The sequence below is a fragment of the Streptomyces monomycini genome (assembly GCF_022271435.1).
GTDB lineage: Bacteria > Actinomycetota > Actinomycetes > Streptomycetales > Streptomycetaceae > Streptomyces > Streptomyces monomycini.
In genome coordinates this window covers 1-57086 of record NZ_JAFIQY010000002.1, presented here as the reverse complement: position 1 = coordinate 57086, position 57086 = coordinate 1, and the positions used below count along the sequence as shown (strand labels likewise).

Genomic DNA, 57086 nt, shown 5'->3' with positions numbered 1-57086 from the left:
ACTCCCGGGCGACCCTTCATCGCGCATCGCGACACTGCAGTCACGCTACGCTCACGAGTAATTCAACCTCACGCACGTGTTCCCCAGTGTTTCGGCAGAACGGCTCAAGGCAACGAATGCCCCAGCACACCTCCGGGTCCGACCGCGCGGCCGCGCCCCCCGCCGCGCGCGGTAGCGTGCGCCCCGCCGCGCCCACCTCGCTGGAGGAGCTGTGGCGCGCCTACAAGATCTCGGGCGACGGACGGCTGCGGGAGCAGCTGATCCTGCACTACTCGCCCCTGGTGAAGTATGTCGCCGGCCGGGTCAGTGTCGGCCTGCCGCCCAACGTCGAGCAGGCCGACTTCGTCTCTTCCGGAGTCTTCGGGCTCATCGACGCCATCGAGAAGTTCGACCCCGAGCGGTCGATCAAGTTCGAGACGTACGCCATCACCCGTATCCGGGGGGCGATGATCGACGAACTGCGGGCACTGGACTGGATCCCGCGGTCGGTACGGCAGAAAGCCAGGGCGGTCGAGCGGGCGTACGCCACGCTGGAGGCCCAGCTACGGCGCTCCCCGTCCGAAGCGGAGGTGGCCTCGGAAATGGGCATCGCCTTGGAGGAACTTCACGGGGTCTTCAGCCAGCTGTCCCTGGCCAATGTCGTCGCCCTGGAGGAGCTGCTGCACGTCGGCGGCGAGGGTGGCGATCGGCTGAGCCTGATGGACACCCTGGAGGACACGGCTGCCGACAATCCCGTCGAGGTGGCCGAGGACCGCGAGCTGCGGCGGCTGCTCGCAAGGGCCATCAACACGCTCCCCGATCGGGAGAAGACCGTCGTGACGCTCTACTACTACGAGGGCCTCACGCTCGCCGAGATCGGCAACGTACTCGGGGTCACCGAGAGCCGCGTCAGCCAGATTCACACCAAGTCCGTACTCCAGCTTCGCGCCAAACTGGCTGATGTGGGGCGGTGAGCCGGGGGGTGTGGGAGCCGGCGCCCCCTTCCAGTGGGTCGCGTCCTACCGTGTCGTATCGGGAGGGGGAGGGGCACCCGTTGTCGGAGGCTGGACAGAAGCTGGTCGGGGCCGGTCGGAACAAGAAGCAGCCGGAGCTTCACTGGAAACATCGGTGCTTGTGCGAGCGGGGCCGGGATGGCCAAGTCGCTGTGCCGGCGTCTCCCTTCGCTCGGCTCTGTGTTTTGGCCTTTGCTCGGGGTCTTTCGTCTGCGCTTGCACTGTTGCGCGCCCGGGTCTCCGAGCTTCTGGCTCACTTTCCGCTTCGCCCCCCGCCCCCCCGCCCCCCCCGCCCCCCGCCCTCCCTCCCCCGGCCCATCCACCCCACCCCACCCCACCTCCAGCTCCGCTCCTGCCTCCGGCTCCGCCTCTCTCCTCCCCTCCCGGCCGGGCCACCCCTCCGCTGCTCACAGCGCAGCCCGCTCTTCGACGGCGCTCGTGCTTCGAGGGCCGTCCTGGAGCTCACCTCTAGGCGCACGGCTCATGCCGACCCCGCGGCCGTCTCCTCGCCATCGGCGGTGCTCGTGCTTGTCGGCGGTGCCGGTGCCTGGCTGTCGCGCTCAACCCATGGCCTACCTGTGTTGACTCAGGATCGACTGGGGATCGAACCGGAGTAGCCCTCAGGCGCTGACCTCGCGGTCGGTCAGCGCGCCTCGCCCCGCCGAGGGCCCGCCGCAGACAACCAGCCCTGGCAAGTGCCCGCTCCCCCGACGCACTCCCTACCGGCTCACGACCACCAGCACCCCCTACGCAGCAGCGCGCATCCCAGCGCCCGCGGACCAGTCCCAGACCCATGTCGGCCCGCGCTTCCGCGCTTGCTCGCCGCTCGGCAGAGTGTGTGCGGTCGGCCCAGGGTGGCTGCCCTGGCTCGTCTCCCTCCCTAGCTGAATCTCTGCCCCCGCCCCCCCCGCCCCCCCCGCCCCCCCCCGCCCCCCCCGCCCTCCCCCTGGTCTTCTCACGCCGCGGTTTGCCTGCTGTCGGTGTTTCTCCGTGTGTTGGCCTGTGCGGTTTCCCCTTTCGTCGGTCTCGTCCTCCTGGGTGTCGGGGTGGACACATCGTGATGCGGAGTGCCGTGTCCGGCGTGCCATCCGTAGAGTGGTGACGTGCCCAGGATTCGAGCGGCCTCTGTGGCCGAGCACCGGACGATGCAGCGTGGCGCCCTTCTGGACGCCGCCCGCACCCTGCTGTCCGAAGGCGGGACCGAGGCGTTGACCTTCCCCGCCCTCGCTGAGCGAACGGGTCTCGCGCGCTCCTCCGTCTACGAGTACTTCCGTTCCCGCGCGGCTGTCGTCGAAGAGCTCTGCGCTGTCGACTTCCCCGTATGGGCGGCTGAGGTCGAGGCGGCGATGGAGCGGGTCGAGACACCCGAGGCCAAGATCGAGGCGTACGTGCGGCAACAGCTCGCGCTGGTCGGCGACCGTCGTCACCGGGCCGTCGTCGCGATCTCGGCAGGTGAGCTGGACGCCGGCGCGCGGGAGAAGATCCGTGCCGCGCACGGCGGACTGATCGCGATGATCGTGGAGGCCTTGGCGAGCCTCGGTCACGAGCAGCCGCGTCTTGCCGCCATGCTGCTGCAAGGGGTCGTCGACGCCGCTGTCCGCCGCATCGAGCTCGGGGCCGCGGAAGAGCCGACGCAGATCACAGAAGCCGCGGTCGCCATGGTTCTGGGTGGGGTCAGAGGCTGATCGGTCGGTCCTCTCTTCACCGGGTCGCGGATGGTGTGGGGCGTGGGGCGTGAGGGGTCGGCGCTGGCTTTGGGCGGAGCTTGAGAACACGGTGGGCGGGTTGGTGGAGTGGCGGGGCGCGCTTTCGTATGCCGCGTATCCGGCCTGCCTGGGGGGACCTCGTGCGCCGAGATTGACGCGGGCGCGGCGGATCACGGTGCCTTGATTCGCTCCTCGGCTCGGGCACGTTGATGACCGGCAGGAGCCGTGAAGGGCCGGGGTTCAGCATGGCTGGGGGGAGCAGGGACAGCGGGTCCAAGTAGGTCTTGCCGCGGAGCAGGCCCCAGTGCAGGCACGCGGCAGAGCAGTGGAACGGGCCTGGGCCGAGCTTGGCCACTGCCTGACCTGCGGTGACGTGGTCACCTTTGCGGACGGTCGGGTGGACCGGTTCGTAGGTGGTGCGTAGTGGCGGGTGGCCGGATTTCGCCACCTCGATCGACAGGACGCCCCGGCCTGCCACCTTGCCGGCGAAGAGCACGCGTCCAGGAGCGGCGGCTCGTACCGTCGTGTCCTCGGCCGCGAGGAGATCCACCCCCCGATGGCCGGGCGCCCAGGGGGCGGGTGGAGGCTCCCAGCCGCGCGCGACAGTGGGCCGCGCGCCGGTTGCTCCCGTGATGGGCCAAGCTCGTTCGCCGGTGGCCGGTGTTGCGGGGCGGCTCGGGTCCGGGCCGGTCGAGCGGCCCGGCGCCGATGTCGGATGGTGCTCCGAACGCTTCGAAGGCTTTGAAGGTTCTGAAGGCTCTGTGGGACGGGGAGGAACGTCGCCGGCGAACGCCACACCGACCGTGGCAGCTCCGGCCGACAGTACGGCCGATGCGGTGCCTGCCGCGCAGAGGGCCAGGAGGCGGGCGGCTGTGGGAGCGGTGCGCCGGGCGTGCGCCACACGCCCGTTTCTGACACCCCCGGCGCCCCCGGTGACAGCCGAGCCCGCCGGACGGCCGGACCCAGGCCCTACCCAAGAACGGCGTGTCCCGGTAGTGGGCACAGCACGTACGCCACGCGCCGGCCGCCGGACGACGGCGGCGCGTACGGTCTCGAAAACAGTTCGTTGTCGCATGTCACGACGGTGCCTCGATCGGCCGTGGCTCGGGGATCTTGAGCTGGATCGGTGGACTACCGGCGGGTTGTGTACAACCGCATCACCCGTGCGATACCCCGTGCGACACCTCGGTTCCCGTCCGGAGCGCTCACTCCCGTCCGCGGACACGCCCCGAGCCCCCACCCACCACCCACCTCACCCCCACCCCCGCACCTCATCCCGCCCTCCGTACATCACCCCCACACCCACCCCCCAACCTGGCCGAAAGGAGCGTGTCGCCCGTCCCTTCGGCGGTCCCGTACACTTCTTGTGGCGATCCGGGTCACCGGGTCGACTTCGCACGCCCCGCCACCAGCGCAACATTCCCCATTCGGGCAGCACGGTGGACGCGCCCCTCGGTCCTCGGAAGGCCCCGCAAGGTTCCTTCCCCGGCAGAGCGCGCCGGGGCGTCAGGCACCGCGGCCGCCCGGCCGCAGTGGAACCGAGTAACACGAGGAGTACGGCCATGGCCGTCGTCACGATGCGGGAGCTGCTGGAGAGCGGCGTCCACTTCGGGCACCAGACCCGCCGTTGGAACCCGAAGATGAAGCGCTTCATCTTCACGGAGCGCAACGGCATCTACATCATCGACCTGCTCCAGTCGCTGTCGTACATCGACCGCGCCTACGAGTTCGTCAAGGAGACCGTCGCCCACGGCGGCTCGGTGATGTTCGTCGGCACCAAGAAGCAGGCCCAGGAGGCCATTGCCGAGCAGGCGACCCGCGTGGGCATGCCCTACGTGAACCAGCGCTGGCTCGGCGGCATGCTGACCAACTTCTCGACCGTCTACAAGCGCCTGCAGCGCCTGAAGGAGCTCGAGCAGATCGACTTCGAGGATGTGGCCGCCTCCGGCCTCACCAAGAAGGAGCTGCTGGTCCTCTCCCGCGAGAAGGCCAAGCTGGAGAAGACCCTCGGCGGTATCCGCGAGATGCAGAAGGTGCCCAGCGCCGTCTGGATCGTGGACACCAAGAAGGAGCACATCGCCGTCGGCGAGGCGCGCAAGCTCAACATCCCGGTCGTGGCGATCCTCGACACGAACTGCGACCCGGACGAGGTCGACTACAAGATCCCGGGTAACGACGACGCGATCCGCTCCGTCACCCTGCTCACCCGCGTGATCGCCGACGCCGTCGCCGAGGGCCTCATCGCCCGCTCCGGCGTCGCCACCGGCGACCAGAAGCCGGGCGAGAAGGCCGGCGAGCCGCTCGCCGAGTGGGAGCGCGACCTGCTCGAGGGCGAGAAGAAGGCCGACGACGCCAAGGCCGACGAGGCCAAGGCCGAGGACGAGCCCGCCGAGGCCCCGGCTGCCGAGGCCCCCGCCGCCGAGGCGCCCGCCGCCGAGGCCGAGAAGCCGGCCGCCGAGCAGGCCTGACGCCGCACGACCGGTTGACGACGGCGGGGGAGAGTGCCACGAGCGCTCCCCCCGCCGTCCACCCGTAGATCTTTCGACTGTCGAGATTTCGAGAAGAGATTCACAGACCATGGCGAACTACACCGCCGCGGACGTCAAGAAGCTCCGCGAGCTGACCGGCGCCGGCATGATGGACTGCAAGAAGGCCCTGGACGAGGCCGAGGGCAGCGTCGACAAGGCCGTGGAGATCCTCCGCGTCAAGGGCCAGAAGGGCGTCGCCAAGCGCGAGAGCCGTTCGGCCGAGAACGGCGCCGTCGTCTCCCTCATCTCCGAGGACAAGACCTCCGGCGTCCTGCTCGAGCTGAAGTGCGAGACGGACTTCGTCGCCAAGGGCGAGAAGTTCCTGGCCGTCGCCAACGCGCTGGCCGCGCACGTCGCCGCCACCTCCCCGGCCGACCTCCAGGCGCTGCTCGCCTCCGAGATCGAGGCCGGCAAGACCGTCCAGGCGTACGTCGACGAGGCCAACGCCACGCTCGGCGAGAAGATCGTCCTGGACCGCTTCGCGCAGTTCTCCGGCGGCTACGTGGCCGCTTACATGCACCGCACCATGCCCGACCTCCCGCCGCAGGTCGGCGTCCTGGTCGAGCTGGACAAGGAGAACGCCGAGACCGCCAAGGACGTCGCGCAGCACATCGCCGCGTTCGCGCCGAAGTACCTCACCCGTGAGGACGTCCCGGCCGACGTCGTCGAGAACGAGCGTCGCGTGGCCGAGGCCACCTCGCGCGAGGAGGGCAAGCCCGAGGCCGCCCTCCCGAAGATCGTCGAGGGTCGCGTCAACGGCTTCTTCAAGGAGAACACGCTGCTCGCGCAGCCCTTCGCGAAGGACAACAAGAAGTCCGTCGAGAAGGTCCTGAACGAGGCCGGTGTCTCGCTGAAGCGCTTCGCGCGCATCCGCGTCGGCGCCTGAGCCAAGCCGTCGGCCTTGTCGCCAAGGCCAGCGAATGACCTGCGGCCCCGCTAGGGTCGTACGCAGTCGGCCGCATACCGGCCGGCCGCAGATGTGACGAGGAGGCCATTGCCGTACAGGGATCTGAACCAGACCCCCGGCAATGGCCTTCTTCGTATGTGCACGAGGAGAGCGTGATGAATCAGGGTGCCGACGGCGCGGACACAGCCCACAAAGCCGACAGTGACGGGAAGGGACGCTTCCTGCTGAAGCTGTCGGGCGAAGCGTTCGCCGGCGGCGGCGGACTGGGTGTCGACCCCGATGTCGTGCACGCCATCGCCCGCGAGATCGCAGCAGTGGTCCGCGACGGCTACGAGATCGCCATCGTGATCGGCGGCGGCAACTTCTTCCGCGGCGCCGAGCTGCAGCAGCGCGGCATGGACCGCGCCCGCTCGGACTACATGGGCATGCTCGGTACGGTCATGAACTGCCTGGCCCTCCAGGACTTCCTGGAGAAGGAGGGCATCGACTGCCGCGTACAGACCGCCATCACCATGGGACAGGTCGCGGAGCCGTACATTCCGCTGCGCGCCGTCCGGCACATGGAGAAGGGCCGCGTGGTCATCTTCGGAGCGGGCATGGGCATGCCGTACTTCTCCACCGACACCACCGCGGCGCAGCGCGCCCTGGAGGTCGGCGCCGAGGCCATGCTGATGGGCAAGAACGGGGTGGACGGGGTCTACGACGCCGACCCCAAGAAGTTCCCGGACGCGGTGAAGTTCGACGCCCTGGAGTACGGCGAGGTCATCACCCGCGACCTCAAGGTCGCCGACGCCACCGCGATCACGCTCTGCCGTGACAACAAGCTTCCGATCCTCGTCTTCGAGCTGCTCGCCGAGGGCAACATCGCGCGCGCGGTGAAGGGTGAGAAGATCGGCACGCTCGTCAGCGATCAGGGCACCCGGGCCTGACGGCCCCAACTGCCGTAGTGCCGTACGGGCAGGGCTCCGTACGGGCGGCAACCCCGGGTCGTGGATGACCTCGGCACGGGGATGGACAATGGCCTGCCGGTCGGACACCGTGCAGGAGAAGACGCGCGGCAGGGGCGAGGCTCTGCTTCTTACCGAAAAGACCAGGAGCAAGTGGTGATCGAAGAGATCCTCCTCGAGGCCGAGGAGAAGATGGAGAAGGCCGTCGTGGTCGCCAAGGAGGACTTCGCCGCGATTCGCACCGGGCGTGCGCACCCGGCGATGTTCAACAAGATCGTGGCGGACTACTACGGCGCCATGACGCCGATCAACCAGCTGGCGTCGTTCTCGGTGCCCGAACCGCGGATGGCCGTGGTGACCCCGTTCGACAAGAGCGCGCTGCGCAACATCGAGCAGGCCATCCGGGACTCCGACCTGGGCGTCAACCCGAGCAATGACGGCCACATCATTCGTGTGAACTTCCCGGAGCTCACCGAGGAGCGCCGCCGGGAGTTCATCAAGGTCGCCAAGAACAAGGCCGAGGACTCGAAGATCTCGATCCGCAGCATCCGGCGCAAGGCCAAGGAAACCCTCGACAAGCTCGTCAAGGACAAGGAGTCCGGCGAGGACGAGGTGCGCCGGGCGGAGAAGGAGCTCGACGACACCACCGCGAAGTACGTCGCGCAGGTGGACGAGCTCCTCAAGCACAAGGAATCCGAGCTCCTCGAGGTCTGATGAACGAGTCATCCTGGGGGGCCCCGCCTGGCGTCGGCCGAGCCGGTCAATGGGGACCACCCGACCAGGGACCCGTCGGTACGGCGGGTCCCGCGCACGACTGGGGCGCGGCGGCGCAGACTCGCCCCATGCCCATCGTGCCCGACACAGGCGGACACCAGGACGACGACCGGAATTCTTCGGACGACGACCGGGACCACCGGGACGACCTGGGGGCCGCTCGGCCGAGCGGCCCCCTGTTCCGCGACGAACAGCCGCAGGAGCCCATGCCCACCTCCATGCCGGGGCCCGACAGCTCACAGCACCCCCCCAAGCCGCAGAAGAAGAGCGCGGGACGCAATCTCCGGGCCGCCATAGGGGTCGGCGTCGGCCTCGGCGCGGTCATCCTCTTCTCGCTCTTCGTCTACAAGCCGCTGTTCGTGGGCGTGATAGTCATCGCGGTGGTCGTGGGCCTGTGGGAACTGACCTCGCGGCTGGCGGAGCGCAAGGACGTCAAGGTCCCGCTGGTGCCGCTCGCGCTCGGCGGTACGGCGATGGTGGTCGCCGGCTACGTACGCGGCGCCGAGGGCGCCTGGGTGGCGATGGCGCTCACCGCGCTCGCCGCCCTCGTGTGGCGCATGACGGAGGCCCCCGAGAACTACCTCAGGGACGTCACGGCCGGCGTCTTCGCGGCGTTCTACGTGCCGTTCCTGGCGACGTTCGTGGCGATGATGCTGGCCGCCGACGACGGGCCGCAGCGCGTCCTGACGTTCCTGCTGCTGACCGTCGTCAGCGACACGGGCGCGTACGCGGTCGGCTGGCGCTTCGGCAAGAACAAGCTCGCCCCGCGCATCAGCCCCGGCAAGACCCGCGAGGGACTGCTGGGCGCGGTGCTGTTCGCCATGGTCGCGGGCGCGCTGAGCATGGAGCTGATCATCACCGACGGCGCCTGGTGGCAGGGCCTGCTCCTGGGCATCGCCGTCGCGGCCAGCGCGACCCTCGGCGACCTCGGCGAGTCCATGATCAAGCGGGACCTCGGCATCAAGGACATGGGCACCCTGCTGCCCGGCCACGGCGGCATCATGGACCGCCTGGACTCCCTCCTGCCGACCGCCCCGATCGTCTGGCTGCTGTACGTGATCTTCGTGGGATCTGGTTGACCAGCGGTTTTCCGTACGTGTGAGGAGGGCCCGCCACCCTGTGTGGCGGGCCCTTCGCACGTCGGGTGTGCACCCGGGTACGTCGGCGACCGGGTGCCGACGGCGAACTGCCCAACCGGTGTGATCCGGACCACTCGTATGCAGCTGGGCGCTTGGCGCCGCTCGGTGTTCGGGGTGACGTGGTTCTGGTTTTCGCCGCGGTCGGCGATGAGATTGCCGAGAAACCCGCGATGCGTTCCAGTGAGCCGGGGGCGGCGGACGAGATTCCGGTGCCTGGACGAGTTGAAGAGTCGCCTCAGGAAGGCCGGGCGAGGATTCGAGTCGGCTCAATTGGATGTCCGCCAGGCGAAGGTGAATGCCAAGGAGGCTGAGGCGGTATCCAGTCTTCTCTCCGTTCTGAGTGAGGCACAGTTCACGTGCATCCAGATCGGCCCGATATTCCCGGTGAAGCATGGGAGTGAGGGCAATCAGGTGATAGCTGTGAGAAACCTGACTCAGCTTGAGATGCGCGCTCTCTCGCGTTGTCCGGAAATTCAGACCCGTCCGGAGAAAGCTCTGGGTGCGCTCGCCACCGCCATCTCGGCCATGGCTGATGCGGGCGACGGTGGCGATGACGACGACGGTGGCGATGCGATGCCCCGGAGGGCTGTCTGAGAAAGCCGCCGCGACCGTGGGTTCCCCGCGATCAGGCCGGCACCCCTCAGCGACCCGTCACCCACCACCACGACGGCACGCTCGTGGGGCAGGTCACAGCAACGCGTCTGCGACACTGGAAGAACCATGCCTAAGCCCGGAGAACTCACTTTCGTCGCGCCGCGCGGAGCCAAGAAGCCCCCGCGGCACCTTGCCGATCTCACCCCCGCCGAGCGGCGTGAAGCCGTGGCCGCGGTCGGTGAGAAGCCGTTTCGTGCCAAGCAGCTGTCGCAGCACTACTTCGCGCGGTATGCGCACGACCCGGCGGAGTGGACCGACATCCCGGCCGCGGCGCGGGGGAAGCTGGCGTCGGAGCTGCTGCCCGAGCTGATGAGTGTGGTGCGGCACATCTCCTGTGACGACGACACCACCCGTAAGACCCTGTGGAAGCTGCACGACGGGACCCTCGTGGAGTCCGTGCTGATGCGCTACCCGGACCGGGTCACGATGTGCATCTCGTCGCAGGCCGGGTGCGGTATGAACTGTCCGTTCTGCGCCACGGGGCAGGCCGGGCTGGACCGGAACCTCTCCACCGCCGAGATCGTTCATCAGATCGTCGACGGCATGCGGGCGCTGCGGGACGGTGAGGTGCCGGGTGGGCCGGCCCGGTTGTCCAACATCGTCTTCATGGGCATGGGCGAGCCGCTGGCGAACTACAACCGGGTCGTGGGCGCGATCCGGCGGCTGACCGACCCCGAGCCCGACGGGGTGGGGCTGTCGCAGCGGGGCATCACGGTGTCCACGGTCGGTCTCGTGCCGGCGATGCTGCGCTTCGCGGACGAGGGGCTGAAGTGCCGGCTCGCGGTGTCGCTGCACGCGCCGGACGACGAGCTGCGCGACACGCTCGTTCCGGTCAACACGCGCTGGAAGGTGCGTGAGGTGCTGGACGCGGCGTGGGAGTACGCGGAGAAGTCCGGGCGACGGATTTCGATCGAGTACGCGCTGATCCGGGACATCAACGACCAGGCTTGGCGGGGTGACCTGCTGGGCCGGCTGCTCAAGGGCAAGCGGGTTCATGTCAATCTCATCCCGTTGAACCCGACGCCCGGCTCGAAGTGGACCGCCTCCCGTCCCGAGGACGAGAAGGCGTTCGTGGAGGCCATCGCCGCGCACGGGGTGCCGGTGACGGTCCGCGACACGCGCGGACAGGAGATCGACGGCGCCTGCGGGCAGCTCGCCGCCTCGGAGCGCTGACCGCCCGCTGGTACGGTGTGATCGAACAAATGCACATTCCGACAGGGGAGCGCCACAGCGCTGAGAGTGCGGCAGTGTCACGGACCCAGGCCGAAAGGACCTGGCGTCACGGACATCGAGGTGCCGCAGACCCTTGAACCTCGCCCGGGTCATTCCGGGTAGGAAGTTCGGTCGTCACTCATGCTGTTGCGCCCCGTCCGGCCTCCTCCGCGGAGCGCCGGGCGGGGCCGCGTCTCTTCCTGGCCAGCCAGGAGGAATTCAGTGAGCACCACCAGAAGGATCACCGTCACGGCGCTGGCCGTCGCGGCCGGCATGACGGCGCTCGCCGCGTGCGGTTCGGGCGGCAGCGGCGGCAAGGATCCGAAGACCGTCACGCTCGTCAGCCATGACTCCTTCAACGTCTCGAAATCCGTGCTGGCGGAGTTCACCGAGCAGACCGGTTACAAGGTCGACGTGCTCAAGGGCGGGGACGCGGGCAAGGCCGTCAACCAGGCGATTCTGTCGAAGGGGAACCCTCAGGGTGACGTCTTCTTCGGTATCGACAACACGCTGCTGTCGCGGGGGCTGAAGGAAGGGATCTTCACTCCGTACCAGGCCAAGGGGCTGGAGAGGGTGCCCGACGAGCTCCAGCTCGACAAGGCGGAGCACCGGGTGACGCCGGTGGACTACGGCGACACCTGCGTCAACTACGACCGGGCCTACTTCGCCGCGCACAAGATCGCGCCGCCGGAGACCTTCGACGACCTGCTCAAGCCCGAGTACAAGGGGCTGCTGGTCACCGAGAACTCCGCCACGTCCTCGCCGGGGCTCGCCTTCCAGCTCGGCACCATCGCCGCGTACGGCGAATCCGGCTGGCAGGAGTACTGGAAGAAGCTCAAGGCCAACGGCGTCGAGGTCGTGGACGGCTGGGAGCAGGCGTACAACGAGCGGTTCTCGGGTTCGGCGGCCGGCAAGGGCAAGGGGGACAAGCCCCTGGTGGTGTCGTACGCGTCGAGCCCGCCGGTGGAGGTGCTGGGCAAGAAGCCGGAGCCCGAGGAGGCGCCGACCGGCGTCGCGACCGGCACCTGCTTCCGGCAGATCGAGTTCGCGGGCCTGCTCAAGGGCGCCAAGAACGAGAAGGGCGGCAAGGCGCTGCTGGACTTCCTGCTGAGCAAGCAGTTCCAGGAGGACGTACCGCTCCAGATGTTCGTCAACCCGGCGCGTAAGGACGCGAAGGTGCCGGAGCTGTTCACCAAGTACGGCGAGAAGATCGACAAGCCGCAGACGGTGGCTCCGGAGACGATCACCAAGAACCGCGAACAGTGGATCAAGCAGTGGTCCTCGCTCGTTCTGAAGTAACCGGCCGCCAGGGGCGGGCGCGCCGCGCGCGGGGAACGGCCACCCGGCTCGCCCTGATGGCGCTGCCGCTCGCCTTCTTCGCGCTGTTCTTCGCCTACCCGGTCGCCGCGATCGTCGGGCGCGGGCTGAAGGACGGCGGCCGGTGGCAGCTCGGCCGGGCCGGAGAAGTGCTCTCCGACCCGGACGTCCTGCACGTCCTGTGGTTCACCGTCTGGCAGGCGGCGGCCTCGACCGGGCTCACGCTGCTGATCGCGCTCCCCGGCGCGTATGTCTTCGCGCGCTTCGAATTCCCCGGAAAGAAGCTGCTGCGGTCCGTGGTCGCGGTGCCGTTCGTCCTGCCGACGGTGGTCGTCGGGTCGGCGTTCCTGGCGCTGGTCGGGCGCGGCGGGGTACTGGACGACCTGTGGGGCGTACGGCTGGACACGTCGGTGTGGGCGATCCTGCTGGCGCACGTCTTCTTCAACTACGCCGTGGTCGTACGGACCGTGTCCGGCCTCTGGGGGCAGCTCGACCCTCGGCAGGAGGAGGCGGCCCGGGTGCTCGGGGCGTCCCGCTGGGGCGCCTGGCGGCGGGTGACGCTGCCCGCCCTGGGGCCGGCCGTCGCGGCCGCCGCACTGATGGTCTTCCTCTTCACCTTCACCTCCTTCGGTGTGGTGCAGATCCTCGGCGGGCCGACGTTCTCCACACTGGAGGTGGAGATCTACCGGCAGACCGCCGACTTCCTGGACCTGCCGACCGCTGCCGTTCTCACGTTGCTCCAGTTCGCCGCCGTGCTGGCGCTGCTGGCCCTGCACGCCTGGACCGTACGGCGGCGGGAGGCCGCCCTCACGCTCGTCGACCCGGCGCAGACGGTGCGGCGGCCGCGCGGCGCCGGCCAGTGGGCGCTTCTGTGGGGGACGCTCGTCGTGATCGTGCTGCTGCTGGTGGTGCCGCTGGCGGTGCTGATCGAACGGTCCTTCGCCGGGCCGGACGGTTACGGATTCACGTTCTACCGGGCGTTGCAATCCGCTGCCTCCATGGACAGCACCTTCGCCGTCGCCCCCTTGAACGCCCTGTGGAACTCGCTCGCCTACGGGGCCGCCGCCACGCTGATCGCCCTGGTGGTGGGCGGGCTGGCCGCTGCCGCGCTGACGAAGCGGGGCGGCCGGCTGGTGCGGGGTTTCGATGCCTTGCTGATGCTGCCCCTCGGGGTTTCAGCCGTGACCGTCGGCTTTGGATTTCTGATCACTCTTGATGAGCCGCCGCTCGACCTGCGGTCCTCGTGGTGGCTGGTGCCACTGGCGCAGGCGCTGGTCGGAGTGCCCTTCGTCGTACGGACCATGCTGCCCGTGCTGCGCGCGGTGGACGAGCGGCTGCGGGAAGCGGCCGCGGTGCTGGGAGCCTCGCCCTGGCGGGTGTGGCGCGAGGTCGACCTGCCGCTGGTGCGGCGGGCCCTGCTGGTCGCCGCGGGCTTCGCCTTCGCCGTGTCGCTGGGTGAGTTCGGCGCGACGGTCTTCATCGCGCGGCCGGACAACCCGACGCTGCCGGTGGCCGTCGCACGGCTGCTGGGACGCGCCGGAGAACTCAACTACGGGCAGGCGATGGCACTGTCCACGATCTTGATGGTGGTGTGCGCGGGCGCGCTGCTGGCGCTGGAGCGCATCCGTACCGATCAGTCCGGAGAGTTTTAGATGGCGGAACACGCGGACCCGGCGGACGAGGCACTGCTGCGGCTGGACGGCGTCACCGTCCGCTTCCGTACCGGGCAGCCGCCGGCGCTGGACGCGGTCGGCCTGAGCGTCGCCGCGCAGGAGATCGTGTGCGTACTGGGGCCCAGCGGCAGCGGCAAGTCCACGCTTCTGCGGGTCGTGGCGGGGCTACAAGCCGCCGACGCGGGGCGCGTCTTCCTGGAAGGACGGGACCAGTCGGGCGTGCCCACACACCGCCGTGGCGTCGGGCTGATGTTCCAGGACCACCAGCTCTTCCCGCAGCGCGACGTCGGCGGGAACGTGGCCTTCGGCCTGCGCATGCGCGGCGCCTCGCGTGCCGAACAGGAGCGTACGGTGGCCGAGCTCCTGGACCTGGTCGGCCTGCCCGGGGCCCAGCGGCGCGCGGTGGCGGCGCTGTCCGGTGGCGAACAGCAGCGGGTGGCGCTGGCCCGCGCCCTCGCGCCGCGGCCACGGCTGCTGATGCTGGACGAGCCGCTCGGCCAGCTCGACCGCGGCCTGCGGGAGCGCCTGGTCGTCGAGCTGCGGAGAGTCTTCGGCGAGCTGGGGACGACCGTACTGGCCGTGACGCACGACCAGGGTGAAGCCTTCGCGCTGGCCGACCGGGTGGTGGTCATGCAGGAGGGGCGGATCGCGCAGAGCGGGACTCCGCTGGAGGTCTGGCAGCGTCCCGCCACCGAGTTCGTCGCCCGCTTCCTGGGCTTCGACAACGTGGTGGAGGCGACCGTGCGGGGCGGGGCCGCCGACACCCCGTGGGGCAAGGCCCCCGTACCGGACGGCACGCCGGACGGCCCGTGCCGCCTGCTGGTGCGCCCGGCCGGGGTGGGGATCACGGCTGCCGCGGACGGACTGCCGTGCACGGTAGCGGCCCGTACCTTCCGCGGTACCCATGTCGCCCTGCTCCTCCAGCCGGACACCGGACCGCAGGTGGAGGCGGCCTGCGCGCTGCGGGACGCCCCGCAGGACGGTGAGTCGGTGGGCGTCACCTTCGCGGCCGAGGACGTCGTGGTCCTGAACCGCTGAGGGACGCCCACCGTGGGGGCGCATGCCCGCGCCCGCGCTACACGAAGTGCTACGAGGAGCTGGTGCGGCTGCCCGCCGTGGTCCGTGCGTCGCTCCCGGCCGACGGCCCGTCCAGCGTCTTCGCTTCCTCCGCGGGAGCCGGTACGGCCGCCGGTCCGCTCGCCGTATCGGTCGCGCCGCCGTCCTCCGGTTCGCCGAACCAGGCGACCGCGACGGCACCGGCCACCGCCACGACGAAGCCGAGCACCGCCATCCAGGCGAAGCCGGGCCGGGAGGAGTCGCCGAGCCACAGCACGCCGAGGATGCCCGGCACCACCGTCTCGCCCACCACCAGCGCCGCCGTGGCGCCGTTGACCGAACCGATCTGGAGGGCCACCGTGTGCAGGTACATACCGCCGATACCGGCGACCAGAATGGCGTAGAGCGCCGGGTCCGCCAGGAGTGTGGGCAGGTGGAACGGGTCGACGCCGTTCAGTACGCGCACCCCGACCCCGAGCGCGCCGAAGCCCAGGCCGGACAGCAGGCCGGCGAGGATCGCGGCGCGGCTGCCGAGCAGCCGGACGGCCAGCGTGCCACCGCCGATCAGCGCGACCGAGGCGATCAGCAGCCACCAGTGGGTGGTCGTCGAAGCGTCACCGCCGCCCTCCGGCCCGGCAGCGGTGGCCAGCAGGACCAGCGCCGAGCAGACCACGCCGATGGAGACCCACTCGCGCCCGTTCAGCCGGATGCCGAGCAGCTTGATGCTGAGGACGGCGGTGATCACGAGGTTGGCGCTGATGACGGTCTGCGAGAGGAAGAGCGGCAGCAGCCGGGCGGCCAGCGCGCCGAGGCCGAAGCCCACGAAGTCCAGCACCGTGCCGACCATGAACTCCCAGGTCACGGCCGCCTTGGCGGTGGAGGAGAGACTGGGCCCGCCGTGTGCGGTGACGCCGGTGGTGGACGCGGCGGCCGCCTCCCGGCGCGCGGACTTGCGGGATCCCACCGCTTGCAGGACCGACCCCGTGCCGTAGCAGGCCGAGGCCGCTACCGCCGTCAGAAGACCGATGAGCACCAAGAACTCCGTTTCGCGCACTGCCTGGTTTTACCTGTGCATTACCTGACTAGCGAGACGTGGTTTCGGGGGCGTGAGTTGCCTCGGACGGTCGAGCAGATGCCGCGGGGCCGGGGCCCGGGGTTCCGCCGAGGCGGGCCAGCGCTTCCGGGGCCTCTTCCACCGAGTCGACCAGAGCGATCTTGTCGGACATGGCGCGTTCCGCGGCGAGCGCCTGCAGCAGCGGCCAGGCGGGCAGCCGCTCGGTCCAGTGGGCACGGTCGACGAGCACCATCGGGGTCGGTTCGCCCCGCGACCCGTAGTAGTTCGGGGTCGCGTTGTCGAAGATCTCCTGCACGGTGCCCGCCGCGCCGGGCAGGAAGATCACTCCGGCGTTGGAGCGCGCCAGGAGGCCGTCCTCGCGGACCGCGTTGACGAAGTACTTGGCGACATGGGCCGCGAAGGCGTTCGGCGGCTCGTGCCCGTAGAACCAGGTGGGGATGCCGACCGAGTCGCCGCCGTCCGGCCAGCGGTCCCGTACCTCGAAGGCGGCCCGCGCCCAGTCCGTCACCGAGGGGCCGAACCGCGGCACCTTGGCGAGGAGCGCGAGGCTCTCGGCCAGCATGGTGTCGTCGAAGGGCGCGCTGTAGGCGCCGAGATTCGCGGCCTCCATCGCGCCCGGGCCGCCGCCCGTGGCGACCGTCAGACCGGCCCGGGCGAGCCGGCGTCCCAGCCGGGCCGCGCCTTCGTACGCGCCGGAACCGCGCTCCAGCGCGTGCCCGCCCATGATGCCGACGACGCGGGCACCGGTGAGGTGCTCGTCCAGGGCGTCCGAGACGGCGTCGTCGTGGATGCTGCGCAGCATCGAGGCGAAGATGTCGCCGTCCGACATGGTCGACTGGTACCAGGCGTAGGCCAGGGCGTCGGGGGTCGCCGCGTAACCGGCGTCGGTGTCGAGGGCTGCGAAGAGTTCGTCGGGCGAGTAGAGGCTGCCGCGGTACGGGTCGAACGGCAGATTCGGTATCGGCGGGAAGACCAGGGCGCCGTCCGCCCGCACGCTCGCGACAGCCTCCGGTGCCATCCGGCAGCCGAGGAAGACGGCGTCCGAGGCCGGCGTGCCGAGCAGGGCGGCCGTGCGGCCGGTCAGGTCGAGGGACTGGACGCGGTAGCCGCGCAGACTGCCCGAGGCCAGTACCCGGTCGAATGCGGCGAGCGTCTCGATCTCGCGGTCGTCACGGCGGTGCGGCGACCGCTCGACGGGGCGATGGGGCGCGGGGGACTCGGAGTTCGGCTGCACGCCCGACATCGTAGGCGGGCGCGGCCTGGGCCCGGCGGTGAGGGCCGGGACGGCGGGCGGCGCGGTGGGAAGTGCCTGGGCCCGGCGGCGAGGGCCGGGAGGCGGGCGGCGCGGTGGCAGGTCAGCGGTCAGGGGAGCAGAGGCAGGGCGGCGAGTTCCGCGATGGCCCAGGTCAAGGGGGCCAGGACGGCAAGAAGGGCCAGGACGCGGAGAGCGGCGGCGCGGTGCAGGAGGGAGCGGGGCGTACCGAGGCGGCGGAGGGCGGCGGTGGTGTGCGTACGGGCCCAGCGGGCTTCCAGGGCCGCCGTGAGGGCGCTGGCGGTGACGCAGGCCAGGACGAGGGCCGCGCCCAGCCCGGTGAGGGGCCCGAGCGGCCGGGCGGGGGCGGCTTCGTACACCTGCACCGCCGCGTACGTGCCGGAGGCGACCGCGCAGAGCACGCCGAGCGGACGGCCGATGCGCCGGGACTCCTCCTGGAGGACCCGGCCCGCGAGGAGGCGGACGGCGCCTGGGCGGCCGGCGGCGAGCAGCCGGCCGGACAGCTGCGTCAGGCCGGGGCCCGCCAGGACCAGGCCGAGGGTGGACAGCGCCCAGCCCGCCAGGACACCCGGCGGGCTGCCGACGAGGCGTTCGGGCAACGGGAGGAGCGCGTCGGCGTCGGCGGCGCCCCGGCTGACGTACGTCTCCAGGGCGAGGCCGGCCGCCGTCAGGGTGATCCCCCACGGGAGCGCGGCGGGCATGGCGGAACGCGAACTGTTGGTCTCCATCGCCGTGAGGGGCTCGCCGGTTCCGGCGGCCGCCCGGGCGCCGCGCCGGCCGCCGCGGGCGTCCTTGCGGGGGCGCAGGACGACCGCGGTCGTGCCCGAGGCGACCAGGGGGACGACGGCGAGCAGCAGCAACGTGCCGGCCGGCGGGAGGGCGTGGCCCGCGCCGAGGAGCCGGGTGGCGGAATCGGTGGCGGGCGCGCCGCCCAGGTCACCACGGAGCGCCAGGAAGACGAGCAGCGCGCAGAAGCTGCCCAGGACGCAGGAGACGGCGGTGGAGGTGGCGGCGATCAGGGTCAGCCGGGCCGGCCCCAACCCGGCGGCGGACATGCCCCGTTGAGGCCGGGTCGCGGGGTCGGTACGGGCCGCGGACACGGCGAGCTGAGTGGTGGCCGCGACCGGGACGGCACACCAGAGCAGGCGTACGAAGGCGTCCGCGGCCGACGCCGGGTGGGCGGCGGCGTGGCCGAGGACGGCCAGCAGGAGAAAGCCGGTGCCCGCGGAGGCGGCGGCCACGAGCAGGCGGCGCAGCAGGACGAGGGGGTGGGCCCCGAGGGTCAGACGGAGAGCGAGCACTCTGCCCTGCTTTCCTTCTCGGGGGCGGGGGCCTTGGGGCCGACGCGACGGCCGTCGAGGAGTGCCACGGTGCGGTCGGCGAGCGTCTCGGCCTCGGGCTCGTGGGTGGCGAGGACGACCGTGATGTCGTGGGAGCGGGCAGCCGTGGTGATGGCGCGCAGGACCTGGGCGGCGTCGGCGCGGTGCAGCGGCGCGGTGGGCTCGTCGGCGAACAGGACACGCGGCGCGCAGGCCAGGGCGCGGGCGACGGCGATGCGCTGGCGCTGCGACTGGTCGAGGCGGCCGGGGCGTTGGCGGGCGCACCGGCCCACGTCGAGGCGGTCCAGCCACTCGCCGGCGGTCTGCTTGGCTTCGCGGTGACCGACGCCGCGCAGCAGCAGGGGGAGGGCGGCGTTCTCCCAGGCGGACAGTTCGGGGACGAGGTGCGGTTCGGTGTCGACCCAGCCGAACCGGTCCAGGCGCAGCCGTTCACGGCTGAGCGGGGAGAGCGTGTGCACAGGTGAACTGTTGAACCAGATCTCGCCGCTGTCCGGGGCAAGTTGGCCGGAAAGGCACCGCAGGAGAGTCGTCTTGCCGCAGCCGCGCGGACCGGTGACGGCGAGGATCTCGCCCTCGCGGACACCGAGGGAAACCCCGGTGAGCGCGGGGGAGCCGGCGTATGTGTGGTGCAGGCCGCGCGCCCAGAGAACGTCGTTGTCAGGTGGGGCCACCATCTGCGCACCTCATGCTCGTCGCGTCCGATCGTTCCCCCAACCGGGTGAACGACCATGGAGGGTATCGGTCACTGGCACGGTAAGGAGTGGCGACCCTCGGTATTCGGCGCTCGCCGCGCACCACGGCCCAGGTTCACTCAAATGGCCGCTTATATGAAGAACCTGGGCGAAGGGGGAGCGGGGAGGGGCCGCGGGAGGTGCGGGGTGTGCGGGGGGAAGGGGAGGCCGGCGCCCGGAGCCCGCGCTCGCCAGGGGGCCGCGCCTGCTCGGAGGGCGTACGGGACCGTGAGTTCGGGGCCGTGCGCGCATCGCGGGCGGGCGCGCGAGCCTGCTGCGCGGGCACGCACGTACCGGCAGGTGGGCGGGTGGACGCGACAAGCCCGGAGTCCCGGACCGGACCGGACCGCGGGCCCGGGGCGAGGCCGCGGCCTTTCGCCGCACGCTCCTCGACCCCGGGCCCGCGCCGCCGTTCCGCACGGGTCAGAGCTTCGCCCAGGCCTCCGTCAGCGTGCCGCGCAGGATCTGCTCGATCTCGTCGAAGACCGGCTGGTCGGCGATGAGCGGCGGGGCGAGCTGGACGACCGGGTCGCCGCGGTCGTCGGCACGGCAGTACAGACCGTTCTCGAAGAGGGCCTTGGAGAGGAAGCCGTACAGTACGCGCTCGGTCTCCTCGTCGTTGAACGATTCCTTCGTGGTCTTGTCCTTGACGAGTTCGATGCCGTAGAAGAACCCGTTGCCGCGGACGTCACCGACGATGGGCAGGTCGTGGAGCCTCTTCAGGGTCGAGAAGAAGGCGTCCTCCTTGTCCAGCACGTGCTGGTTGAGGCCCTCGCGCTCGAAGATGTCGAGGTTGGCGCAGGCGACGGCGGCGGAGACCGGGTGGCCGCCGAAGGTGTAGCCGTGCAGGAAGGTGTTGTCGCCCTTGTAGAACGGCTCGGCCAGCCGGTCGGAGATGATGCAGGCGCCGATGGGGGAGTAGCCCGAGGTCATGCCCTTGGCACAGGTGATCATGTCCGGTACGTAGTCGAACTTGTCGCAGGCGAACATCGTGCCGAGGCGGCCGAAGGCGCAGATGACCTCGTCGGAGACGAGCAGCACGTCGTGCCGGTCGCAGATCTCGCGGACCCGCTGGAAGTAGCCGGGCGGGGGCGGGAAGCAGCCGCCCGCGTTCTGCACCGGCTCCAGGAAGACGGCGGCGACGGTGTCCGGGCCCTCGAAGAGGATCTGCTGCTCGATCTGGTCGGCGGCCCAGCGGCCGAACGCCTCCGGGTCGTCGCCGAAGAGCGGCGCGCGGTAGATGTTGGTGTTCGGGACCTTGTGCGCGCCGGGGACCAGCGGCTCGAACGGGGCCTTGAGGCCCGGCAGTCCGGTGATGGACAGGGCGCCCTGCGGGGTGCCGTGGTAGGCCACCGCACGCGATATGACCTTGTGCTTGGTGGGCTTGCCGGTGAGCTTGAAGTACTGCTTGGCCAGCTTCCACGCGGTCTCGACGGCCTCGCCGCCGCCGGTGGTGAAGAAGACCTTGTTCAGGTCGCCGGGCGCGTAGTGGGCCAGCCGCTCGGCCAGCTCGACGGCCTTGGGGTGGGCGTACGACCAGATGGGGAAGAAGGCCAGTTCCTGGGCCTGCTTGAGCGCGGTCTCGGCGAGTTCGGCGCGGCCGTGGCCGGCCTGGACGACGAAGAGGCCGGCCAGACCGTCGATGTAGCGCTTGCCCTTGTCGTCGTAGATGTCGGTGCCCTCGCCGCGCACGATCGTCGGCACGGGGGCGTTCTCGTACGACGACATGCGGGTGAAGTGCATCCACAGGTGGTCGTAGGCCGTCTTCGAGAGGTCAGCGGTCATGGCTATCTGGTTCCCCAGGTGTAGGTCTGCTTACGGAGCTTGAGGTAGACGAAGCTCTCGGTCGTCCGGACGCCGGGCAGCGTGCGGATCCGCTTGTTGATCATTTCCAGCAGGTGGTCGTCGTCCTCGCAGACGATCTCGATGAGGAGATCGAAGGAGCCCGCGGTCATGACGACGTACTCGACCTCTTCCATGGCCGTCAGGGCGTCGGCCACCGGGTCGAGGTCACCTTCGACGTTGATCCCGACCATCGCCTGCCGTCGGAAGCCGACCGTGAGGGGGTCGGTGACCGCGACGATCTGCATCACGCCTTGGTCGAGCAGTTTCTGTACGCGTTGCCGCACCGCCGCCTCGGACAGGCCGACGGCCTTGCCGATCGCGGCGTACGGACGGCGGCCGTCCTCCTGGAGCTGCTCGATGATCGCCAGGGAGACGGAGTCGATCGACTGGGTGCCGTTTCTGTCACGAGTGGCCACATCCCTCACTGTGCACGAGCCTCGTCAGTCCCGCAACCCCGATTCGATGAAATCAGTTGTCTGTAGATCTCGACGCCACTGATTTCGTCGTTCACCCTTGACGGGTATGTCGAAAACGTTGACTTCCTGGCTAGGGTGGGCATCTCAAGCACTGGACACCTGACTAGGAGGGGTCGCTCGTGACCACCGAACTGCGTCGGCTGCGCAACTACATCGACGGGGAGTTCCGGGACGCCGCCGACGGGCGGACCACGGAGGTGGTCAACCCGGCCACGGGTGAGGCGTACGCCACCGCTCCGCTGTCCGCCGCCGCGGACGTCGACGCCGCGATGGCCGCCGCCGAGGCCGCGTTCCCCGCCTGGCGCGACCTGGTGCCGGCCGAGCGCCAGAAGGTCCTGCTCAAGATCGCTGACCGCTTCGAGGAGCGGGCCGAGGAGCTGATCGCCGCCGAGTCGGAGAACTGCGGCAAGCCCGTCGCGCTCGTCCGCTCGGAGGAGATCCCTCCGATGGTGGACCAGATCCGCTTCTTCGCGGGCGCCGCCCGGATGCTGGAGGGCCGCGCCGCGGGCGAGTACATGGACGGTCTGACGTCCATCGTCCGCCGGGAGCCGGTCGGCGTCTGCGCGCAGGTCGCGCCGTGGAACTACCCCATGATGATGGCGGTGTGGAAGTTCGCCCCGGCGCTGGCCGCGGGCAACACCGTCGTCCTCAAGCCCTCCGACACCACGCCCGCCTCGACCGTGCTGATCGCCGAGATCATCGGCAGTGTGCTGGACGAGCTGGGCCACTCCCGCGGCGTCTTCAACGTCATCTGCGGCGACCGTGACACCGGCCGTCTGATGGTCGAGCACAAGACCCCGGCGATGGCCTCGATCACCGGCTCCGTACGGGCCGGTATGCAGGTCGCCGAGTCCGCGTCCAAGGACCTCAAGCGGGTCCACCTGGAGCTGGGCGGCAAGGCGCCGGTCGTGGTCTTCGAGGACACCGACATCGCCAAGGCGGTCGAGGGCATCGCGGAGGCGGGCTACTTCAACGCGGGCCAGGACTGCACGGCCGCGACCCGGGTGCTCGTCCACGAGTCCATCCACGACGAGTTCGTGACCGCGCTCGCCAAGGCCGCCGCCGACACCAAGACCGGCGCGGTGGACGACGAGGACGTGTTCTACGGGCCGCTGAACAACGCCAACCAGCTGGCGCAGGTCAAGCGCTTCATCGACGGCCTGCCCGCGCACGCCAAGATCGAGGCGGGCGGCCACCAGGTCGGCGAGAAGGGGTACTTCTACGCCCCGACCGTCGTCTCCGGCCTGAAGCAGGACGACGAGATCGTCCAGCAGGAGGTCTTCGGCCCGGTCATCACCGTCCAGTCCTTCCGGGACGAGGACCAGGCCGTCGAGTGGTCGAACGGTGTGGAGTACGCGCTGGCCTCGTCGGTGTGGACCAAGGACCACGCGCGGGCCATGCGGATGTCCAAGAAGCTGGACTTCGGCTGCGTGTGGATCAACACCCACATCCCGCTGGTCGCCGAGATGCCGCACGGCGGCTTCAAGAAGTCCGGTTACGGCAAGGACCTCTCGGGCTACGGCTTCGAGGACTACACGCGCGTCAAGCACGTGATGACGTCGCTGGACGGCTGAGTCCGTCCGCCGGGCGGCACACCGCGTTGTGCCGCCCGTCACTCCGTCGTGGGCAGCGCCCCGGCAGGCGACGTTCTGTCGCTTGCCCCCGCCGCCCACGCCGCGTGAGAGTGCTCGCCATGGGTGAACTATCGCGGCGTTCGCTGCTTCGGGGCACGGTCGGTACGGGAGCGGCCGGGGCGCTGGCCGCGCTGGCGGCCGGATGCGGAGTGCCCGCCGCGTACGTCGCCCCCGGCGACCGCGCGGCCCCCGACCGCTCGGCCCGCGACCGGCGCCTGACCTTCGCCAACTGGCCGCTCTACATCGACGTGGACGAGCACGACCAGCAGCGGCGGCCGACCCTGGAGGCGTTCGAGCAGCACACCGGCATCTCGGTGACGTACACCGAGGAGATCAACGACAACGACGAGTTCTTCGGCAAGATCAGCCCCGCCCTGATGAACCGCCGGCCGACCGGCCGCGACCTGATCGTCGTCAGCGACTGGATGTGCGGCCGCTTCGTACGCCTGGGATGGGTGCAGGAGATGGACCGCTCCCGGCAGCCCAATGTCGCGCTCCACCTCGACCCGCTGCTGCGTACCCCGCACTTCGACCCCGGGCGCAAGCACAGCGTCCCCTGGCAGTCGGGCATCACCGGCATCGCGTACAACCGCAAGAAGCTCGGCCGGGAGATCCAGCACACCGCCGACCTGTGGAAGGACGACCTGCGCGGGCGGGTGACGCTGCTGTCCGGCCTGGACGAGTCCTTCGCGATGCTCATGCAGGGCGACGGGGTCGACATCACGCGCTGGACGGAGACCGACTTCCATCGGATGACGGAACGCATCCGCCGCCTCGTGGACAAGAAGCACATCCGGCGCTTCACCGGCAACGACTACATCAAGGACCTGGCCTCGGGGGACGTGCTCGCTGCGCAGGCGTACTCGGGCGACGTCGTCCAGCTCAAACAGGACAACCCGGACATCGAGTTCGTGGTGCCGCAGGAGGGCGCCGAACTGTGGGCGGAGAGCCTGATGATCCCCGGCCGCGCCGAGCACAAACGCAACGCGGAACAGCTGATCGACTTCTACTACCGGCCGGAGATCGCCGCCGAACTGGCCGTCTGGGTCAACTACGTCTGCCCGGTGCCGGCCGCGCGAGACGTCCTCGCCTCCTCCAAGGACGAGGAACGCGCCGCACTGGCCGAGGACCCGCTGGTCTTCCCGGACGGCGCCCTGCGCAAGCGACTGGCCATCGCCCGCGACATCACCTCCAAGGAGCGCCCGGCGTTCGCGAAGGAGTGGAACGGGATCGTGGGGCTTTGAGGTGGCGGGGGCGTCGCGCTGTTCAGCGAGGCGCGCCCTGCGCGACGGCTTCCTCCAGGGTTGTGCGCAGTTGCTCGTACGTGGGGGCGAGTTGTCGCAGGCCTGCTTCCAGCGCTTGGTTGTCGCCGGAGGCGGCGGGGTACTGCAAACTGCCGAGGATGCGGGATTGTTCGGCCAGTAGGGCGGCCGGGGTGGTCAGGCCCAGGGTGCTCAGGCATGCCGCTGCGTCGTGGAGGCGGCGGGCGCCGACCTGGACGGCGAAGGAAGCGAGCAGGTCGCGGGTTTCGGAGGGCAGGCCGCCCTCGGCGGCCTGGTCTGCGAGGGCTTCGAGTGCGGCGGCTCCGCCCAGCGTTCCCGGCGGGACCGGCAGGTCGTCGCGGCCGGCCAGCCACCGTACGGCGCCGGGTAGGGACTGCCGGAGGGCGTCCGTCGGGTCCACGGTCCGCTCTTGGGTGAAGGCGGAGCGCATCACGTAGGTGTCGTCGGTGTACGGCACCGTCTCCGCGCGCCAGGCGGCGGCGAACGCCGAGGCGGGGAGGGTCGCGTAGGGGTGGCCGTGCGGGTCGTGGAGGAGGACGGTGTTGTTCTCGACCGCGAGGACGACCACGTAGTGGTCGGCGCCGATCGCGGTGCCGGAGCCGTGCTGGTAACGGAGCAGACCCATCTCCAGCGGGCCGGCCACGACGGGGCCTTGCGCGCAGGCGGCGCGCAGGCGGGTCAGTGCCTCGTCCTCGGTGTCCTCGGTACCGCCCGCATCGCGTACGCAGTGCAGGCCGAGCGCCGGTACGGCGGCGTCCAGGCCGCGCTCCGGGTCCCAGCCGTACGGGTCGAACAGGGGCATGGTGCCGCCGATGAGCTGGACGCCGAACGGGGAGCCGGTGAGGGTTTCGATGACGGCGGTCGGCGGGGTGGCGTCGGGGCCGAGCATCATCGCCAGGGAATTGCTGTAACAGTACGGGCCGGAGCCGATGTAGGTGAGCATGGCAGTCCTCGGTGAGTGGGCAGGAGGGGGGCGTTCCTCAGTGGACTGCTTGACACCGTGAGAAGGTCAAGAGGGTGCGCAAGTGGCCGGGTGGGGGCGGGTTTCGGCGCCGTGGCAGACTCGGCGGTCATGTCGGAGATCACGCAGGACATGAGCCCCGCTGTCACGTTCGGACTGCTCGCTGCCTGGGCGCTGCACGACGCGGAGGAGGTGGCCTTCGGGCCACGATGGATACGGGAGCACCTGCCGGAGCTGCGGGAACGGTTTTCCGGGGCGCCGGAGCGGCTCTGGACTGCGCTGGAGGGCGTCGATCAGCGGGAGTTCACGGTCGCGGTGGGTGCCGTGGCGGTGATCGTGGCCGCCGCCTCGGCGCGCGGGCACCGCACCGGCGGCCGGTCGGCCTTCTTCCAGGGTGCGGTGGACGGGTTCGGGCTGCACGGCCTGGTCCACCTGGCACAGGCCGTGGCCGTACGCGGTTACACGCCCGGCTCGGTCACCTCACCGCTGATCGTCATCCCGTACGCCGTGTGGGCGCGCGGCAGGCTGCGGCGCGCGGGGCGCCTCCGGCCCACGGACGCGCGCGGGGTGGTGAGCGGGCTGGCCGTGGCCGGAGCGGCCACGGCACTGTCCCACTTCGTGGCGCGGCGGCTGGTGAAGCGCTGAGCCGACGGGCCGGGGCCGGACCCGTAGGCGTCAGAGCGCGGCGCGTACGGCGGCCACCCGGTTGGTCGTGACGGCGTCGACGCCCGCGCGCTGGAGGCGGCGCGCGGCGCGGGGCGTGTCGGTGGTCCAGGCGGCGCACAGGTAGCCGTCGCCGTGGGCCCGTTCGACCAGGTCAGGGGTGATGAGGCCGAAGTGGTAGTTCAGCCAGCGGGGGTGGACGCGGGCCAGCAGTTCGGGGCGGGGCGGGGCCGTACGGGACCAGGACAGGGCCAGTTCGGCGGCCGGGTCGGCAGCGCGGACGGCCAGCATGGACAGGCCGCCGCCGCAGTAGTACGCGCGGTCGCCGGCGCCGGATTCGTGGACCTCGCCGACGGCGGACTTCGCGGCCGCCGGGTCCGGGAGGTCGATCAGGGCGCGGGCGGACGGGTACTCGGCGATGAGGGCGAGGGCGGCGCGCAGTGTGGGCACACCGCCCGCCGTGACCTCGTCCACCTGGGCGCAGGTCAGCGAGGAGAGCCGGCGGTCGTGGCCCCACAGGCGTTCCAGCGTGGGGTCGTGCAGCAGGACCGGCACCCGGTCGGCGGTCAGCCGAACGTCGATCTCGACCGCGTCGGCGCCCGCTGCGAGCGCGGCGCCGAGCGAGGCGAGGGTGTTCTCGCGGTGGTCGTACGGGGCGCCGCGGTGACCGATGACCGCGACCCGCCGCCCGGTGGCGGACGCCGGTGCGGCCGGACGGGCCGGCAGCGCCCGCGGCGGGGCCGGGGCGTGGCGTCCGGCCCTCATCGCGGCCACGCCGCGGTGTAGTCGTCGATCTCCGCGGCCAGTGCCGCCTTGGCGGCGACGTCCATGAACGACGCCTCGACGGCGTTCTTGGCCAAGGCGGCGACCCCGGCGGCGTCGAGGTCCAGCAGGCGCGCGGCGACCCCGTACTCCAGGCACAGATCGGTGCCGAACATCGGCGGGTCGTCACTGTTGATCGTCACCAGCACCCCCGCGTCGACCATCTCCTTGAGCGGGTGCTCGTCGAGGGTGCGCACGGCGCGGGTGGCGATGTTCGAGGTCGGGCAGACCTCCAGCGGGATGCGGTGCTCGGCGAGGTGGGCCAGCAGCTTCGGGTCCTGGACGGAGCTGGTGCCGTGCCCGATCCGCTCGGCGCGCAGGTCGGTCAGCGCGTCCCAGACGGTCTGCGGGCCGGTGGTCTCGCCGGCGTGCGGGACCGAGCGCAGGCCCGCGGCGATGGCGCGGTCGAAGTACGGCTTGAACTGCGGGCGCGGCACGCCGATCTCCGGGCCGCCGAGCCCGAACGAGACCAGGCCCTCCGGCCGCAGGTCGCAGGCGATCCGCGTGGTCTCCTCGGCCGCGTCCAGCCCGGCCTCGCCGGGGATGTCGAAGCACCAGCGCAGCACCACGCCCAGCTCGGTCTCCGCCGCCCGGCGCGCGTCCTCGATGGCCTCGACGAACGCCTCGTCGGGGATGCCGCGGCGGGTGGAGCTGTACGGGGTGACGGTCAGCTCGGCGTAGCGGATGTTCTGCCGCGCCATGTCGCGGGCGACCTCGTACGTCAGCAGCCGGACGTCCGTGGCGTCCCGGATGAGGTCCACGACGGAGAGGTAGACCTGGATGAAGTGGGCGAAGTCGCGGAAGGTGAAGTAGTCGGTGAGCGCCTCGGGGTCGGTGGGGACCGCGGAGTCCGGGTGACGGGCGGCCAGCTCGGCGACGATGCGGGGGGACGCCGATCCGACGTGGTGGACGTGCAGCTCCGCCTTGGGCAGTCCGGCGATGAAGGCGTCGAGATCGGACAACGGTTCCTCCTGGTCGAGGGGCGAGCTGGGCGTGCTGCGGACGGTGGCCATCGTATGCGGGCCCCGGCGGCCCGAACGGCGCAGGTCTTGGCGGAACGGAGCAGGTCTTAGCATGGGCGGACCGTGACCGTGGGGGGAATGTGGGGATGTCGATGTCCGACCGTGAGCAGCCCGAGCCGCGCGACCCGTGGGCGCCGCCGGAGGACCGGAGCCCGCGGCCCGCGTCGCCGGTGAGCGCTTCGGGTGCTGCGGGAGCTTCGGGCACTGCGGGAGGGGCGAGTGCTTCGGGCACCGCGGACGGGCCCGCTGCCTCCGGGGGTCCGAACGGTTCCGACGTGCTGAGCAAGCCGGTGGCTCCGGGCGGCCGGTACGACGTGCCGCCGCCGCCACCCGCGCCGGGGGCGGCGGGTACGGACGCGCCTTCCGGTCCCTCCGGTTCCGGAGTGCCGCCCATATCCGGCACCGGGGCGGACGGGCAGCAGCCCGAAGCCCCGGACGGCACCACTCAGCTTCCCTACGGCGCTGCCCAGCCCCCTTGCGGCCCTTCCGGCCCGGGCGTTGCGCTGTACCCCGGCGGCAACCCGGGGCAGCACCTGCCGCCCGGCTATCAGCCCTACTGGGCGCCTGCCGGGCCGAACAACGGTTACGGCACGGCCGCTCTCGTCCTCGGGATCGTCGGTGCCACCCTCTGCTTCACGATCGTGTTCGGCGTCCTCCTCGGTGTGCTCGCGATCATTTTCGGCGCTCTCGGGCGCGGGAAGGTGTCCAGGGGCGAGGCGGACAACGGCGGAAGCGCGCTGGCCGGGATGGTGCTGGGCGGTGTGGCGCTGCTGCTGAGCGGGGTCATGCTCTGCTGGGTCGTGATGGCGTACGCCACCGATCCGGGCGACGACGACCCGTGGTACCCCGGCTACTACGGCGACAGCTCCGGCGGCTCGACCTCCGGAGGCGGCTCGGGCGGCGGCTCCTCCGGCGGCTCCGGTGCCGACGACGACGGTCCGGACACGTACCAAGCCGCGCCCGCCCCCGGCCCGCGCACCTTCGAGGCCGTGTCCGCCGACCCGGCCGCGGTTCCCGCCCTGCCGGCGCACTCCCGCGGCCGGCTCGTCGTCTCCGCCTAGCCCTTCGCGGACGCCACTCCCGTCCCCGGCCCCATTCCCGTTCCCGTCCCGGCCTCCGCTCCTGTCGCCGTTGCCCTCTCCGCTTCCGCGGCCAGCCGCTGGCGCGCCTCCATCAAGGCGAAGCCGAGCAGGTTGAGGCCGCGCCAGCGTGCCGGGTCCGGTGCGCGCTCGTCGTCGGCGGCCAGGCCGATGCCCCATATCCGGTCCGTCGGGCTGGCCTCGACGAGGACGCGGGAGCCGGTGCCGAGCAGGTAGTCGCGCAGGGCGGGGTCCTGGCCGAACTTGTGCACGTTGCCGTCGACCACGAACCCGAAGCGGTGCCGCTCCCACTCCGCGTGGTCGAAGCCGCGCACCGAGCGGCCGGCGTCCTTCGCCTGCTTCGGGTGGATGGCGGACACCGCCCGCCGCTCCGCCTCGGGGTCGCCGAACAACCGGGCCTTGCAGGCCATCATCCAGTGCTCGGCGGTGGCGTACCGCACGCCGTCGACCGTGAACGGAGCGGGCCACCACTGGCTGAAGCAGCTCGCCCCGAGCTGCCCGTCGCGGCGTGGCGCATGGCCCCAGAAGAAGATGTATGCGTGCCGCTTTCCCGCGGCCGCCCCGGCGGTCAGCTCCGCCACCGACCGCGGCCCGTCGGCCCCGGCAGGCGCCGCCCCCACCGGGCCCGCCCCGGTCTCCGCCGCGCCTGCCCCGTCCTGTCCCGCTGCCTCGTTCATCCCCGTACCCCCCGTGCCGTCGTGCATCATGCCGGGATTCTGTCAGCGGGCACTGACAACGTGTCGGGGTGCCCCACGACGGAAATCGCAGAATCCGTCGCGTAACCAAAAGGCAACAACGGAATCACTTGTTGAGGCCCTGTCCCTCTGTCAAGATCAGCCATCAATTCCGGAAAGAGCTACGCCTGGATGTGCCGCCGAGCGGCCCCGGCGCCCGGCGGAGGAGAGCACCATGGTTCAGCGATTCGACGTGCACGAACGTTTCGCCGAGGGCGCGCAGTACCTCGCCGGCGAGCTCCGGGACGGCAGTTCCGGCCGCAGCCAGCAGGTGGTCGATCCGGCCACCGGCGAGCAGGTGTTCAGCTACCGGCTGGCCTCGACGGCGGACGTGGACACGGCCGTACGGGCCGCGGCGGACGCCTTCCCCGGCTGGGCGGGCGCGACCCCGGGCGAGCGCTCAAACGCCCTGCACCGCTTCGCCGCCGTCCTGGGCGAACGGGCCGGCGAGCTGGCGTACGCCGAGTCGCTGCAGTGCGGCAAGCCGGTCAAGCTCAGCGAGGAGTTCGACGTACCGGGCTCGGTCGACAACGCGGCCTTCTTCGCGGGCGCCGCGCGGCATCTGGAGGGCAGGTCGGCGGGGGAGTACAGCCCCGGCCACACCTCCGTGGTCCGCCGCGAGCCCATCGGCGTCGTCGGCTCGATCGCGCCGTGGAACTACCCGTTGCAGATGGCGGCCTGGAAGGTGCTGCCGGCCATCGCCGCGGGCAACACGATCGTCCTGAAGCCCGCCGAGATCACGCCGCTGACCTCCTTGATGTTCGCGCAGGCGGCCACCGAGGCGGGTATCCCGGACGGCGTGCTCAACATCGTCTCCGGCGCGGGCCGGGAGGCCGGCGAGCACCTGGCCGCCCACCCCGACGTCGCCATGACCTCCTTCACCGGCTCGACGGCGGTCGGCAAGCGGGTCGCCGAGATCGCCACGAGCACCGTCAAACGGCTGCACCTCGAACTCGGCGGCAAGGCGCCCTTCGTGGTCTTCGACGACGCCGACCTGGAGGCGGCGGTGCACGGCGCGGTGGCCGGCGCCCTGATCAACTCCGGGCAGGACTGCACCGCCGCCACCCGCGCCTACGTACAGCGCCCGCTGTACGACGCGTTCGTCAGCGGCGTCGCCGACCTGATGGCGACCGTACGGCTCGGTGACCCGTTCGACCCGGCCACCGATCTCGGCCCGCTGGTCTCGCACACCCAGCGCGACCGGGTCGCCGGTTTCGTCGAGCGCGCCCGGTCCTACGCCACCGTCGTCACGGGCGGCGAGGCGCCCCAGGGCGACCTGGCCAAGGGCGCGTACTACCGGCCCACGCTCATCACGGGCGCCGCGCAGGACAGCGAGGCCGTACAGCAGGAGATCTTCGGCCCGGTGCTGGTCGTGCTGCCCTTCGACAGCGACGACGAGGGCATCGCGCTCGCCAACGACACCCCGTACGGCCTGGCGGCCTCCGCCTGGAGCCGGGACGTCTACCGCACCGGCCGCGCCTCCCGCGAGATCAAGGCGGGCTGCGTCTGGGTCAACGACCACATCCCGATCCTCAGCGAGATGCCGCACGGCGGCTACAAGGCCAGTGGCTTCGGCAAGGACATGTCCGCGTACTCCTTCGAGGACTACACGCAGGTCAAGCACGTCATGTACGACAACACCGGGGCCGCGAGGAAGGACTGGCACCGGACCGTCTTCGGGGACCGCGCCTGACGCGGAACGGCCATCGTCACCGGCTGACCACCGGGCTCATCAGGAAAGGGCACCGCGTATGGAGGACAGTCAGCAGCCCGGGAGCCTGTCGCCGCCCGAACTCGCCGCCGTACGGCGCAGCCTCACCGACGGCCGGATGGCCATGACCCGGCGGTCGCTGCTGCGCGCGTCCGGGGCGGGGGCGCTCACGCTCGGCGGTCTCGGCGCGCTGTCGGCCTGCGGCATCCCGCCCGCGGGCCGTACGGACGCCGGACGGTCCGTGGACCACTCCGGGCAGGAGAAACGTCTCGTCTTCTCCAACTGGACGGAGTATCTGGACGTCGGCGACGACGGCAGCCGGCCTACCCTGGACGCCTTCACCCGCCGTACCGGGATCACGGTGAAGTACACCGAGGACATCAACGACAACGACGAGTTCTTCGGCAAGATCCAGGCGCAGCTCGCGGCCGGTCAGGACACCGGCCGGGACCTGATCGTGCTGACGGACTGGATGTGCGCGCGGATGATCTCGCTGGGCTGGATCCAGCGGCTGGACCAGGGGAATCTTCCGCACGCGTCCGACCGTCTCGCACAGCAGTTCCGCGCTCCGGACTGGGACCCCGGGCGGGCCCATTCCTATCCCTGGACGGGTATTCCGGCGGTCATCGCGTACAACGCGAAGGCCACCGAGGGGCGCACGGTCGATTCCGTCAGCCAATTGCTCGACGATCCTCAGCTCAAGGGGCGGGTCGGATTCCTCTCGGAGATGCGGGACAGCGTCGGACTGACGCTCCTGGACATGGGAAAGCGGCCCGAGGACTGCACGGCCGACGATTTCGACGCGGCCGTCGCCCGGCTGCAGAAGGGCGTGGACGGCCGGCAGATCCGCCGTTTCACCGGCAACGACTACATCAACGACCTCAGCAAGGGAGACCTCGCGGCCTGCGTGGCCTGGGCCGGGGACGTCGTCCAGTTGCAGCAGGACAACCCGGACGTCAAGTACGCCGTGCCGAAGGCCGGATACATGACGTCGACGGACAACCTGATGGTGCCGAACCGGGCCCGGCACAAGAAGAACGCCGAGCGTCTCATCGACTACTGCTACGAGCCGAAGGTGGCGGCGCGGATCGCTGCTTACATCAATTACGTGTGCCCGGTCGACGGGGTACGCGAGGAACTGGCGAAGATCGACCGGGACCTGGCGGACAATCCGCTGATCCTCCCGGACCGGGAGATGGCCGCCAGGTCGCATTCCTTCCGGGCCCTGAACGCCGGGGAGAGCAAGGAATTCACCCAGAAATTCGCCGATCTGACGGGCGCCTGAGAAGGCTTCGGGCCCGGCCCGCCTCCTGAACCGGCCCCGGAACCGCCCCGGTGCCTGAAAAGGCGACGGACCGGCTCGCCCGGGTCCGCCCCGCCCCGCCCTCCGACCCACGGGACCACCCATGACACAGACCTCCGGTGGCGACGTCCGCCTCTCCGGGATCAGCAAGACGTACGGCTCCTTCACCGCCGTCCACCCGCTCGACCTGACGGTCCCGGCGGGCTCCTTCTTCGCGCTGCTGGGCGCCTCCGGCTGCGGCAAGACCACCACCCTGCGCATGATCGCGGGCCTGGAGGACCCGTCCGCCGGCACCGTCGAGCTGGACGGCCGGGACATCACCGCGCTGCCCCCGTACAAGCGCCCGGTCAACACCGTCTTCCAGAACTACGCGCTCTTCCCGCACCTGGACATCTTCGAGAACATCGCGTTCGGTCTGCGCCGCCGCGGCATCAAAACCGTGAAGAAACAGGTCGAGGAGATGCTCGACCTGGTCGAACTCGGTCCGATGGCGCGCCGTAAACCCACGCAGCTCTCCGGCGGCCAGCAGCAGCGCGTCGCGGTGGCCCGCGCCCTGATCAACCACCCGCAGGTGCTCCTCCTGGACGAGCCGCTCGGCGCCCTCGACCTCAAACTGCGCCGCCAGATGCAGCTCGAACTCAAACGCATCCAGACCGAGGTCGGCATCACCTTCGTGCACGTCACCCACGACCAGGAGGAGGCCATGACCATGGCCGACACGGTCGCGGTGATGAACGGCGGCCGGGTCGAGCAGCTCGGCGCCCCCGCCGACCTGTACGAGAACCCCGGCACCACCTTCGTCGCCAACTTCCTGGGCACCTCCAACCTCATCGAGGCCGAGGTGGTGACGGCCGGCGGCGACGACCTGCTGCTCACCGCGGGCGGCAGCAAGCTGCGGCTGCCCGCCGGACGATGTCGCGCCACGGCCCGCACCGGCGGCACGGTCCTCGCGGGCGTACGGCCGGAGAAGATCAGCCTCGCGCACGCCGGTGACGCCGGCACGATCGCCGACGGCCGCAACCGGCTGACCGGCCGCATCGCCCACGCCGGGTTCCTCGGCGTCAGCACCCAGTACGTCGTCGAGACCCCGGGCGCCGGACGCCTCGCCGTCTACGAGCAGAACGTCGAACGCGACGCGCGCCTGGCGCCCGGCGCCGAGGTCGTCCTGCACTGGAACCCCGCGCACACCTTCGGCCTGGACGCCTCCCAGGACATCGGGGCCGGCGCGGACACCGGCGAGGAGACGGCATGACGACGGCCACCGAGGCGCCACCACCCGCCTCCGCGGACGCGCCCGGGGGCCGGGCACGCGGCACGCGCAAGCGGCTCGTCCCGTACTGGCTGTTGCTGCCCGGCATCCTGTGGCTGGTCGTCTTCTTCGCCGCCCCGCTCGTCTACCAGGCGTCCACGTCGGTGCAGACCGGCTCCCTCGAAGAGGGCTTCAAGGTCACCTGGCACTTCGCCGCCTACTGGGACGCGCTCGGCGCGTACTGGCCGCAGTTCCTGCGCTCGGTCGGCTACGCGGCCACCGCGACCGTGCTCTGCCTGGTCCTGGGCTACCCGCTCGCGTACCTCATCGCCTTCAAGGCGGGCCGCTGGCGCAACGTCGTGATGATCCTGGTCATCGCCCCGTTCTTCACCAGCTTCCTGATCCGCACGCTGGCCTGGAAGACGATCCTGGCGGACGGCGGCCCGGTGGTCGGCGTACTGAACTCGCTGCACGTCCTGGACGTGACCAGCTGGCTCGGGCTGACCGAGGGGCAGCGGGTGCTGGCCACGCCGCTGGCGGTGGTCTGCGGCCTGACGTACAACTTCCTGCCGTTCATGGTGCTGCCGCTCTACACCTCGCTGGAGCGCATCGACCCCCGGCTGCACGAGGCCGCCGGCGACCTGTACGCGCGCCCGGTCACCACCTTCCGCCGGGTGACGTTCCCGCTGTCCATGCCCGGCGTGGTGGCCGGCACCCTGCTGACCTTCATTCCCGCGGCGGGCGACTACATCAACGCCGAACTGCTCGGCTCCACCGACCAGAAGATGATCGGCAACGTCATCCAGTCGCAGTTCCTGCGCGTCCTGGACTACCCGACCGCCGCCGCGCTCTCCTTCATCCTCATGGCGGCCATCCTCGCCATGGTCACGCTCTACATCCGCAAGTCCGGGACGGAGGACCTGGTCTGATGGCCGTGCTCCGGTGGCTGCGCCGCCACCTCGTCGTGCTCGCGGGCCTCGGCACGCTCGGGTACCTGATCCTGCCCAACCTCGTCGTCCTGGTCTTCTCGTTCAACAAGCCCAACGGCCGCTTCAACTACGCGTGGCAGCGCTTCTCCGCGGACGCCTGGGCCGATCCTTGCGGCGTCGCCGACCTGTGCGGATCGCTGGGCCTGAGCCTGCGGATCGCGCTCTGGGCGACGGCCGGCGCGACCGTACTGGGCACCATGATCGCCTTCGCGCTGGCCCGCTACCGCTTCCGGGCCCGGCCCGCCGTCAACACCCTGATCTTCCTGCCGATGGCGATGCCCGAGGTGGTGATGGCCGCCTCGCTGGCCACCCTCTTCCTCAACATGGGCATCCGCTTCGGTTTCTGGACGATCCTGATCGCGCACATCATGTTCTGCCTGAGTTTTGTCGTCACTGCGGTCAAGGCCCGCGTGATGAGCATGGACCCGCGCCTGGAACAGGCGGCCCAGGATCTCTACGCGTCCCCCGCGCAGACGTTCCTGCGCGTGACGCTGCCGATCGCCGCCCCCGGCATCGCGGCGGGCGCGCTGCTCTCCTTCGCGCTGTCCTTCGACGACTTCATCATCACCAACTTCAACGCCGGCTCCACCGTGACGTTCCCCATGTTCGTCTGGGGATCGGCGCAGCGTGGCACACCCGTTCAGATCAATGTCATCGGAACGGCGATGTTCCTCATCGCCGTGCTCTGCGTCCTGGGAGGGCAACTGCTCTCCGGACGCCGGAAGAGGAGCTGAGAAACATGGCACGAGCTGCCATGAGCACCCCCGCCCACGCCCTCGCGGACGCCGCGCCGGTCTCCTTCTGGCTGGACGACGCGGACCGTCCGGCCGCCCTGCCCGCCCTCGTCGGCGACGAACGCACCGATCTGCTCGTCGTCGGCGGCGGCTACTCCGGCCTGTGGACCGCGCTGATCGCCAAGGAACGCGACCCCGGACGCGACGTCGTCCTCGTGGAGGGCCAGGAGGTCGGCTGGGCCGCGTCCGGCCGCAACGGGGGCTTCTGCGCCGCCTCCCTGACCCACGGTCTCGGCAACGGCCTGGACCGCTGGCCGGACGAGCTGACGAAGCTGGAGGAACTGGGCGCCCGCAACCTCGACGCCATCGAGGACACCGTCGCCCGCCACGGCATCGACTGCGCCTTCGAACGCACCGGCGAGATCGACATCGCCACCGAACCCCACCAGGTCGCCGAGCTGAAGGAAGGCGCCGAACAGGCCGCGCGACTGGGGCTGTCCGGGGTGGAATTCCTCGACCGCGAGGCGCTGCGCGAGCACGTCGTCTCGCCGACGTTCCTGGCCGGCCTCTGGAACCGTACGGGCGTCGCCATGCTCAACCCGGCCCGCCTCGCCTGGGGGCTGAAGAAGGCCTGCCTGGACCTCGGCGTGCGGATCTACGAGCACACGCCCGCCACCGCCCTCGCCGCCGACGGCGTGGGCATGGCCGCCCGCACCCCGTACGGCCGGGTCTTCGCCCGCCGGATCGCCCTCGGCACCAACGTCTTCCCGTCCCTGGTGCGCCGCGTCCGCCCGTACGTCGTGCCCGTCTACGACCACGTGCTGATGACCGAGCCGCTCTCCGCCGAACAGCAGGCGGCGATCGGCTGGCAGGGCCGCCAGGGCCTGTCCGACAGCAACCACCACTTCCACTACTTCCGCCGTACCGCCGACCACCGCATCCTGTGGGGCGGCTACGACGCCGTCTACCGCTTCAACGCGGCGGTCCGGGCCGAGTACGACCACCGCCCCGCCACGTACGAGAAGCTGGCCCGGCACTTCTTCCAGTGCTTCCCCCAGCTGGACGGCCTGCGCTTCACCCACGCCTGGGGCGGTGCCATCGACACCTGCTCGCGTTTCTCCGCCTTCTTCGGCACCGCGCACGCCGGGCGGGTCGCCTACGCCGCCGGGTACACCGGCCTGGGCGTGGGCGCCACCCGCTTCGGGGCCGAGGTGATGCTCGACCTCCTGGCGGGGGAGCGGACCGAACGCACCGAGCTGGAGATGGTCCGCAGGAAGCCGCTGCCGTTCCCGCCGGAGCCGCTGCGCTGGGCCGGGATCGGGCTGACGCAGTGGTCGATGACGCGGGCCGACACCCACGGCGGCCGGCGCAACCTGTGGCTGCGCGCGATGGACAAGGCCGGGCTGGGCTTCGACAGCTGAGGGCCGGCAGGTCCTGGTGGGGCCCGGGCAGGCCCCGGAGGGGCGCGTTCCGTACCCGGCCGGTGTCCGGGCCCCGCCGCCCGCCCCTCCCGCGCGCCGGTACACCACTCCGCGCCCCCGCTTGCTCCCGCCTTCCGCGAAAAACCCCGGCAAACCCGTGTAAGGATGCCGCCTCCGCCGCCTCTCACCGGGCGGACAGCGGTCCGAGGGGACCGCGGAAGCGAGGAGACATGGACGCCGCGGGGGCGAAGAACGCAGTGGAGTGGCTGGTGACGGCGGCAGCGGACCCGGACGCCTGCCGGTGGGAATGGGAGCGCAACCCCCTCGGGGTCGCCCTGCTCCCGGCCGGCCGGCTCTGGGACGTGCTGATCGTGCCCGGCGCCCTGGGACGCCCGACCCTGGACGTACTGACCCGCGTACTGGAGCTGCCGGGGCCGGTCCTCGCGGACTTCGGGGACACCCGTACGGGATTCTTCGTGCCGCCGGGCACCGCGGCGCGCTGGCTCGGTACGGGCGTGCGCGGCGCGGGCGACGGCAGCTGGATCGTGGTGCCGTACCCGGGGCGGGCGACCGGCGGGGTGCGCTGGCTGGTCGTCCCGGACGGCACCGGCCGGCTCACCGAACCGGTCGTGCTCGAACTGGCGATGCACGAGGCCGCCGCACGGCTCGCCGGAGACCGGTGAGGGAACCGGCGCGGCAGCACCGTGAGACAGGACACAGCCGCGCTTTCCCCGGCGCGACGTTGAGTCGTGCGGCCCCCGCATCCGTGGTCCCGGGTGGGACGTCCGACAGGGCTCCCCGGCGGGCCGGGCGTGTGGGGCGCCCGCCGTCGTAGTCAGGTGCCGCATCTCAGGGGGGAATCATGCGCACGTCGGAGTACGTTCTCGGAAGGCTGGGCGTCGAACCGGCGACGGAATCGGTCTACCGCGCCCTGCTGGCCCAACCGCACGCCTCGGCCGCGGAATTGGCAGCCCGTACGGGAATGACCGGGCAGGAGGCCGAGCGGGCCCTCGGCCGGCTGGCCGGCCTCGCCCTGGCGCACCCTTCCACGGAACACCCCGGGCGGCTCTATGCGGTGAGCCCGCGCCTGGGCATGGACATTCTGCTCGCCCGGCAGCAGGCCGAACTCGCCGCGCAGCAGCAGCGCGTGGAGGAAAGCCGGGCGGCCGCCGCCCGGCTCGTCTCCGAATTCGCCACGCACCAGCATTCCGTCACCGACCACGGGGTGTTCCGCGTCCTGGGAGCCGACCGGATCAGCGACCACGTACGGGAAATCGGCACCCTCGCCGAAGAGGAATTGCAGGTGTTCGCCGCCGGGCAGCCGTACCCGTCGTCCGACGCGTCCGCCGCCCCGCGCCTGCACGAGGACCTGCTCGCTCGCGGCATCCGGATACGCACCGTCTGCCTCGACAGCGCCCGCAACGATCCGGACGCCGTGGCCCACGCCGAACGGCTGGCGGCGGCCGGCGCGGAGGTCCGTACCGCCGCCGTGCTCCCCACCCGCATGGTCGTCGTCGACCGCCGTTCCGCGCTCGTCTTCACGGCCGGCGAGGGCGCCACGGAGGCCGCCGTCGCCGTGAGGGTGCCGGGCGTCGTGGCCGCGCTGAGCACGCTGTTCGACGCCGTGTGGGCAGCGGCGGAACGGCTGGGCCCACCGCCGTCCCGGCGCGCGGCGGACGGCTTCACCCGGCAGCACCTCGCCGCGCTGCAACTGCTCGCCGAGGGCCACACGGACGCCACGGTCGCCCGGCGGCTGGGCGTCTCGGCCCGGACGGCGCGCCGGATCGCGACCGACGCGATGACGGGGATGAAGGCGCGCAGCCGGTTCCAGGCCGGGGTGCTCGCCGCTCAGCTGGGCTACCTGCCGGCGTCGTCTCCCGAGGTGCAGCGCACCGCGTGAAGCGGACAGGCCGGCCGGTGGCAGGGCACCGGCCGGCCTGTCCCCGTCCGCCGCCGCAGGGCCCGGCCGTGGACCGAAAGGGACACGGCCGGTTCGGTCCACCGGCCGCCCCTTTTCCCGTACGGCGGCCGGTCCGACACTCCCTTTCATGAAGGCTCTGGTGTTGTCCGGCGGAACGGGAACCCGGCTCCGCCCATTCACGTACTCGATGCCCAAGCAATTGATCCCGATTGCGGGCAAGCCGGTTCTGCGGCACGTCCTGGAAAACATCCGGGAATGCGGTGTCACCGACATCGGCATCGTCCTGTGCGCCCGGGACCGGCACATCGCGGCGGCTTTCGGCGACGGTGCGGATCTCGGCGTACGGCTCACATATCTGCGCCAGGAACAGCCCCTGGGGCTGGCGCACTGCGTGGCCCTCGGCCGGGAATTCCTCGGCGCGGAGGATTTCGTGCTGTACCTCGGCGACACCGTGCTGCCCGAGGGGATCGGCGCGCTCGCCGCGGAATTCGCCGCCCGCCGCCCGGCCGCGCAGCTGGCGGTCCAGAAGGTGCCCGACCCGCGCCGGTTCGGCGTCGCCGAACTGGACGCGGACGGCGCGGTGGTGCGGCTGACGGAGAAACCCGAGCGGCCGCGCAGCGACCTCGCGCTGGTCGGCGTCTACTTCTTCACCGCCGCGGTGCACCGTGCGGTGGCCGCGACCGGGCCGGGGCCGCGCGGCGAACGGGAGATCACCGATGCCGTGCAGCGCCTGATCACCGCGGGCGCCGAGGTCCGGGCGGCGGAGTACGGCGGCTACTGGCGCGACACCGGCCGCGTCGAGGACGTCCTCGCCTGCAACCGCAGGCTGCTGGAGGGCGTCCGGCCCGCGGTGGCGGGCACCGTGGACGCCGCGAGCCGGCTGACCGGGCCCGTCGTGGTCGAGGCCGGGGCGCGGGTGACCCGCTCGCGGATCGAGGGCCCCGCGCTGGTCGGCGCGGGCAGCGTCGTCGAGGACAGCCGCATCGGCCCGTACACCTCCCTCGGCCGCGACTGCGTGCTGCGCCGGGCCGGGGTGGCGGACTCCATCGCCCTCGACGGTGTCCGCGTCGACCGGGTCGGCGGCGTGCACGGCTCGCTGATCGGCCGCGCCGCCCGCATCGGCCCCGGCGACGGCCGGCACCGGCTGCTGGTGGGCGACGACACCCGCGTCGAGGTGGCCGGGTGAGGCTCCTGGTCACCGGCGGCGCCGGGTTCGTCGGCTCGCACTACGTCCGGACGCTCCTCGGCGGCGGCTTCGGGGAGCACGGTGACGCGGACACCCGCGTCACCGTGCTGGACCTGCTCACCTACGCCGGGAACCGCGCCAGCCTGCCCGCCCGCCACCCCCGCCTGGACTTCGTCCGCGGCGACATCGGCGACCTGCCGCTGCTGCTCTCCCTGCTGCCCGGCCACGACGCCGTACTGCACTTCGCGGCCGAGTCGCACGTCGACCGCTCACTCGACCCGGACACCGCGCCCGACTTCGTCCGCACCAACGTCCTCGGCACCCGGACGCTCCTCGACGCCTGTCTGCGCACCGGTGTCCCCCGGGTGGTGCACATCTCCACCGACGAGGTCTACGGCTCCATCGAACGCGGCGCGTGGACCGAGGACCAGCCGGTGGCGCCGCGGTCCCCGTACGCGGCGTCCAAGGCGGCCGCCGACCTGTTCGCGCTGGCCTGCCACCACACCCACGGGCTGGACGTGTCCGTCACCCGCTGCTGCAACACCTACGGCCCCTACCAGCACCCCGAGAAGCTCGTCCCGCGCTTCGTCACCCACCTCCTGGAGGGCCGCGACCTGCCCCTGTACGGGGACGGCGGCAACGTCCGCGAATGGCTGCACGTCGACGACCACTGCCGGGCCGTCCACCGGGTGCTCCACCACGGCCGGGCCGGCGAGATCTACCACGTCGGCGACGGCACGCCCCGCACCAACCTCGCGCTGACCGGCGAACTGCTGCGGCTGTGCGGCGCCGGCTGGTCCAGTGTCCGCCGGGTGCCCGACCGCAAGGGCCACGACCGGCGGTACGCGCTCGACGCGACCAAGATCCGCGCGGAGCTGGGCCACCGCCCGCGCACCGGCTTCGACCGCGGCCTGGCCGACACCGTGGCCTGGTACCGCGACAACCCCGACTGGTGGAAGGAGGCGGCCCACCGATGACCACCCGCGTGTGGGACTACCTGGCCGAGTACGAGGAGGAACGGGCGGACGTGCTGGACGCCGTCGACACGGTCTTCCGCTCCGGGCAGCTCGTGCTCGGCGCGAGCGTGCGCGGCTTCGAGGCCGAGTACGCCGCCTGGCACGGCACCGGGCACTGCGTGGGCGTCGACAACGGCACCAACGCCGTCACCCTCGCCCTCCAGGCGCTCGGCATCCGCCCCGGCGACGAGGTGGTGACCGTCTCCAACACCGCGGCGCCCACCGTACTGGCCATCGACGCGGCCGGCGCCGTCCCCGTCTTCGTCGACGTGCACCCGGACACGTACCTCATGGACACCGGGCAGCTCGCGGCGGCCGTGACCGGCCGCACCCGCGCGCTGCTGCCCGTGCATCTCTACGGGCAGTGCGTGGACATGGCGCCCCTCCGGGCTGTCGCCGAGGCGCACGGCCTGGCCGTACTGGAGGACTGCGCCCAGGCGCACGGCGCACGCCACCACGGCCGCCTCGCGGGAACCCTCGGCGACGCGGCGGCGTTCTCCTTCTACCCGACCAAGGTCCTCGGCGCGTACGGCGACGGCGGCGCGGTCCTCACGCGGCACGCGCAGGTCGACGCCGCGCTGCGACGGCTGCGCTACTACGGCATGGCCGACCGCTACTACGTCCTCCGCACCCCCGGCCACAACAGCCGGCTCGACGAGGTGCACGCCGAGATCCTGCGCCGCAAACTGCGCCGCCTGGACCAATACGTCGCCGGCCGGCGCGCGGTGGCCGGGCGCTACGAAGAAGCGCTGGCAGGCAGCGCTCTGGTGCTGCCCGCCACGGCCTCCGGCAACGAGCACGTGTATTACGTGTACGTCGTCCGCCACCCCGAACGGGACCGCATCCTGCGGACTCTCAGGGAGCGTCACGACATCGCGCTCAACATCAGCTACCCGTGGCCCGTGCACACCATGACCGGCTTCGCCCACCTGGGCTGCCCACGGGGATCGCTGCCCGTCACCGAGGCGCTGGCCGGTGAGATCTTCTCGCTGCCGATGTACCCGTCGCTGCCGCGCGGTGTGCAGGACCGGGTGATCGAGGCGCTGCTCGGCGTGCTGGGGGAGCTGTGACGGCGGCGCCGATGGCGACCGGGCCCGTGACGGCCGCGCCCGTGACGGCCGCGCCTGAGACGGCCGCGCCTGAGACGGCCGCGCCTGAGACGGCCGCGCCTGAGACGGCCGCGCCTGAGACGTCCTCGTCCGAGACGTCCTCGTCCGAGACGACCTCGCCCCTGGTGTCCGGCCCGCTCGGCCGCTGGTTCGCCGAGGCCGGCGAGCGCAGGTACACCCGTACCCGGCGCATCCCGCTGGACGCCCTGGAGGGCTGGCACACCGCCGCCCGCACCGGCGATCTCGTCCACGACCGGGGCGCGTTCTTCACCGTCCGGGGACTGGACGTGTCGGCACCCGAAGGCCCGGTACCGCACTGGGCGCAGCCCATCCTCGACCAGCCCGAGACGGGCATCCTGGGCCTGCTGGCCAAGGACTTCGGTGGCCGGGCGCACTTCCTCGTGCAGGCCAAGCCCGAGCCGGGCAACGCGGGCGGCCTCCAGCTCGCGCCGACCGTGCAGGCCACCCGCTCCAACTTCACCCGGGCGCACGGCGGCCGGACGGTGCCCTACCTGCGCCACTTCCGCGATCCGTCGCCCCGCCGGCTGGTGGCGGACGTACGCCAGTCGGAACAGGGCGCCTGGTTCTACCGCAAGCGCAACCGCAACATGATCGTGCGCACGACGGAGGACGTCGAGGTGCTGCCGGGGTACCGGTGGATGACGCTGCCCCGCATCCACGCCCTGCTCGGGGCCGGTGACGTGGTCAACATGGACGCCAGGAGCGTGCTCGCCTGCCTGCCCCCGCCGCCGGGGACCGCGGGCCGCGCGCTGCACCCCGGGAGGGAGATCCTGCACTGGCTCACCGGCGTACGCAGCCGCGCCGGGTTGCGCACCCGGCCCGTACCGCTGGGCGGTCTGCCCGGCTGGCACCGCACCGAACACGCCGTCAGCCACGACACCGGCCGCTTCTTCGACGTCATCGCGGTCGAGGTACGGGCGGGCGGCCGGGAGGTGCGGCGCTGGACGCAGCCCATGCTGCGCCCGCACGGGACCGGTCTCATCGCCTTCCTCCTCACCCGCGTCGACGGCGTGCCGCACGTCCTGGTGCACGCCGCCGCCGAGCCGGGCAGCGTGGACGAGGCCGAGCTGACCGCGACGGTGTGCTGCACACCGGAGAACTACGACGTGCTGCCGCCCGGGGCGCGCCCGCCCTTCCTCGACGAGGTCCTGGCCGCGCCGCCGGAGCGGGTGCTCTTCGACGCCCTCCTGTCGGAGGAGGGCGGCCGCTTCCACCACGCGCTCAACCGCTACCTGATCGTGGCGGTGGACGGGCCCGGACCGTACGAGGACGCCGGAACCCACCGGTGGATGACCGCGCACCAGCTCTCCGCCCTGCTGCGGCACAGCCACTACGTCACCGTCCAGGCCCGCACCCTGCTGACCTGCCTGCGCAGCCTGACCGGCCCGAACCCGACCCTGGAGCGCTGACCGTGCCGACGTGCCGGATCTGCGGAACACCGCTGCACACCTTCCTCGACCTCGGCCACCACCCCCTGTCCTCGGCCTTCCCGGCACCCGCCGAGGCCCCGGGTGCCGCGTGCGACGCGTTCCGCTACCGCCTCGCCGTCGGGCGCTGCGAGCGCTGCGCTCTCGTCCAGCTCACCGACGACATCCCGCACGGGTACCGCCCGTACCCGGGCTATCCGTACCACTCGTCCGGCTCGACGGTGATGCGCGAGCACTTCCGCGCGACCGGACGGCACCTGCTGCGCACCGAACTGTCAGGAACGCACACCCCCTTCGCCGTCGAGGTCGGCTGCACGGACGGTGTCGTGCTGCGGTGCCTGGCGGACGCCGGGGTGCGCACCCTCGCCTTCGAGCCGTCCGGATACACCGGGCACGGCGGCATACGGGTGCACCGCGCCTTCCTCACCGCCGCTTCGGCCCGTGAGGCCGTCGCCGCCGAAGGCCCCGCCCAGATCGTGTACGCGGCCAACACCGTCTGCGACATCGCCGACCTGCCCGGACTCTTCGCGGGGCTGGACGAACTCCTCGCCCCGGGCGGCGTGTTCGTCTTCGAGGACCCGTACTTCGGCGAGATCGTCGGGCGCACCGCCTTCGACCAGTTCTACGACGAGCACCGGTACTACTTCACCGCGACCTCCGTACGCGCCCTGGCCGAACGGTTCGGCTTCCGGCTCGTCGGCATCGAACGGCTGCCGGTGCACGGCGGCCAGCTCCGCTACACCCTCGCCCGCGCCGGCCGCCGCCCGCCCTCCCCGGCCGTCGCGGAACTCCTGGCGGAGGAGGCGGGCCGGGGGCTGACGGACCCGGCGGTGCTCGCCGCCTTCGCGGGCCGGGTGGACGGCGTACGCGAAGACCTGGTGGCCCTCCTCGAAGAACTGCACGCCGCGGGCCGCACCGTCGCCGGATACGCGGCCACGGCCAAGAGCTGCACGGTGACCACCTACTGCGGCCTCGGCCCGCATCTGATCCCCTACATCTGCGACTCCACCCCGGCCAAACAGGGCAGGCTGACCCCCGGCGCCCGCATCCCGGTCCGCCCGCCCGACGCCTTCGCCGCGCCCTACCCGGACTACGCGCTGCTGTTCGCGTGGAACCACGCGGCGGAGATCATGGCCAGGGAGCGGGCGTTCCGGGCGGCGGGCGGGCGCTGGATCCTGTACGTCCCCGGGGTGCGCGTGGTGTGAGGCCGTGGGCCCGCATGGAGTGTTTCCGGTGTCCAGGCGCCCCGAATCTCCGTCGACGAGGGTGCTTTTCCTCTCCTTTACACTGATGGCATGTACAGGGAATCTTCGAAACTCAACACTTCGGTCGGTCTGCTGACCGTCGGCCTCGTGCTGCTCGTATCGAGTTTCGTGCTCCCCTCCGGATTCGTACGGGGCGCCGCCTGCGGTGCCGGTGTCGTGATGGCTCTGGTGGCGGCAGTTCGCATGGGGCGCGGCCCGGAGCGCGCACAGCGGCAACCGGAGAATTCCGGGCCGTGACGCAATGCGCGCAAGGGCTGTCGATATCGCATGGGGCCCTGCGACGTGTATCGCGTGATCCAGATGGGGCGGCACGAAGTCAACTGCTCGTCGTGCCAATTAGTTGACCAGGTCTTCCTGAGAAGTCACAGCCAGAGCGGCTGCTATCGGATCAGTCATGGAGTCAAGTCTTCCTTGCTCACGCATTCTTGACCGCTGTCTCGTGAACAAGGGCGACCGTCAAGGCTCGGAGTGGATTCGCCGAGTGTCATCTCGCGGCGGGGCGGTGGCGCGCCCCGGTCCCGCCAGCTTCTCCAGCCGCGGCACGAGGGCGGCGGGGGCGGGCAGGGCTGCCGTCTCGGCGCGGATCTCGGCTGCCACGGCCAGCATCTCGCCGTCCGCGAGCAGGCGGCGCAGCAGCGCGGCGTCCACCGCGTCCGGGGTGCTGACCAGGGCGGCGCCCCGAGCGCGCAGAATCCGCGCCACCTCGAAGTCGTCCGCGCCGCCCGGCAGCACCAGATGGCGGACGCCCGCACCGAGCCCGGCCAGGGTGGTGCCGTTGCCGCCGTGGTGGATCATCGCGGTGCAGGTCTCCAGCAGCGCGGTCAGCGGCAGCCAGCCTTCGGCCCGTACGTTGGCGGGCAGTGCGCCCAGCGCGGCGGGGTCGGCGTCGCCGAGCGCCAGGACGAACTCGGCGTCCACCGCTCCCGCCGCTTGGACCACCGCCCGCAGCTCGCCGACGCCGTTCAGCTGCGGGCGCAGGGTTCCGAGGGTGACCGCGACGCGCGGGCGGGGCGGGCGTTCCAGCAGCCAGGGCGGCAGTACCGCGCCGGTGGTGTAGGGGAGGGCCCGCATGGGCCAGCCGCCCAGGTCGTACGTGGCGATGCTGGGCGGGCGGGTGTCGACCGTCGCGGCGATCGGGGGCCGTCCGGCCAGGCCGTGGCGGCGGTACGCGGCGGCCAGCCACGGCCCGAACCGGTCGCTGATCTGCCGGAAGTGGTGGCAGCTGATGGTGTGCTCGACCGCCGGCACCCCGAGCACGGCGGCCACCAGCGGTCCGGCGCCCTGGAGTTCGGTGTGCAGGACGAGGTCGGGCCGCCAGGACCGGGCCACCTCGACCGTCCGGTCCACGGTGGCCTCGGAGGTCCGGGCGAAGAGTTCGGCCGCCAGCGTGACGGCCTCGGGCGAGTCCGTACGGAAGCGGTCGAAGGTCATCCGCCGCTCGGCCAGCAGCCGCCCGAAGATCTCCTCGGTGTCGGCGCCGGGCGCGGAGTCGAAGGCGTGCAGCCCGGCGCGCGCCACGAGCGCGCCGGAGGCGCCGGGGGTGGCGAACAGGACGTCGTGCCCCGCTGCGCGCAGCGCGTGCGCCAGCGCGATGGGCGGGAAGACGTGCCCCGCTCCGTGGGACGTGGTCACCAGGACGCGCATGATGCGGTTCTCCCTCGTTCGGGCCGGACGGATGGCGTGGTCAGTGCGCCGACTCGACGGCCTTGCGCAGCGCGGCAGCCACCGTGCGGACGTCGGCGTCGGCGAGCCCCGGATGCAGCGGCAGGCACAGGGTTTCCGCGGCGGCCTGTTCCGCGCCGGGCAGGTCCGGGCCGTCGGCCCCGTAGGCGGGGACCTTGTGCAGCGGCGCGTAGCGGAAGGTCGTGTAGATGCCGTCGCGGAACAGCGCGGACGCCACCTGGTCGCGCAGGCGGGCGGCCATCTGCACCCAGTAGAGGAAGTACGAGGACGTGTGCCCGGCGGGCAGCCCGGGCGGCACCCGCACCGCGTCGAACCCGGCCAGCTCCTGGTCGTACAGGCCGACGATCTCCTTGCGGCGGGCGATGAACGCGGGCAGCCGGGCCAGCTGTACGGCCCCGATGGCCGCGGTGAGGTCGTTGCCGATCTCCCTGCGGCCGGGCTCCGGGACGTCCAGCTCCCACCAGCGGCCCGAGACCTGCGCGGAGCCGAGGCCGGTCGGCCGGACCAGACCGTGGTACGCCAGCCGCCGTGCGCGGACGGCGAGTCCGGCGTCGCGCACGTGCAGCATCCCGCCGTCGCCGGTGGTCATCACCTTGGCCGCGTCGAAGCTCCACATCGCCAGATCGCCGAAGGTGCCGGCGGCCCGCCCGCCGACGCGCGAGGCCACCGAGCAGGCGCAGTCCTCGACCAGGGTGAGCCCCGCCGTACGGCAGCGGTCCGCGATGCGCGCGATGTCCCCGGGGTAGCCGCCGTAGTGCAGCACCACGACCGCTTTCGTGCGGGAGGTGACGGCGGCCTCGACGTCCTCGGCGGACGGGTTGAGGGTGCGGGAGTCCACGTCGCAGAAGACCGGGCGGCCACCGGCCCGTACGACGGCGTTGGCGGCGGCCACGAAGCTGGGCGAGGGCAGCACCACCTCGTCGCCGGGCGCGAGATCCAGCAGTTCGGCGGCGAGGAACAGGCCCGCGGTACCCGAGTTGACGAACAGCACGTGCTCGGGACGGGCGCCGATGTGGTGGGCGAAGGCCGCCTCGAACGCCGTGCTGCGCGGTCCGTGGCCGAGCCAGCGGTCGGTGAACACGGCGGCGACGGCGGCCAGTTCGCCGTCGCCGGCCTGTGGCTGGAAGAGGTCGATCATGCCGGGTCCTCGCATCCTCGAAGGGGCGTTCCTCGACGGCGAGTCTCGTGCGGGCCGGGAGGGTGCAGAAGCGGGGGACGCGGGCCCGAACGGGCCACGGCCGGTTCAGGCCACGCGAAGTGCCTTTCGCGCGCGCGGCGGTGGCGGAAAAGTCATGGGTGGCAGCGCGATGTCGGCCACGACGTGGAAAGTTCTTGAACTCTCAAGTACTGTCGCTGTCACCGCGCCCGGGCCGACCGGTCCGGCGCGTCGCCATCCGGAGAGGAACCATGACGTCCCAAGCCGTCCACGCGTCCGGTCCGACCACCGACGACGCCCCTGACGACACCCGGCCCTGGACGACGGCCGCAGCCGGACCCTTCGGCGTGCTGATCACCGCGACCGGGCCGGACACCCCGGTCACCGCCGTCCCCGTGCCGTGGCTGCGCGAGCTGACCCGGCGCCACCACCTCGTCGCCCTGCGGGGATTCACCGCTCCGGCCGACGCCACGGCACTCGACGCCTACGCGCGCACCTGGGGCGAGGTGATGGAGTGGCCGTTCGGCACGGTCTTCGACGTACGCGCCCACCAGGACCCCGAGGACCACGTCTTCGACACCGGCTTCATGCCGCTGCACTGGGACGGGATGTACGTCGACTTCGTGCCCGAGTTCCAGGTCTTCCACTGCGTCGCGGCGCCCGGCGCGGCCGAAGGCGGCGGCACGCTCTTCTGCGACACCACCCGCGTCCTCGCCGACGCGGACCCCGAGACCCTGGAGCGCTGGCGCGGACTGACCCTGCGCTACCGCAACGCCAAGGTCTCCCACTACGGCGGCATCGTCGTCTCTCCCCTGATCGAACCGCACCCCGACGCCGGATTCCCGGTCATGCGGTTCCTGGAACCGGTGCCGGACGGCGAGCACATCATCAACCAGCCGGACGTGAGCGTCGAGGGGCTGGAGGGCGAGGCGGCCGCCGCCGAACTGGCCGCCGTCCGCGACGCCGCGTACGACCCCCGGCACGTGTACGTGCACGCCTGGCAGCAGGACGACATCGTCATCGCCGACAACTACACCCTGCTGCACACCCGCGTGCCCTACCGCCGCGGACTGCCGCGCCACCTGCGCCGCGTCCACGTCCTGGGCGACCCCCCGCTGCCCAGCCACATCCACGACCACCGAGGCGCCACCGGGGCCGAGACCGGGGCCGACACCCAGCGAGGGACCGCATGACCGTGACCTACGAGCAGCACGCCGAGCCCGGGGAGCAGGCGGAGGACGAGGGCGACGCCGCGTACGCGGCCCGCACGGAGCAGTACTGCGCCCGGATCCTGGACCTGCTGCTGCCGCACCACCGGCCCGCCGGCGCGCCGGCGGACACGCGGGACGACGGGGGCGACGGCGCCGACAGCGCCGAAGGAGCCGAGGGACGCAGCCACGACAGTCACCGGCCCGGGCAGTGCTTCGCCGAACAGCTTGCCCAGATCCGCGGCTTCGTCGCCCGCCGCGAACCGGTGCTGCTGACCCTGCCGGCGTTCCCCTGCAAGTCACCCAACCCCGCCAAGGTCGCCGGCCACCTCCCCGACCTCGGCGAACTGCTCTCGCTGCGCTTCCTGGACGACCTGTGCGCCGCGATCGACGCGGTCTACCCGCCCGGCGCCCGGCTGCTGATCTGCTCGGACGGCCATGTCTTCGGCGACCTCATACGGGTGCCGGACGCGCACATCGACGCGTACGGCAAGGCACTGCGCGACATGATCGACGCCAACGGCCTGCGGCACATCGACACCTTCGGCCTCGACCAGGTCTACGACGGCCACACCTACGACGAGAAGCGCGCGCTGCTGGAGAAGGACTACGCGCAGAGCGTGGAGGAACTGCGGGCCGAGGTGCGGGCCGGCGGACCGGCGCTCAGCCACTACCGCGGCACCATCCGCTTCCTGGTCGAGGACACCGCGGAGTGGACCGGCTCCAAGGCCCAGTTGCAGCGGGAGTGCCGCAGCCGCGCGTACGGCGTGCTGCGGCGCAGCCGGGCGTGGGGCGAGCTGATAGCCCACCACTACCGGCAGACCGTACGGCTCTCCATCCACCCGCAGGCCTGCGGCTCGGCGAAGTTCGGGATCGCGCTGCTGGAGTCGGCGGACAACTGGCTCACGCCCTGGCACGCCGTCGTCGTGCAGACCGGCACCGACCGCTTCCGGCTGATGAAGCGGCACGAGGCGGAGCGGGTGGGCATCCCGGCGGGTCCCAGCTGGCGCCCGAGCCACTACATCGCGTCGGAACTGCTCGGCGCGGCGAGCTGACCGTCGCGCCCGGGGTGCGGGCGGTCCGCCCACCGTCCGCACACCGCCGCGCAGGCCGCGAGCAGCACCCCGGCCAGGCACCAACTGGCCAGCACGTCCAGCGGCCAGTGGTAGGCGCGGCGCACCAGGCCGATGCCGACCGCGAGGCCGAGCAGCCCGGCGGCGGCCGCGAGCGCCGGGCCGTGCGTCCGTCCGGGGCGTGCGGCCCACGGGGCGGCGAGCAGCAGGGCCACCGCCCCGTACGCGGCGGCCGCCGTCGCCCCGTGCCCGGACGGGAAGAATCCGGCGTGCGCGCCGCCCGCCATCTCCGGCGGGCCCGGCCGGGCCAGCCACGTCTTCACCGGCACCACCAGCGCGGGCACCACGGCCATCGTCACCAGCGCGGCCAGCGGCGGCAGCCACCAGCGCGCGACGGCCGCCCGCCGTCCGCGCCAGGCGGCGAACAGCGCCGCGAGTACCAGCACCGGCAGCGCGACGACCGTGTTGCCGAGGTCGGCGAAGAACTCCGCCAGGGCGTTGGGCACCGGGCTGTGCACGACGGCGCGGCCGAATCGTTCGTCCAGCGCGCGCAGCGGACCGTCGGAGGCCACCTGCCAGGTGAGGAACGCGAAGAGCGCGGCGCACAGGACGCCCACCCACAGGAGGGGCCGGAAGAAGAAGGTCGGCCGCCTCGGAACAGGGGGGGTGGTTCCGAGGCGGCCGCGCTGACCGGAGCGCCGCGCGCCCCGGGGGGTCTGGGGCGGGCGGCCGTCCGATCGGTGAGGATTTCCGGGGCGCGCGGCCCCGGAGTCGTGCGCGAAGGCACGGCTCGGCCGCAGCTGGGGAAGCGTCGGCCGGGCGTCGCCCACAGTCCCCTGTGGGCGGGGTGTTTCTCTCATCTGCAGAAACCGTACGGCAGGGAGCCGGGGCCGGACAGCCGGATCACCTGCCCGCCATGGGCCCCGCACACATTCTTCACGACCCGCCGCCGGTTACCTCAGGTCACACCGTCGCGAGCGCACTCTCGATGATGTCCAGGCCCTCGTTCAGCAGGTCCTCGCCGATGACCAGCGGCGGCAGGAAGCGCAGCACGTTGCCGTACGTGCCGGTGGTCAGCACCAGCAGGCCCTGCTGGTGGCAGGCGGACGCCAGCGCCGCGGTCGCCTTCGGGTTCGGCTCCTTGGAACCGGACTCCACCAGCTCGATGGCGATCATCGCGCCCCGGCCGCGTACCTCGCCGATGATGTCGTACTTCTCCGCCATCGCCGCCAGGCGCGGCTTCATGATCTCGCCGATCCGCCGGGCCTTGGCGTTCAGGTCCAGCTCACGCATGGTCTCGATGGAACCGAGCGCCGCCGCGCAGGCCACCGGGTTGCCGCCGTAGGTGCCGCCGAGGCCGCCCGCGTGCGCCGCGTCCATCATCTCGGCGCGGCCGGTGACGGCGGCCAGCGGCAGGCCGCCCGCGATGCCCTTGGCGGTCGTGATCAGGTCCGGGACGATGTTCTCGTCCTCGCACGCGAACCACTGGCCGGTACGGCAGAAGCCGGACTGGATCTCGTCCGCGACGAAGACGATGCCGTTCTCCTTCGCGAACTGGGCGATGGCGGGCAGGAAGCCCTTGGCCGGCTCGATGAAGCCGCCCTCGCCGAGCACCGGCTCGATGATGATCGCGGCCACGTTCTCCGCGCCGATCTGCTTGGTGATCTGCGAGATGGCCTGGTCCGCGGCCTCCTTCGCGCAGTTCTCCGGGCCGGTCAGCCAGCGGTAGGGGTAGGCCAGCGGCACCCGGTAGACCTCGGGCGCGAACGGGCCGAAGCCGTGCTTGTACGGCATGTACTTCGCGGTCAGCGCCATCGTCAGGTTCGTCCGGCCGTGGTAGCCGTGGTCGAAGACGACGACCGCCTGGCGCTTGGTGTACGCGCGGGCGATCTTGACGGCGTTCTCCACGGCCTCGGCGCCGGAGTTGAACAGCGCGGACTTCTTCGCGTGGTCGCCCGGGGTCAGCTCGGCGAGCTGCTCGCAGACCTCCACGTACGGCTCGTACGGCGTGACCATCACACAGGTGTGGGTGAAGTCCGCGAGCTGCGCGGTGGCGCGGCGCACCACGGCCTCCGCGCTGTTGCCGACCGAGGTCACGGCGATGCCGGAGCCGAAGTCGATGAAGGAGTTGCCGTCGACGTCCTCCAGGATGCCGCCGCCCGCGCGCTTGGCGAAGACGGGCAGCACCGCCCCTACGCCGCCGGCCACCGTGGCCTGCTTGCGGGCCCACAGCTCCTGGGACCTGGGGCCGGGGATCGCGGTGACGACGCGACGCTCCTGGGGGAGGGCGGGGCCTCCGGACAGTTCGGTCATGGCAGTCTCCTGGGGGTGGAACGGGACGTACTGAAAGACGTACTGAAGGGGTTGTGCTCGCAGGCTAGGGGGAGGAACGGGGCGTCGGCATGTTCCGTTCGGGAGAAGTGCGCGTGTTGCGTTGTCCGCACCGGACATAGCGGCGCGCCGCGGCCAGTAGATTGAGCGGCGGCAATGCGCGGGAACAGCAGGGCGCACGGGCGGAACCGTTTCCGTCCCGCGCCCGGACGTCTCTAGGGCCTGTCGTCACATTCCCGTCGTTCCGCCCGGAGGGCGGGCCGCGCGGCGTCTGGTGCGTGCGATCGCAAGGCGCCGGGGCGCCCTCGTAGCGGAGCTACGCGGGTGTTTCGGCAACGCTGCGAGCGTGCGTGCCAGGCGTCGCGCGGCAGGCGGGAATGTGACGACAGGTCCTAGGGGGACGAGGGGCACCGGATGGACACCGAGGGCACGCAGCACGACGCACCGCACACCCGCACCGACCACCCCGTACCCCGCCCCACGGCGCCACCGGTCCCGTCCGCACCACCGGCCCCGAGAGTTCCGCCGGTGCCGCCGGCCCCGCCCAGCGCCCCCGAGGACGGCACGTTCCTGCGCTGGCTGCGCGCCCCCCGCCGGGCCGGCGCGCCCGGCATCTGGACGTACGGACACGTCCCCCGGCCCGCGGAGAGTCCCGACCGGGTGCCCACCCGGCAGCTCGTCACCGGCGCGCTGATCTCGTTCCTGTGCGGCTGGCTGCTGTGGTCACTGCTCTGGAACGGCTACCTCGGCCCGTACTGGATCTACCCGCTGCTGCTCCTGACGCCCGACTCCTGGCGCTCGGCCGGCGGCGATAAGATGATCTTCGTCTGGCTCACGTACTTCTACTACGCGCTCTTCCTCGCCCTCCTCGCCGTCGTCTTCGGACGCCTCGGCCGCTGGCCCGAACTGGGACGGCGCTGCCTCGGCCCCGTACTGCGCCGCGCCCGGGCACGCCGCCCCGACGCCGTCCCGGAGCCGCAGGAGGACCGCGCCCGGTGGCCAGACCTGCGCGCGGGCGGCGCGCCCGACGCCGCCGACAAGCTCGCCGCCGAGGCCCTCGCCGGACGCATGAACGACGTCGACGTGGCACGCATCGAACGCGCCTGGCACTCGGTGCGCTCCGGCAAGAACTCCCTCGCCTCCTTCACCGACACCGTCCTGCGCCACGGCGCCGCCGCCTGCCCCCACCCCTCCGGCCGGCGCGACCTGCCCGCCCGTACGGCCCACCACGACCTGCTCGCCCACCAGGTGCGCATCGGCACCGCCACCAACCACCCGCGCAACCCCCATCAGCACCGCGGTACGGGCTTCGCCCTCGACCCGGCGCTGCTCGGCACCTCCCTGCTGGCCGTCGGCCCGCCCGGCTGCGGCAAGACCACCCGCGTGGTGCGGCCCGTCGTGGAGGCCATGTGCCTCCAGGCGCTGGCCGGACGGAGCGCGGTGGTCGCCGTCGGCGCGGCCGGCTCCGCCCTCGGCCCGGACGAGGCCTTCGACGTGATCGTCCGGATCGGTGCCCCCGAACCCGACTGCGACCTCGACCTGTACGGCGGCACCACCGACCCCGACGAAGCGGCCGGCATCCTCGCCGAAGCCCTCGTCGGCGACCTCGCCGCCACCCTGCCCGGCGGCGACAGCCGGCGCGCCGCGACCGCGCTCGGCCAGCTGCTCGGCCCCTACCGCGCCGCACACGGCCGCTTCCCGTCCGTACCCGAACTCCGCGAACTCCTCGACGGCTCGGACACGGCGCTCGCCGCGCTGCGGACCGCTCTGAAGACCACGGAATCACACCCGCAACTGCGCGAACTCGACGCCCGCGCACGGCAGTCCGGGCGCCCCGGCGACATCGGCGACCTCCTCGCCGACCGCGTCGCCCTCCTGGACCGCCCGGCCTTCGCGCCGTACTTCCGCCCCGAGGGCGGCGACCACCAGCTGTCCCTGCGCGCCCTCGACCGCCCGCTGCGCGTCCGCGTCGACCTGCCCGAACGCGGCCACGCGGAGGCGTCGCGCATCCTGGCCCGGCTGGTGCTCGCCCAGTTCACCGAGTGCGCGGCCGCCCGCGGCGACCGCTCGCTCTTCGCCTGCCTGGTCCTGGACGACGCGGCGCACACCGTCACCGCCGAATCGCTGCGCGGCCTGCAACGGCTGCGCGCCGCCAACGCAGGCGTCCTGATGACCCTGCGCTCCCTCGACGACGTCCCCGAGGCGCTGCGCAGCGCGCTGCTGGGCGCGGTGGGCTGCCGGATGGCGTTCGCGGGTGTGACGACCTGGGACGGGGCGCGGTTCGCGGAGGTCTGGGGCAAGGAGTGGGTCGAGACGCGGGACGTGACCGACCGCCAGATCATCGCCGAGGGCGCCGCGATGAAGGCGTTCCACCTCTTCCGCCACCTGGTCACCGGCAAGGCCGCCACCGCCAAGGCCGTCACCGTCCGCACCGTCGAACGCGAACGCTGGTCCGCCTCCGACCTGGCCAACTCCGTCCCCCCGGGGCACGGGGTGCTGTCGGTGACGTCGGTACGGGGGGAGCATGCGCCGCCGGTGCTGGTGGATCTTCGGGGATGAGGCGGGCCGGAGCGGTCCGGTCACCCCTCCCGCACCACCCCCGTCGCCGTGATCTCCACCAGCTGCCCCGGGTAGCCGAGGACCGTGACGCCCACGAGCGTGGACGTGTGCGGGCCCGTGGAGAGAGCCGAGGAGCGGACCTCCTCCCAGGCGGTGGTGAGGTCCCCGGAGGCGGTGGCGACCACGTAGACCGTGCTGGCGATCACCTGGTCCAGGCCGCTGCCCGCCGCCTCCAGCTGGGCGGCGAGATTGGCGAGGACCTGGCGGGTCTGGGCGGCGCGGTCGCCCGGGCCCACGAGATCGCCTTCCGCGTCCAGCGGGACGGCGCCCGCGCTGAAGACCAGGCGCTCACCCGCCTCGACGACGGCGGCGTGCGAGTAACGCGGGGGTGGGAACAGAGCGGGCACGGTCGTGAAGCGGGCCATCGGGGCTCCTTCGGGGGCTGACTGCGGTGGTCCGTACCGGTCGGTGCCGATCAGCTCATGGCGGGGCCGGGCGCGTCCACCGGATTTAGCCGGCCGCCGCGGGGCCCGCGCCCGTACGGGCGTATCCCCGGACGGTCTCACCCCCGCACCCCTCCACTGAGGCAGAATCGGCAGCGACCGTTCATACGGGACGGCGCAGCGCCGGCCCGCCGACAGCCAGTCCGCCCGCCGACGCCCCCGAAGGTCCCATGCCGCACACCCTCGCCTCCCTGGCCCACCACTCCGCGCTCAAGCTGACGGTGCTCGCGGGCGGGGACCGGCTGGACACCCCGGTGCGCTGGGCGCACGCCAGCGAGCTGATCGACCCGGTGCCGTACATGGAAGGCGGCGAGCTGCTGCTCATCACCGCCCTCAAGCTGGACGCCGAGGACCCGGAGACGGCCCGCCGGTACGTGCGGCGCGTCGCGGGCGCCGGGGTCGTCGGGCTCGGTTTCGCGGTCGGCGTCAACTACGAGGACGTGCCGCAGGCGCTGGTCACCGCCGCCGCCGAGGCGGAGCTGCCGCTGCTGGGCGTGCCCCGCAGCACCCCGTTCATCGCCATCAGCAAGGCCGTCTCCGCCGCGGTCGCCGCCGACCAGTACCGCGCCGTGACCGAGGGCTTCGAGGCGCAGCGCGAGCTGACCCGGGCCGCCCTCGGCACCGAGGGCCCGGCCGAGCTGCTGGCCCGGCTCGCCGCGCACCTCAAGGGCTGGGCCGCGCTGTACGACGCGTCCGGCACGGTGGTCGCCGCGGCCCCCGACTGGGCCGCCCGCCGCGCCGCCCGGCTCGGCGGCGACGTGGGGCGGCTGCGTGAGCGCCCGGCCCCCGCCAGCTCCGTCGTCAGCGACGCCGAGGGCGACGACCGGGTCGAGCTCCAGTCCCTCGGCACCGGCCGCCGTGCCCGTGGCGTCCTCGCGGTCGGCACGGGCGCGCCGCTGGGCACCGCCGAACGCTTCGCCGTGCACTCCGCCGTCGCCCTCCTGACCCTGACCACCGAGCGCTCCCGCGCCCTTCAGGAGGCCGAGCAGCGGCTCGGCGCCGCGGTGCTGCGGATGCTGCTGGCCGGTGAGCCGGACCACGCGCGGGCGGTCGCCGGCCGGCTGTACGGCGGGCTCCTGGACGCGCCCTTCAGGGTCGTGGTCGCCGAGCCGGTCGCCGCCGACGGCGCGGAGCCCGGTGACGCGCCGCCCGCCCTGGACGCCCTCGCCGACACCATGGAGTCGGCGGCGGCCCGTACCGGCGAGGCGGTGCTGGCCGTACCGGAGGGCGCCCGGCTGGTGGTGCTGGCCGCCGACGGCGGGGCCGCCGTCGAGGCGTGCGCCGAGCACGCCGCCGTGGCCGAGGCCCGGTACGGCGGGCAGCCGCTGCCGCGCGGGCGCGCGGCGCGGGCCGAGGC

At 72.0% G+C, this 57086-nt stretch carries 50 protein-coding genes; 34 read left to right on the top strand and 16 right to left on the bottom strand.

The features are described 5' to 3' along the window. Positions 1-116 precede the first annotated feature (116 nt). Together whiG and JXZ78_RS02900 are read left to right on the top strand one after the other, a co-directional pair. Complete coding sequence (gene whiG / locus JXZ78_RS02905) at positions 117-953, top strand: RNA polymerase sigma factor WhiG (RefSeq protein WP_030017971.1); 837 nt, start codon at positions 117-119, stop codon at positions 951-953. Between the two features lie 1184 nt (positions 954-2137). Next, on the top strand, positions 2138-2677 hold the full coding sequence (locus JXZ78_RS02900; protein WP_033037120.1) for a TetR/AcrR family transcriptional regulator: 540 nt from the start codon (positions 2138-2140) through the stop codon (positions 2675-2677). Positions 2678-2693: 16 nt separating this feature from the next. Here the strand turns inward: JXZ78_RS02900 and JXZ78_RS40990 are convergent, their stop codons facing one another. Beyond that, entirely contained in the window at positions 2694-3773 is a 1080-nt protein-coding gene (locus tag JXZ78_RS40990) for a peptidoglycan DD-metalloendopeptidase family protein (protein WP_372498389.1), read from the bottom strand. Between the two features lie 487 nt (positions 3774-4260). Here JXZ78_RS40990 and rpsB point away from each other — a divergent pair, with 487 nt between their 5' ends. The 10 genes from rpsB (at position 4261) to JXZ78_RS02845 (ending at position 14887) form a co-directional block, all read left to right on the top strand. Beyond that, entirely contained in the window at positions 4261-5166 is a 906-nt protein-coding gene (gene rpsB, locus JXZ78_RS02890; RefSeq protein ID WP_030017379.1) for a 30S ribosomal protein S2, read from the top strand. Between the two features lie 109 nt (positions 5167-5275). Continuing rightward, positions 5276-6112, top strand: a complete 837-nt coding sequence (tsf, locus tag JXZ78_RS02885) for a translation elongation factor Ts (protein ID WP_030017378.1) — start codon at positions 5276-5278, stop codon at positions 6110-6112. A gap of 176 nt (positions 6113-6288) precedes the next feature. After that, positions 6289-7062 carry a UMP kinase gene (pyrH, locus tag JXZ78_RS02880; protein ID WP_030017377.1) on the top strand — a complete coding sequence of 258 codons (774 nt, stop codon included), beginning with the start codon at positions 6289-6291 and terminating at the stop codon, positions 7060-7062. A gap of 174 nt (positions 7063-7236) precedes the next feature. Continuing rightward, positions 7237-7794, top strand: coding sequence for a ribosome recycling factor (gene frr / locus JXZ78_RS02875; protein WP_030017375.1), 558 nt, complete (start codon positions 7237-7239; stop codon positions 7792-7794). Further along, on the top strand, positions 7794-8933 hold the full coding sequence (locus JXZ78_RS02870; RefSeq protein ID WP_030017374.1) for a phosphatidate cytidylyltransferase: 1140 nt from the start codon (positions 7794-7796) through the stop codon (positions 8931-8933). Before frr ends, JXZ78_RS02870 begins: the two co-directional genes overlap by 1 nt. Before the next feature lie 330 nt (positions 8934-9263). Next, the gene (locus JXZ78_RS02865) at positions 9264-9587 is read left to right on the top strand and encodes a hypothetical protein (RefSeq protein ID WP_030017373.1); all 324 of its coding nucleotides are present in this window, start codon (positions 9264-9266) and stop codon (positions 9585-9587) included. 126 nt (positions 9588-9713) lie between these two features. Further along, positions 9714-10820, top strand: coding sequence for a dual-specificity RNA methyltransferase RlmN (rlmN, locus tag JXZ78_RS02860; RefSeq protein WP_030017372.1), 1107 nt, complete (start codon positions 9714-9716; stop codon positions 10818-10820). A 261-nt stretch (positions 10821-11081) separates the two neighbouring features. Next, the gene (locus tag JXZ78_RS02855; protein WP_030017371.1) at positions 11082-12158 is read left to right on the top strand and encodes a thiamine ABC transporter substrate-binding protein; all 1077 of its coding nucleotides are present in this window, start codon (positions 11082-11084) and stop codon (positions 12156-12158) included. Between the two features lie 56 nt (positions 12159-12214). Further along, the gene (locus JXZ78_RS02850) at positions 12215-13828 is read left to right on the top strand and encodes an ABC transporter permease (protein ID WP_030017370.1); all 1614 of its coding nucleotides are present in this window, start codon (positions 12215-12217) and stop codon (positions 13826-13828) included. Beyond that, positions 13829-14887, top strand: coding sequence for an ABC transporter ATP-binding protein (locus JXZ78_RS02845; protein ID WP_030017369.1), 1059 nt, complete (start codon positions 13829-13831; stop codon positions 14885-14887). 49 nt (positions 14888-14936) lie between these two features. Here JXZ78_RS02845 and JXZ78_RS02840 read toward each other — a convergent pair whose 3' ends face one another. From JXZ78_RS02840 to JXZ78_RS02815, 6 genes are all read right to left on the bottom strand, one after another. After that, positions 14937-15938 carry a DMT family protein gene (locus tag JXZ78_RS02840; RefSeq protein ID WP_238782666.1) on the bottom strand — a complete coding sequence of 334 codons (1002 nt, stop codon included), beginning with the start codon at positions 15936-15938 and terminating at the stop codon, positions 14937-14939. A 49-nt stretch (positions 15939-15987) separates the two neighbouring features. Further along, positions 15988-17223 carry an LOG family protein gene (locus JXZ78_RS02835; RefSeq protein WP_078623914.1) on the bottom strand — a complete coding sequence of 412 codons (1236 nt, stop codon included), beginning with the start codon at positions 17221-17223 and terminating at the stop codon, positions 15988-15990. 119 nt (positions 17224-17342) lie between these two features. Beyond that, positions 17343-18554, bottom strand: coding sequence for a hypothetical protein (locus JXZ78_RS02830; RefSeq protein ID WP_238782639.1), 1212 nt, complete (start codon positions 18552-18554; stop codon positions 17343-17345). After that, positions 18536-19267: an ABC transporter ATP-binding protein gene (locus JXZ78_RS02825; RefSeq protein WP_030017366.1), complete on the bottom strand. Its 732-nt coding sequence runs from the start codon at positions 19265-19267 to the stop codon at positions 18536-18538. Before JXZ78_RS02825 ends, JXZ78_RS02830 begins: the two co-directional genes overlap by 19 nt. A gap of 480 nt (positions 19268-19747) precedes the next feature. Continuing rightward, complete coding sequence (locus JXZ78_RS02820; protein ID WP_030017365.1) at positions 19748-21109, bottom strand: aspartate aminotransferase family protein; 1362 nt, start codon at positions 21107-21109, stop codon at positions 19748-19750. 2 nt (positions 21110-21111) lie between these two features. Next, positions 21112-21585 (bottom strand): Lrp/AsnC family transcriptional regulator, encoded by a 474-nt coding sequence (locus JXZ78_RS02815; RefSeq protein WP_003980199.1) that lies wholly within the window; start codon positions 21583-21585, stop codon positions 21112-21114. 179 nt (positions 21586-21764) lie between these two features. Between JXZ78_RS02815 and JXZ78_RS02810 the strand changes: the two genes are divergently transcribed. Both JXZ78_RS02810 and JXZ78_RS02805 read left to right on the top strand, forming a co-directional pair. Beyond that, the gene (locus JXZ78_RS02810; RefSeq protein WP_030017364.1) at positions 21765-23219 is read left to right on the top strand and encodes a gamma-aminobutyraldehyde dehydrogenase; all 1455 of its coding nucleotides are present in this window, start codon (positions 21765-21767) and stop codon (positions 23217-23219) included. 119 nt (positions 23220-23338) lie between these two features. After that, positions 23339-24523 carry an ABC transporter substrate-binding protein gene (locus tag JXZ78_RS02805; RefSeq protein ID WP_030017363.1) on the top strand — a complete coding sequence of 395 codons (1185 nt, stop codon included), beginning with the start codon at positions 23339-23341 and terminating at the stop codon, positions 24521-24523. Between the two features lie 22 nt (positions 24524-24545). Here JXZ78_RS02805 and JXZ78_RS02800 read toward each other — a convergent pair whose 3' ends face one another. Beyond that, entirely contained in the window at positions 24546-25505 is a 960-nt protein-coding gene (locus JXZ78_RS02800; RefSeq protein ID WP_030017362.1) for a YobF C-terminal domain-containing protein, read from the bottom strand. A 129-nt stretch (positions 25506-25634) separates the two neighbouring features. Between JXZ78_RS02800 and JXZ78_RS02795 the strand changes: the two genes are divergently transcribed. After that, complete coding sequence (locus JXZ78_RS02795) at positions 25635-26168, top strand: HXXEE domain-containing protein (protein ID WP_030017361.1); 534 nt, start codon at positions 25635-25637, stop codon at positions 26166-26168. Between the two features lie 30 nt (positions 26169-26198). Here JXZ78_RS02795 and JXZ78_RS02790 read toward each other — a convergent pair whose 3' ends face one another. Together JXZ78_RS02790 and JXZ78_RS02785 are read right to left on the bottom strand one after the other, a co-directional pair. After that, positions 26199-26951, bottom strand: a complete 753-nt coding sequence (locus JXZ78_RS02790; protein ID WP_078623919.1) for a glycerophosphodiester phosphodiesterase — start codon at positions 26949-26951, stop codon at positions 26199-26201. Beyond that, a complete protein-coding gene (locus JXZ78_RS02785) occupies positions 26948-27970 on the bottom strand; it encodes an adenosine deaminase (RefSeq protein ID WP_030017359.1) in 1023 nt (340 codons plus the stop codon). Before JXZ78_RS02785 ends, JXZ78_RS02790 begins: the two co-directional genes overlap by 4 nt. Before the next feature lie 335 nt (positions 27971-28305). Here JXZ78_RS02785 and JXZ78_RS02780 point away from each other — a divergent pair, with 335 nt between their 5' ends. Continuing rightward, positions 28306-29091: a DUF4190 domain-containing protein gene (locus JXZ78_RS02780; RefSeq protein ID WP_050501986.1), complete on the top strand. Its 786-nt coding sequence runs from the start codon at positions 28306-28308 to the stop codon at positions 29089-29091. On the opposite strand, the gene ybiA is transcribed toward JXZ78_RS02780, so the two are convergent. Beyond that, complete coding sequence (gene ybiA, locus JXZ78_RS02775) at positions 29088-29807, bottom strand: riboflavin biosynthesis intermediates N-glycosidase (RefSeq protein ID WP_078623918.1); 720 nt, start codon at positions 29805-29807, stop codon at positions 29088-29090. The genes JXZ78_RS02780 and ybiA overlap by 4 nt on opposite strands. Before the next feature lie 232 nt (positions 29808-30039). On the opposite strand from ybiA, the gene JXZ78_RS02770 reads away from it, so the two are divergent. From JXZ78_RS02770 to JXZ78_RS02705, 14 genes are all read left to right on the top strand, one after another. Next, positions 30040-31557 (top strand): gamma-aminobutyraldehyde dehydrogenase, encoded by a 1518-nt coding sequence (locus JXZ78_RS02770; RefSeq protein ID WP_030017356.1) that lies wholly within the window; start codon positions 30040-30042, stop codon positions 31555-31557. Between the two features lie 58 nt (positions 31558-31615). After that, a complete protein-coding gene (locus JXZ78_RS02765; RefSeq protein WP_030017355.1) occupies positions 31616-32860 on the top strand; it encodes an ABC transporter substrate-binding protein in 1245 nt (414 codons plus the stop codon). Positions 32861-32981: 121 nt separating this feature from the next. Beyond that, the gene (locus JXZ78_RS02760) at positions 32982-34130 is read left to right on the top strand and encodes an ABC transporter ATP-binding protein (RefSeq protein WP_030017354.1); all 1149 of its coding nucleotides are present in this window, start codon (positions 32982-32984) and stop codon (positions 34128-34130) included. Then, positions 34127-35056: an ABC transporter permease gene (locus JXZ78_RS02755; RefSeq protein WP_030017353.1), complete on the top strand. Its 930-nt coding sequence runs from the start codon at positions 34127-34129 to the stop codon at positions 35054-35056. The genes JXZ78_RS02760 and JXZ78_RS02755 overlap by 4 nt, the downstream gene beginning before the upstream one ends. Continuing rightward, positions 35056-35850: an ABC transporter permease gene (locus tag JXZ78_RS02750; protein ID WP_030017352.1), complete on the top strand. Its 795-nt coding sequence runs from the start codon at positions 35056-35058 to the stop codon at positions 35848-35850. The genes JXZ78_RS02755 and JXZ78_RS02750 overlap by 1 nt, the downstream gene beginning before the upstream one ends. Positions 35851-35855: 5 nt before the next feature. Continuing rightward, positions 35856-37271 carry an NAD(P)/FAD-dependent oxidoreductase gene (locus JXZ78_RS02745; protein ID WP_030017351.1) on the top strand — a complete coding sequence of 472 codons (1416 nt, stop codon included), beginning with the start codon at positions 35856-35858 and terminating at the stop codon, positions 37269-37271. 230 nt (positions 37272-37501) lie between these two features. Next, complete coding sequence (locus tag JXZ78_RS02740) at positions 37502-37954, top strand: bifunctional DNA primase/polymerase (protein WP_030017349.1); 453 nt, start codon at positions 37502-37504, stop codon at positions 37952-37954. A 179-nt stretch (positions 37955-38133) separates the two neighbouring features. Then, positions 38134-39171 carry a helix-turn-helix domain-containing protein gene (locus JXZ78_RS02735; protein ID WP_030017347.1) on the top strand — a complete coding sequence of 346 codons (1038 nt, stop codon included), beginning with the start codon at positions 38134-38136 and terminating at the stop codon, positions 39169-39171. Between the two features lie 148 nt (positions 39172-39319). Beyond that, entirely contained in the window at positions 39320-40378 is a 1059-nt protein-coding gene (locus tag JXZ78_RS02730) for a glucose-1-phosphate thymidylyltransferase (protein ID WP_030017346.1), read from the top strand. Continuing rightward, positions 40375-41355, top strand: a complete 981-nt coding sequence (gene rfbB / locus JXZ78_RS02725) for a dTDP-glucose 4,6-dehydratase (protein WP_030017345.1) — start codon at positions 40375-40377, stop codon at positions 41353-41355. Before JXZ78_RS02730 ends, rfbB begins: the two co-directional genes overlap by 4 nt. Beyond that, entirely contained in the window at positions 41352-42464 is a 1113-nt protein-coding gene (locus tag JXZ78_RS02720) for a DegT/DnrJ/EryC1/StrS family aminotransferase (protein WP_030017344.1), read from the top strand. The genes rfbB and JXZ78_RS02720 overlap by 4 nt, the downstream gene beginning before the upstream one ends. A gap of 41 nt (positions 42465-42505) precedes the next feature. After that, complete coding sequence (locus JXZ78_RS02715) at positions 42506-43933, top strand: NDP-hexose 2,3-dehydratase family protein (RefSeq protein ID WP_238782638.1); 1428 nt, start codon at positions 42506-42508, stop codon at positions 43931-43933. After that, a complete protein-coding gene (locus tag JXZ78_RS02710) occupies positions 43930-45156 on the top strand; it encodes a class I SAM-dependent methyltransferase (RefSeq protein WP_208870089.1) in 1227 nt (408 codons plus the stop codon). The genes JXZ78_RS02715 and JXZ78_RS02710 overlap by 4 nt, the downstream gene beginning before the upstream one ends. Before the next feature lie 90 nt (positions 45157-45246). After that, a complete protein-coding gene (locus JXZ78_RS02705) occupies positions 45247-45453 on the top strand; it encodes a hypothetical protein (RefSeq protein ID WP_157851443.1) in 207 nt (68 codons plus the stop codon). Between the two features lie 219 nt (positions 45454-45672). Here JXZ78_RS02705 and JXZ78_RS02700 read toward each other — a convergent pair whose 3' ends face one another. Further along, a complete protein-coding gene (locus tag JXZ78_RS02700; RefSeq protein WP_050501984.1) occupies positions 45673-46860 on the bottom strand; it encodes a nucleotide disphospho-sugar-binding domain-containing protein in 1188 nt (395 codons plus the stop codon). Between the two features lie 40 nt (positions 46861-46900). After that, positions 46901-48037, bottom strand: coding sequence for a DegT/DnrJ/EryC1/StrS family aminotransferase (locus tag JXZ78_RS02695; RefSeq protein WP_030017340.1), 1137 nt, complete (start codon positions 48035-48037; stop codon positions 46901-46903). Positions 48038-48306: 269 nt separating this feature from the next. Here JXZ78_RS02695 and JXZ78_RS02690 point away from each other — a divergent pair, with 269 nt between their 5' ends. Further along, positions 48307-49248, top strand: a complete 942-nt coding sequence (locus JXZ78_RS02690) for a TauD/TfdA dioxygenase family protein (protein ID WP_050501983.1) — start codon at positions 48307-48309, stop codon at positions 49246-49248. Then, positions 49245-50318, top strand: a complete 1074-nt coding sequence (locus JXZ78_RS02685; RefSeq protein ID WP_030017338.1) for an isocyanide synthase family protein — start codon at positions 49245-49247, stop codon at positions 50316-50318. Before JXZ78_RS02690 ends, JXZ78_RS02685 begins: the two co-directional genes overlap by 4 nt. Here the strand turns inward: JXZ78_RS02685 and JXZ78_RS02680 are convergent. Further along, a complete protein-coding gene (locus JXZ78_RS02680; RefSeq protein WP_033036989.1) occupies positions 50282-50953 on the bottom strand; it encodes a phosphatase PAP2 family protein in 672 nt (223 codons plus the stop codon). The two genes, JXZ78_RS02685 and JXZ78_RS02680, sit on opposite strands and share 37 nt — an antisense overlap. 346 nt (positions 50954-51299) lie before the next feature. Further along, positions 51300-52649: a 4-aminobutyrate--2-oxoglutarate transaminase gene (gabT, locus tag JXZ78_RS02675; RefSeq protein ID WP_030017336.1), complete on the bottom strand. Its 1350-nt coding sequence runs from the start codon at positions 52647-52649 to the stop codon at positions 51300-51302. A 432-nt stretch (positions 52650-53081) separates the two neighbouring features. Here gabT and JXZ78_RS02670 point away from each other — a divergent pair, with 432 nt between their 5' ends. Next, positions 53082-55226, top strand: a complete 2145-nt coding sequence (locus tag JXZ78_RS02670) for an ATP-binding protein (RefSeq protein ID WP_030017335.1) — start codon at positions 53082-53084, stop codon at positions 55224-55226. 20 nt (positions 55227-55246) lie between these two features. On the opposite strand, the gene JXZ78_RS02665 is transcribed toward JXZ78_RS02670, so the two are convergent. Then, complete coding sequence (locus JXZ78_RS02665) at positions 55247-55651, bottom strand: RidA family protein (RefSeq protein ID WP_030017334.1); 405 nt, start codon at positions 55649-55651, stop codon at positions 55247-55249. A 248-nt stretch (positions 55652-55899) separates the two neighbouring features. On the opposite strand from JXZ78_RS02665, the gene JXZ78_RS02660 reads away from it, so the two are divergent. Next, a partial coding sequence (locus JXZ78_RS02660; protein ID WP_238782637.1) for a PucR family transcriptional regulator ligand-binding domain-containing protein occupies positions 55900-57086 on the top strand: 1187 nt, incomplete at its 3' end.

Excerpts from the sequence above, each read along its gene's own strand:
- whiG (WP_030017971.1), top strand. The coding sequence starts at position 117 with ATGCCCCAGCACACCTCCGGGTCCGACCGCGCGGCCGCGCCCCCCGCC.
- JXZ78_RS02900 (WP_033037120.1), top strand. The coding sequence starts at position 2,138 with ATGCAGCGTGGCGCCCTTCTGGACGCCGCCCGCACCCTGCTGTCCGAA.
- JXZ78_RS40990 (WP_372498389.1), bottom strand. The coding sequence starts at position 3,773 with ATGCGACAACGAACTGTTTTCGAGACCGTACGCGCCGCCGTCGTCCGG.
- rpsB (WP_030017379.1), top strand. The coding sequence starts at position 4,261 with ATGGCCGTCGTCACGATGCGGGAGCTGCTGGAGAGCGGCGTCCACTTC.
- tsf (WP_030017378.1), top strand. The coding sequence starts at position 5,276 with ATGGCGAACTACACCGCCGCGGACGTCAAGAAGCTCCGCGAGCTGACC.
- pyrH (WP_030017377.1), top strand. The coding sequence starts at position 6,289 with ATGAATCAGGGTGCCGACGGCGCGGACACAGCCCACAAAGCCGACAGT.
- JXZ78_RS02870 (WP_030017374.1), top strand. The coding sequence starts at position 7,794 with ATGAACGAGTCATCCTGGGGGGCCCCGCCTGGCGTCGGCCGAGCCGGT.
- rlmN (WP_030017372.1), top strand. The coding sequence starts at position 9,714 with ATGCCTAAGCCCGGAGAACTCACTTTCGTCGCGCCGCGCGGAGCCAAG.
- JXZ78_RS02850 (WP_030017370.1), top strand. The coding sequence starts at position 12,215 with ATGGCGCTGCCGCTCGCCTTCTTCGCGCTGTTCTTCGCCTACCCGGTC.
- JXZ78_RS02845 (WP_030017369.1), top strand. The coding sequence starts at position 13,829 with ATGGCGGAACACGCGGACCCGGCGGACGAGGCACTGCTGCGGCTGGAC.
- JXZ78_RS02835 (WP_078623914.1), bottom strand. The coding sequence starts at position 17,223 with ATGTCGGGCGTGCAGCCGAACTCCGAGTCCCCCGCGCCCCATCGCCCC.
- JXZ78_RS02825 (WP_030017366.1), bottom strand. The coding sequence starts at position 19,267 with ATGGTGGCCCCACCTGACAACGACGTTCTCTGGGCGCGCGGCCTGCAC.
- JXZ78_RS02820 (WP_030017365.1), bottom strand. The coding sequence starts at position 21,109 with ATGACCGCTGACCTCTCGAAGACGGCCTACGACCACCTGTGGATGCAC.
- JXZ78_RS02805 (WP_030017363.1), top strand. The coding sequence starts at position 23,339 with ATGGGTGAACTATCGCGGCGTTCGCTGCTTCGGGGCACGGTCGGTACG.
- JXZ78_RS02800 (WP_030017362.1), bottom strand. The coding sequence starts at position 25,505 with ATGCTCACCTACATCGGCTCCGGCCCGTACTGTTACAGCAATTCCCTG.
- JXZ78_RS02795 (WP_030017361.1), top strand. The coding sequence starts at position 25,635 with ATGTCGGAGATCACGCAGGACATGAGCCCCGCTGTCACGTTCGGACTG.
- JXZ78_RS02790 (WP_078623919.1), bottom strand. The coding sequence starts at position 26,951 with ATGAGGGCCGGACGCCACGCCCCGGCCCCGCCGCGGGCGCTGCCGGCC.
- ybiA (WP_078623918.1), bottom strand. The coding sequence starts at position 29,807 with ATGAACGAGGCAGCGGGACAGGACGGGGCAGGCGCGGCGGAGACCGGG.
- JXZ78_RS02770 (WP_030017356.1), top strand. The coding sequence starts at position 30,040 with ATGGTTCAGCGATTCGACGTGCACGAACGTTTCGCCGAGGGCGCGCAG.
- JXZ78_RS02765 (WP_030017355.1), top strand. The coding sequence starts at position 31,616 with ATGGAGGACAGTCAGCAGCCCGGGAGCCTGTCGCCGCCCGAACTCGCC.
- JXZ78_RS02760 (WP_030017354.1), top strand. The coding sequence starts at position 32,982 with ATGACACAGACCTCCGGTGGCGACGTCCGCCTCTCCGGGATCAGCAAG.
- JXZ78_RS02755 (WP_030017353.1), top strand. The coding sequence starts at position 34,127 with ATGACGACGGCCACCGAGGCGCCACCACCCGCCTCCGCGGACGCGCCC.
- JXZ78_RS02750 (WP_030017352.1), top strand. The coding sequence starts at position 35,056 with ATGGCCGTGCTCCGGTGGCTGCGCCGCCACCTCGTCGTGCTCGCGGGC.
- JXZ78_RS02745 (WP_030017351.1), top strand. The coding sequence starts at position 35,856 with ATGGCACGAGCTGCCATGAGCACCCCCGCCCACGCCCTCGCGGACGCC.
- JXZ78_RS02740 (WP_030017349.1), top strand. The coding sequence starts at position 37,502 with ATGGACGCCGCGGGGGCGAAGAACGCAGTGGAGTGGCTGGTGACGGCG.
- JXZ78_RS02735 (WP_030017347.1), top strand. The coding sequence starts at position 38,134 with ATGCGCACGTCGGAGTACGTTCTCGGAAGGCTGGGCGTCGAACCGGCG.
- JXZ78_RS02730 (WP_030017346.1), top strand. The coding sequence starts at position 39,320 with ATGAAGGCTCTGGTGTTGTCCGGCGGAACGGGAACCCGGCTCCGCCCA.
- JXZ78_RS02720 (WP_030017344.1), top strand. The coding sequence starts at position 41,352 with ATGACCACCCGCGTGTGGGACTACCTGGCCGAGTACGAGGAGGAACGG.
- JXZ78_RS02705 (WP_157851443.1), top strand. The coding sequence starts at position 45,247 with ATGTACAGGGAATCTTCGAAACTCAACACTTCGGTCGGTCTGCTGACC.
- JXZ78_RS02700 (WP_050501984.1), bottom strand. The coding sequence starts at position 46,860 with ATGCGCGTCCTGGTGACCACGTCCCACGGAGCGGGGCACGTCTTCCCG.
- JXZ78_RS02695 (WP_030017340.1), bottom strand. The coding sequence starts at position 48,037 with ATGATCGACCTCTTCCAGCCACAGGCCGGCGACGGCGAACTGGCCGCC.
- JXZ78_RS02690 (WP_050501983.1), top strand. The coding sequence starts at position 48,307 with ATGACGTCCCAAGCCGTCCACGCGTCCGGTCCGACCACCGACGACGCC.
- JXZ78_RS02685 (WP_030017338.1), top strand. The coding sequence starts at position 49,245 with ATGACCGTGACCTACGAGCAGCACGCCGAGCCCGGGGAGCAGGCGGAG.
- gabT (WP_030017336.1), bottom strand. The coding sequence starts at position 52,649 with ATGACCGAACTGTCCGGAGGCCCCGCCCTCCCCCAGGAGCGTCGCGTC.
- JXZ78_RS02670 (WP_030017335.1), top strand. The coding sequence starts at position 53,082 with ATGGACACCGAGGGCACGCAGCACGACGCACCGCACACCCGCACCGAC.
- JXZ78_RS02665 (WP_030017334.1), bottom strand. The coding sequence starts at position 55,651 with ATGGCCCGCTTCACGACCGTGCCCGCTCTGTTCCCACCCCCGCGTTAC.